At 61.8% G+C, this 56,292-nt stretch carries 53 protein-coding genes, 1 tRNA gene and 1 pseudogene (1 of these 55 cut by a window edge); 32 read left to right on the top strand and 23 right to left on the bottom strand.

Features of this window, described 5'->3' with window-relative positions; genetic code table 11:
- Positions 1-230 precede the first annotated feature (230 nt).
- The 11 genes from ffh to C3Y91_RS04985 all read left to right on the top strand — a co-directional run bounded on the left by ffh (position 231) and on the right by C3Y91_RS04985 (position 8,967).
- A complete protein-coding gene (gene ffh, locus C3Y91_RS04935) occupies positions 231-1,817 on the top strand; it encodes a signal recognition particle protein (RefSeq protein WP_018481790.1) in 1,587 nt (528 codons plus the stop codon).
- Positions 1,818-1,833: 16 nt separating this feature from the next.
- Positions 1,834-2,154, top strand: a complete 321-nt coding sequence (locus C3Y91_RS04940) for a chorismate mutase (RefSeq protein ID WP_003543666.1) — start codon at positions 1,834-1,836, stop codon at positions 2,152-2,154.
- A gap of 49 nt (positions 2,155-2,203) precedes the next feature.
- Complete coding sequence (gene rpsP, locus C3Y91_RS04945) at positions 2,204-2,575, top strand: 30S ribosomal protein S16 (RefSeq protein WP_003543667.1); 372 nt, start codon at positions 2,204-2,206, stop codon at positions 2,573-2,575.
- Positions 2,576-2,688: 113 nt separating this feature from the next.
- Entirely contained in the window at positions 2,689-3,258 is a 570-nt protein-coding gene (rimM, locus tag C3Y91_RS04950; protein ID WP_029767597.1) for a ribosome maturation factor RimM, read from the top strand.
- Positions 3,258-3,941, top strand: a complete 684-nt coding sequence (trmD, locus tag C3Y91_RS04955) for a tRNA (guanosine(37)-N1)-methyltransferase TrmD (protein ID WP_130656602.1) — start codon at positions 3,258-3,260, stop codon at positions 3,939-3,941. The genes rimM and trmD overlap by 1 nt, the downstream gene beginning before the upstream one ends.
- Positions 3,942-4,276: 335 nt before the next feature.
- Complete coding sequence (rplS, locus tag C3Y91_RS04960; protein WP_018072042.1) at positions 4,277-4,831, top strand: 50S ribosomal protein L19; 555 nt, start codon at positions 4,277-4,279, stop codon at positions 4,829-4,831.
- 145 nt (positions 4,832-4,976) lie between these two features.
- Positions 4,977-5,774: a basic amino acid ABC transporter substrate-binding protein gene (locus C3Y91_RS04965; RefSeq protein WP_130656603.1), complete on the top strand. Its 798-nt coding sequence runs from the start codon at positions 4,977-4,979 to the stop codon at positions 5,772-5,774.
- A 16-nt stretch (positions 5,775-5,790) separates the two neighbouring features.
- A complete protein-coding gene (locus C3Y91_RS04970; RefSeq protein WP_130656604.1) occupies positions 5,791-6,603 on the top strand; it encodes an amino acid ABC transporter permease in 813 nt (270 codons plus the stop codon).
- Positions 6,585-6,818, top strand: coding sequence for a hypothetical protein (locus C3Y91_RS04975; RefSeq protein ID WP_164566314.1), 234 nt, complete (start codon positions 6,585-6,587; stop codon positions 6,816-6,818). The genes C3Y91_RS04970 and C3Y91_RS04975 overlap by 19 nt, the downstream gene beginning before the upstream one ends.
- Positions 6,819-6,885: 67 nt before the next feature.
- Complete coding sequence (leuC, locus tag C3Y91_RS04980; RefSeq protein WP_018072039.1) at positions 6,886-8,295, top strand: 3-isopropylmalate dehydratase large subunit; 1,410 nt, start codon at positions 6,886-6,888, stop codon at positions 8,293-8,295.
- A 324-nt stretch (positions 8,296-8,619) separates the two neighbouring features.
- The gene (locus tag C3Y91_RS04985) at positions 8,620-8,967 is read left to right on the top strand and encodes a hypothetical protein (RefSeq protein WP_018072038.1); all 348 of its coding nucleotides are present in this window, start codon (positions 8,620-8,622) and stop codon (positions 8,965-8,967) included.
- 81 nt (positions 8,968-9,048) lie between these two features.
- On the opposite strand, the gene C3Y91_RS04990 is transcribed toward C3Y91_RS04985, so the two are convergent.
- Together C3Y91_RS04990 and C3Y91_RS04995 are read right to left on the bottom strand one after the other, a co-directional pair.
- Positions 9,049-9,879: an aldo/keto reductase gene (locus C3Y91_RS04990; RefSeq protein WP_024320440.1), complete on the bottom strand. Its 831-nt coding sequence runs from the start codon at positions 9,877-9,879 to the stop codon at positions 9,049-9,051.
- A 131-nt stretch (positions 9,880-10,010) separates the two neighbouring features.
- Positions 10,011-10,532 (bottom strand): L,D-transpeptidase family protein, encoded by a 522-nt coding sequence (locus C3Y91_RS04995; RefSeq protein ID WP_024320441.1) that lies wholly within the window; start codon positions 10,530-10,532, stop codon positions 10,011-10,013.
- 167 nt (positions 10,533-10,699) lie between these two features.
- Between C3Y91_RS04995 and C3Y91_RS05000 the strand changes: the two genes are divergently transcribed.
- Complete coding sequence (locus C3Y91_RS05000) at positions 10,700-11,383, top strand: response regulator transcription factor (RefSeq protein WP_011653914.1); 684 nt, start codon at positions 10,700-10,702, stop codon at positions 11,381-11,383.
- 114 nt (positions 11,384-11,497) lie between these two features.
- Positions 11,498-11,953, top strand: coding sequence for a cyclic nucleotide-binding domain-containing protein (locus tag C3Y91_RS05005; protein ID WP_017995456.1), 456 nt, complete (start codon positions 11,498-11,500; stop codon positions 11,951-11,953).
- Positions 11,954-11,997: 44 nt separating this feature from the next.
- Here the strand turns inward: C3Y91_RS05005 and C3Y91_RS05010 are convergent, their stop codons facing one another.
- From C3Y91_RS05010 to tesB, 6 genes are all read right to left on the bottom strand, one after another.
- The gene (locus tag C3Y91_RS05010) at positions 11,998-12,801 is read right to left on the bottom strand and encodes an exodeoxyribonuclease III (protein WP_168575104.1); all 804 of its coding nucleotides are present in this window, start codon (positions 12,799-12,801) and stop codon (positions 11,998-12,000) included.
- Positions 12,802-13,054: 253 nt separating this feature from the next.
- On the bottom strand, positions 13,055-13,723 hold the full coding sequence (locus C3Y91_RS05015; protein WP_018481803.1) for an outer membrane lipoprotein carrier protein LolA: 669 nt from the start codon (positions 13,721-13,723) through the stop codon (positions 13,055-13,057).
- Between the two features lie 139 nt (positions 13,724-13,862).
- On the bottom strand, positions 13,863-16,556 hold the full coding sequence (locus C3Y91_RS05020; RefSeq protein ID WP_018481804.1) for an FtsK/SpoIIIE family DNA translocase: 2,694 nt from the start codon (positions 16,554-16,556) through the stop codon (positions 13,863-13,865).
- Between the two features lie 250 nt (positions 16,557-16,806).
- Positions 16,807-18,234, bottom strand: coding sequence for an ammonium transporter (locus tag C3Y91_RS05025; protein WP_018072031.1), 1,428 nt, complete (start codon positions 18,232-18,234; stop codon positions 16,807-16,809).
- A gap of 27 nt (positions 18,235-18,261) precedes the next feature.
- On the bottom strand, positions 18,262-18,612 hold the full coding sequence (locus C3Y91_RS05030; RefSeq protein ID WP_003543684.1) for a P-II family nitrogen regulator: 351 nt from the start codon (positions 18,610-18,612) through the stop codon (positions 18,262-18,264).
- A 211-nt stretch (positions 18,613-18,823) separates the two neighbouring features.
- On the bottom strand, positions 18,824-19,708 hold the full coding sequence (gene tesB / locus C3Y91_RS05035; protein ID WP_024320444.1) for an acyl-CoA thioesterase II: 885 nt from the start codon (positions 19,706-19,708) through the stop codon (positions 18,824-18,826).
- An 83-nt stretch (positions 19,709-19,791) separates the two neighbouring features.
- Between tesB and C3Y91_RS05040 the strand changes: the two genes are divergently transcribed.
- On the top strand, positions 19,792-21,006 hold the full coding sequence (locus C3Y91_RS05040; protein ID WP_130656605.1) for a ubiquinone biosynthesis hydroxylase: 1,215 nt from the start codon (positions 19,792-19,794) through the stop codon (positions 21,004-21,006).
- A 56-nt stretch (positions 21,007-21,062) separates the two neighbouring features.
- On the opposite strand, the gene C3Y91_RS05045 is transcribed toward C3Y91_RS05040, so the two are convergent.
- The 4 genes from C3Y91_RS05045 to C3Y91_RS05060 form a co-directional block, all read right to left on the bottom strand.
- Complete coding sequence (locus C3Y91_RS05045; RefSeq protein WP_012759389.1) at positions 21,063-21,251, bottom strand: Trm112 family protein; 189 nt, start codon at positions 21,249-21,251, stop codon at positions 21,063-21,065.
- Positions 21,252-21,260: 9 nt separating this feature from the next.
- The gene (locus C3Y91_RS05050) at positions 21,261-21,947 is read right to left on the bottom strand and encodes an LON peptidase substrate-binding domain-containing protein (protein ID WP_018072028.1); all 687 of its coding nucleotides are present in this window, start codon (positions 21,945-21,947) and stop codon (positions 21,261-21,263) included.
- A gap of 277 nt (positions 21,948-22,224) precedes the next feature.
- Entirely contained in the window at positions 22,225-23,190 is a 966-nt protein-coding gene (trxA, locus tag C3Y91_RS05055; protein ID WP_130656606.1) for a thioredoxin, read from the bottom strand.
- 160 nt (positions 23,191-23,350) lie between these two features.
- On the bottom strand, positions 23,351-23,860 hold the full coding sequence (locus tag C3Y91_RS05060) for a prolyl-tRNA synthetase associated domain-containing protein (protein WP_130686900.1): 510 nt from the start codon (positions 23,858-23,860) through the stop codon (positions 23,351-23,353).
- Between the two features lie 256 nt (positions 23,861-24,116).
- On the opposite strand from C3Y91_RS05060, the gene C3Y91_RS05065 reads away from it, so the two are divergent.
- Positions 24,117-24,191: transfer RNA gene (locus C3Y91_RS05065), tRNA-Gly, on the top strand.
- A gap of 59 nt (positions 24,192-24,250) precedes the next feature.
- Here C3Y91_RS05065 and C3Y91_RS38670 read toward each other — a convergent pair.
- Both C3Y91_RS38670 and C3Y91_RS05075 read right to left on the bottom strand, forming a co-directional pair.
- A pseudogene (locus tag C3Y91_RS38670) lies at positions 24,251-24,591 on the bottom strand (integrase core domain-containing protein); the annotation flags it as partial.
- Between the two features lie 13 nt (positions 24,592-24,604).
- Positions 24,605-25,354: an SDR family NAD(P)-dependent oxidoreductase gene (locus C3Y91_RS05075; RefSeq protein WP_130656607.1), complete on the bottom strand. Its 750-nt coding sequence runs from the start codon at positions 25,352-25,354 to the stop codon at positions 24,605-24,607.
- A 58-nt stretch (positions 25,355-25,412) separates the two neighbouring features.
- On the opposite strand from C3Y91_RS05075, the gene C3Y91_RS05080 reads away from it, so the two are divergent.
- From C3Y91_RS05080 to C3Y91_RS05095, 4 genes are all read left to right on the top strand, one after another.
- On the top strand, positions 25,413-26,345 hold the full coding sequence (locus C3Y91_RS05080) for a LysR family transcriptional regulator (protein WP_024320449.1): 933 nt from the start codon (positions 25,413-25,415) through the stop codon (positions 26,343-26,345).
- 454 nt (positions 26,346-26,799) lie between these two features.
- Positions 26,800-27,753 carry an MBL fold metallo-hydrolase gene (locus C3Y91_RS05085; protein WP_018497623.1) on the top strand — a complete coding sequence of 318 codons (954 nt, stop codon included), beginning with the start codon at positions 26,800-26,802 and terminating at the stop codon, positions 27,751-27,753.
- A 143-nt stretch (positions 27,754-27,896) separates the two neighbouring features.
- Complete coding sequence (locus C3Y91_RS05090) at positions 27,897-28,649, top strand: SDR family oxidoreductase (protein WP_024320450.1); 753 nt, start codon at positions 27,897-27,899, stop codon at positions 28,647-28,649.
- A 145-nt stretch (positions 28,650-28,794) separates the two neighbouring features.
- On the top strand, positions 28,795-29,220 hold the full coding sequence (locus tag C3Y91_RS05095; RefSeq protein ID WP_130656608.1) for a cupin domain-containing protein: 426 nt from the start codon (positions 28,795-28,797) through the stop codon (positions 29,218-29,220).
- A gap of 289 nt (positions 29,221-29,509) precedes the next feature.
- Here the strand turns inward: C3Y91_RS05095 and C3Y91_RS05100 are convergent, their stop codons facing one another.
- From C3Y91_RS05100 to C3Y91_RS05110, 3 genes are all read right to left on the bottom strand, one after another.
- Positions 29,510-30,715, bottom strand: coding sequence for an NAD(P)/FAD-dependent oxidoreductase (locus C3Y91_RS05100; protein ID WP_130762467.1), 1,206 nt, complete (start codon positions 30,713-30,715; stop codon positions 29,510-29,512).
- Positions 30,716-30,828: 113 nt separating this feature from the next.
- Positions 30,829-31,659 carry an alpha/beta fold hydrolase gene (locus tag C3Y91_RS05105; protein ID WP_020052076.1) on the bottom strand — a complete coding sequence of 277 codons (831 nt, stop codon included), beginning with the start codon at positions 31,657-31,659 and terminating at the stop codon, positions 30,829-30,831.
- Positions 31,660-32,110: 451 nt separating this feature from the next.
- Positions 32,111-33,061 (bottom strand): helix-turn-helix domain-containing protein, encoded by a 951-nt coding sequence (locus tag C3Y91_RS05110; RefSeq protein ID WP_130656612.1) that lies wholly within the window; start codon positions 33,059-33,061, stop codon positions 32,111-32,113.
- Between the two features lie 449 nt (positions 33,062-33,510).
- On the opposite strand from C3Y91_RS05110, the gene C3Y91_RS05115 reads away from it, so the two are divergent.
- From C3Y91_RS05115 to C3Y91_RS05160, 10 genes are all read left to right on the top strand, one after another.
- On the top strand, positions 33,511-33,795 hold the full coding sequence (locus tag C3Y91_RS05115; protein ID WP_165411044.1) for a hypothetical protein: 285 nt from the start codon (positions 33,511-33,513) through the stop codon (positions 33,793-33,795).
- Positions 33,796-33,929: 134 nt separating this feature from the next.
- Positions 33,930-35,372, top strand: a complete 1,443-nt coding sequence (locus C3Y91_RS05120; protein WP_130656613.1) for a M81 family metallopeptidase — start codon at positions 33,930-33,932, stop codon at positions 35,370-35,372.
- 210 nt (positions 35,373-35,582) lie between these two features.
- The gene (locus C3Y91_RS05125) at positions 35,583-36,314 is read left to right on the top strand and encodes a FadR/GntR family transcriptional regulator (protein ID WP_018497615.1); all 732 of its coding nucleotides are present in this window, start codon (positions 35,583-35,585) and stop codon (positions 36,312-36,314) included.
- An 80-nt stretch (positions 36,315-36,394) separates the two neighbouring features.
- Positions 36,395-37,903 carry an ABC transporter substrate-binding protein gene (locus C3Y91_RS05130; RefSeq protein ID WP_018072022.1) on the top strand — a complete coding sequence of 503 codons (1,509 nt, stop codon included), beginning with the start codon at positions 36,395-36,397 and terminating at the stop codon, positions 37,901-37,903.
- 275 nt (positions 37,904-38,178) lie between these two features.
- On the top strand, positions 38,179-39,126 hold the full coding sequence (locus C3Y91_RS05135) for an ABC transporter permease (protein WP_024320455.1): 948 nt from the start codon (positions 38,179-38,181) through the stop codon (positions 39,124-39,126).
- Positions 39,123-39,998 carry an ABC transporter permease gene (locus tag C3Y91_RS05140; protein WP_018072020.1) on the top strand — a complete coding sequence of 292 codons (876 nt, stop codon included), beginning with the start codon at positions 39,123-39,125 and terminating at the stop codon, positions 39,996-39,998. The genes C3Y91_RS05135 and C3Y91_RS05140 overlap by 4 nt, the downstream gene beginning before the upstream one ends.
- Before the next feature lie 21 nt (positions 39,999-40,019).
- Entirely contained in the window at positions 40,020-41,804 is a 1,785-nt protein-coding gene (locus C3Y91_RS05145) for a gamma-glutamyltransferase family protein (protein ID WP_130763843.1), read from the top strand.
- A gap of 2 nt (positions 41,805-41,806) precedes the next feature.
- Positions 41,807-42,562, top strand: coding sequence for a DUF1028 domain-containing protein (locus C3Y91_RS05150; protein ID WP_075224951.1), 756 nt, complete (start codon positions 41,807-41,809; stop codon positions 42,560-42,562).
- A gap of 24 nt (positions 42,563-42,586) precedes the next feature.
- Positions 42,587-44,425, top strand: coding sequence for an ABC transporter ATP-binding protein (locus C3Y91_RS05155; protein ID WP_130656615.1), 1,839 nt, complete (start codon positions 42,587-42,589; stop codon positions 44,423-44,425).
- A 254-nt stretch (positions 44,426-44,679) separates the two neighbouring features.
- Positions 44,680-46,014, top strand: coding sequence for a glucoamylase family protein (locus C3Y91_RS05160; protein ID WP_018072016.1), 1,335 nt, complete (start codon positions 44,680-44,682; stop codon positions 46,012-46,014).
- Positions 46,015-46,112: 98 nt separating this feature from the next.
- Here the strand turns inward: C3Y91_RS05160 and C3Y91_RS05165 are convergent, their stop codons facing one another.
- The 6 genes from C3Y91_RS05165 to hglS all read right to left on the bottom strand — a co-directional run bounded on the left by C3Y91_RS05165 (position 46,113) and on the right by hglS (position 54,470).
- The gene (locus C3Y91_RS05165) at positions 46,113-47,150 is read right to left on the bottom strand and encodes an ABC transporter ATP-binding protein (protein ID WP_018072015.1); all 1,038 of its coding nucleotides are present in this window, start codon (positions 47,148-47,150) and stop codon (positions 46,113-46,115) included.
- A complete protein-coding gene (locus C3Y91_RS05170; RefSeq protein ID WP_130763845.1) occupies positions 47,147-48,814 on the bottom strand; it encodes an ABC transporter permease in 1,668 nt (555 codons plus the stop codon). Before C3Y91_RS05170 ends, C3Y91_RS05165 begins: the two co-directional genes overlap by 4 nt.
- 63 nt (positions 48,815-48,877) lie before the next feature.
- Complete coding sequence (locus C3Y91_RS05175; protein ID WP_130763846.1) at positions 48,878-49,894, bottom strand: iron ABC transporter substrate-binding protein; 1,017 nt, start codon at positions 49,892-49,894, stop codon at positions 48,878-48,880.
- 209 nt (positions 49,895-50,103) lie between these two features.
- Complete coding sequence (gene amaB, locus C3Y91_RS05180) at positions 50,104-51,642, bottom strand: L-piperidine-6-carboxylate dehydrogenase (protein WP_168575099.1); 1,539 nt, start codon at positions 51,640-51,642, stop codon at positions 50,104-50,106.
- A gap of 45 nt (positions 51,643-51,687) precedes the next feature.
- Positions 51,688-52,971 (bottom strand): NAD(P)/FAD-dependent oxidoreductase, encoded by a 1,284-nt coding sequence (locus C3Y91_RS05185; RefSeq protein WP_168575100.1) that lies wholly within the window; start codon positions 52,969-52,971, stop codon positions 51,688-51,690.
- 68 nt (positions 52,972-53,039) lie between these two features.
- Positions 53,040-54,470 carry a 2-oxoadipate dioxygenase/decarboxylase HglS gene (gene hglS, locus C3Y91_RS05190; protein ID WP_024320462.1) on the bottom strand — a complete coding sequence of 477 codons (1,431 nt, stop codon included), beginning with the start codon at positions 54,468-54,470 and terminating at the stop codon, positions 53,040-53,042.
- Positions 54,471-54,554: 84 nt separating this feature from the next.
- Here hglS and C3Y91_RS05195 point away from each other — a divergent pair, with 84 nt between their 5' ends.
- From C3Y91_RS05195 to C3Y91_RS05205, 3 genes are all read left to right on the top strand, one after another.
- Positions 54,555-55,463: a LysR family transcriptional regulator gene (locus C3Y91_RS05195; protein ID WP_024320463.1), complete on the top strand. Its 909-nt coding sequence runs from the start codon at positions 54,555-54,557 to the stop codon at positions 55,461-55,463.
- A 68-nt stretch (positions 55,464-55,531) separates the two neighbouring features.
- Positions 55,532-55,768: an Lrp/AsnC ligand binding domain-containing protein gene (locus C3Y91_RS05200; protein ID WP_003567502.1), complete on the top strand. Its 237-nt coding sequence runs from the start codon at positions 55,532-55,534 to the stop codon at positions 55,766-55,768.
- A gap of 147 nt (positions 55,769-55,915) precedes the next feature.
- On the top strand, positions 55,916-56,292 hold the start of the coding sequence (locus C3Y91_RS05205; protein WP_130706608.1) for a glycosyltransferase family 4 protein. The gene runs 802 nt beyond the window's last position; only the first 377 of its 1,179 coding nucleotides appear in the window; it begins with the start codon at positions 55,916-55,918; the stop codon falls past the right edge of the window.

Below are 56,292 nucleotides of genomic sequence, written 5' to 3' on the forward strand. Positions count from 1 at the left end.
TTGTCCGCATTGCCTTGACTTTCGCGCGGCTTTCCTGTTTATCGCGCCCAATCCGCGACGAGCCACATGACTCCGAGCCGCCGACCGGGACCCGAGATCCCGGAGGTCAACACCCGACAGCGCGACGCGCCCTCGGGTGCTTTTTGGCTTTGCGTCTTGTTTTCGTCAAGGAAAAGCACGACGTTTCCGGGCAGGTAAGAACCCGCCCGAAACGTATCAAGGAAGAGCCGATGTTTGAAAACCTCCAGGACCGTCTTGGATCCATTCTGAATGGACTGACAGGCCGTGGCGCGCTTTCGGAAGCCGATGTTTCCGCAGCGCTGCGCGAGGTTCGCCGTGCGTTGCTGGAGGCCGACGTCGCGCTCGACGTTGTGCGTTCCTTCACCGACCGCGTGCGTGAAAAGGCCGTCGGCGCCGAGATCCTGAAGTCGATCAAGCCCGGCCAGATGGTCGTCAAGATCGTGCATGACGAACTGATCGAGATGCTGGGCGGCGAAGGCGTCGGCATCGACCTGCATGCACCGGCCCCGGTCGTCGTCATGATGGTCGGCCTGCAGGGTTCCGGCAAGACGACGACATCGGCGAAGATCGCCCATCGCCTGTCGACGCGCGAGAAGAAGAAGGTGCTGATGGCATCGCTCGACACGCGCCGTCCGGCAGCCCAGGAGCAGCTTCGCCAGCTCGGCGCCCAGGCCAATATCGACACGCTGCCGATCATATCAGGCCAGTCGCCGACGGATATCGCCGCCCGCGCCGTGCAGGCGGCCAAGCTCGGCGGCCATGATGTCGTCATCCTCGACACCGCCGGCCGTACCCATATCGACGAGCCCTTGATGGTCGAGATGGCCGACATCAAGAAGCGCTCGAACCCGCATGAAATCCTGCTGGTCGCCGACAGCCTCACCGGCCAGGACGCAGTCAACCTCGCCCGCAGTTTCGACGAACGCGTCGGCATCACCGGTCTGGTGCTGACCCGCATGGACGGCGATGGCCGCGGCGGTGCCGCCCTTTCGATGCGCGCCGTCACCGGCAAGCCGATCAAGCTGATCGGCGTCGGCGAGAAGATGAGCGAGCTGGAGGAATTCCATCCCCGCCGCATCGCCGACCGTATTCTCGGCATGGGCGACATCGTCTCGCTCGTCGAGCGCGCAGCGGAAAACATCGACGCCGAGAAGGCGGCCGCCATGGCCGCCAAGATGGCCAAGGGCAAGTTCGATCTCGACGACCTCGCCGACCAGCTGCGGCAGATGCAGAAGATGGGCGGCATGGGCGGCATCATGGGCATGATGCCCGGCATGGCCGGCATGAAGGACAAGATGGCCGCAGCCGGCCTCGACGACAAGCTTTTCGGCCGCCAGATCGCCATCATCCAGTCGATGACCAAGGCCGAGCGCACCAATCCCGACCTGCTCAAGCATTCGCGCAAGAAGCGCATCGCCGCCGGCTCCGGCACCGATGCCGCCGCCATCAACAAGCTTCTGAAGATGCACCGCCAGATGGCGGACATGATGAAGATGATGGGCGGCAAGGGCAAAGGCGGCATGATGAAGCAGATGATGGGCGGCCTTGCCGGCAAGATGGGGCTCGGCGGCGGCATGGGCGGCATGGGTGGCGGCATGCCCGATCTCTCGAATATCGATCCCCGGCAGCTCGAGGCCTTGCAGAAGCAGGCGGAAGCGGCGGGGCTTGGAAAACCGGGTGGGGGTATGCCCGGTCTCGGCGGTCTGCCGGGTGGTTTGTCGGGCCTCGGCGGCGCCAAGCTGCCGGGCCTTGGCGGTGGTTTCCCGGGGTTGCCCGGATTGCCGAAGAAGAAGTGAAAGGATCGCTTGCCCCATGATTGATCCAAACGTCAAAGCCCAGCTCGCGAGCTATCGTCAGTCGATCGACAATATCGATGCCGCTCTCGTGCACATGCTGGCCGAACGCTTCCGCTGCACCAAAGAGGTCGGCGTGCTGAAGGCCAAATACAATCTGCCGCCGGCCGACCCGGCGCGCGAGGAATACCAGATCGAACGCCTTCGCCAGCTGGCGAAAGCCGCCAATCTGGACCCGGATTTCGCCGAGAAGTTCCTGAACTTCGTCATCAAGGAAGTCATCCGGCATCATGAGCAGATCGCTGCGGATCACGCTGAACAAAGCGCTGCAGCCCGATAACCGTACCGCTCAAGAAAGCGGTCAAGAAAAGCCCAAGGAGTTAAAGAACATGGCACTGAAAATTCGTCTCGCCCGCGGTGGTTCCAAGAAGCGCCCGTATTACCACGTCGTTCTCGCCGATGCGCGCAGCCCGCGTGACGGCCGCTTCCTCGAAAACCTCGGTTCCTGGAACCCGATGCTTGCCAAGGACGATGAGAAGCGCGTTCAGCTGAACGCCGAGCGCATCAAGCACTGGATCGAACACGGCGCCCAGCCGACCGACCGCGTTCTGCGCTTCCTCGATGAAGCAGGCGTTGCCAAGCGTGAAGTCAAGAACAACCCCGTCAAGGCAAAGCCCGGCAAGCGCGCCCAGGAACGCGCCGCCGAAAAGGCTCAGAAGGTCGCCGACGCTGCGGCTGCTGCTGCCGACGCCGCGGAATAATCGCGACATTCCCTTCGAGCGGGCGGCATGGCGACATGCCGCCCGTTTTCGTTTCCAATCGCCCACACTTCGTTTATGAGAAACCTGTCTTTCGGCTTCACATGAAGGAACCCATGACAAAGCTTGAAAACCCCGTTCTGATGGCGACGATCGGTGGCGCGCAAGGCCTCCGCGGCGAGGTGCGCGCCAAGGCCTATACGGCCGATCCCGGCGCGCTTGGCGACTACGGCCATCTGCACAGCATGGACGGCCGCAGCTTCGAAGTCCTCGAAATCCGCGAGATGAAGAATGTCGTCGTCGTCCGTTTCCGCGGCGTCAACGATCGCAATGCCGCCGAGGCTCTGAACGGGCTTGAACTCTATATCGAGCGGGACAACCTGCCGGACGAGGAGCTGGAGGACGACGAGTTCTACTATGCCGATCTCGAAGGGCTCGAGGCGCGAGACGACAAGGGTGTCAGCTATGGCACGGTCACCGGCGTCTTCGATTTCGGCGCCGGCGATTTGCTGGAACTCAAAGGTCCGGGCAAACGTCCGGTGCTGATCCCCTTCTCCGAAGCCTCGGTGCTGGAGATCGACCTCGAGGCCGGCACGCTGCTGATCGATCCGCTGGCGGCGGGGCTGGTCGACGATCCGGAAGAGCTTTCGAAATTCACTCCCGACAAGCCGAAAAAGAAGAAGTGATGGCTTTCCGGGCGAGCGTGCTGACACTTTATCCGGAAATGTTTCCGGGGCATCTGGGCTTCTCGCTCGCCGGCAAGGCGATGGAGCGGGGGCAATGGTCGCTGGACACGGTGCAGATCCGCGACTTCGCCACCGACAGACACCGCACCGTCGACGACACCCCGGCCGGCGGCGGCGCCGGGATGGTGCTGAAGGCCGACGTCCTTGCACGTGCGATCGACAGCGCCTCAGAAAACGATACCCGCCCGCGGCTGCTGATGAGCCCGCGCGGCCAGCCGCTGACGCAGGAGCGTGTGCGCGAGCTCGCGGCCAGCGACGGCGTCATTATCGTCTGCGGCCGCTTCGAGGGCGTCGACCAGCGGGTGATCGAGGCGCGCGGACTGGAAGAGGTCTCGATCGGCGACTACGTCCTATCAGGCGGCGAGCCGGCGGCGCTGACCGTGCTCGATGCGATCGTCCGCATCCTGCCCGGCGTCATGGGCAACGACCTTTCCGGCCTGCACGAAAGCTTCGAAGGCGGACTGCTGGAACATCCGCATTACACCCGGCCGCAGGAATGGGAAGGCCGGGAAATCCCCGCGATCCTCACCTCGGGCAACCACGGCGCCATCGAGAAATGGCGGCATCAGGAAGCGGTGCAGCTGACGCAGGAGCGACGGCCGGATCTGCTCGAAAAAGGCTAGCGTATCGGGCGGAAAATCGGGATCGATTTTCGGAAAGCACGATGCGTAGATTCAAAGTGTTACAGCGTCCTTTGCGCGTCTGAAAAGGCGCGCGGCGCTGTAAAGTGAGAAAAACGGCTGATTTCGCAGCCCTTTTCACAAAAATGCCGCCCAAGGGATGACAAGCCCTGGCCTTTCGTGTATTGGCGCACGCGGAAATGGGGTTTATCCCCGTCTGCCAGCAAACAAAGAATGGCGAATCCGCTCCCGCCCTTGACGGGCAAAGTCCTGAGGCCAGTTCCTAAGGATCAGTGTTGAGCGCTCTGGCTGTTTCAGAAGAACCAAAGGTTAAGACGATGAACATCATTCAGCAGCTTGAGGCCGAACAGGCCGCCAAGATCGAAGCCAAGCGCACGCTTCCCGAATTTTCCCCGGGCGACACCGTCCGTGTCAACGTGAAGGTCACGGAAGGCACCCGTACCCGCGTTCAGGCCTATGAAGGCGTCTGCATCGCCCGCTGCGGCGGCGGCCTGCAGGAAAACTTCACGGTCCGCAAGATCTCCTACGGCGAAGGCGTCGAGCGCGTATTCCCGGTCTACTCGCCGATGATCGAAAGCGTCGACGTCGTTCGCCGCGGTAAGGTCCGTCGCGCCAAGCTCTATTACCTGCGCGACCGTCGCGGCAAGTCTGCCCGTATCGTTGAAGACACCGGCGTCCGCGCCCGCAAGCTCAACGACGCCGAGCGCGCCGCCATTGCCGAGGAAAAGGCACGCATCGAAGCTGAAAAGGTTGCAGCAGCCCAGGCGCTCGCCGCCGAGAAGGCAGCAGCAGAAGCTGCGGAAGCCAAGGCCGCTGCTGAAAAGGCTGCCGCAGAAGCAGCCGCCGCTGCAGCGGAACCGGCAGCAGAATAAGATCTGCGCTACGCAAAATTCTTTGCTTGGAAAGGCGGCCTTCGGGTCGCCTTTTCTATTTTTTGTTTCAGCACGTAGCCGGCGGCCTTGCCTCAGGCCTATCTTCCGTGACAGTTTTTGCCGTTCAATTTTAGGGAACCGTTCAATGTTGTTTCGCCGTACCGTTCTTGCGAGCTTCGCCGCCCTTGCTCTTCTGCCCCTGGCCGCATCGGCCGCCGAACTGCCTGATCTCGGCGGCAAGAGCGTCGTCGTCGTGACCGAGAATGCCTATCCGCCGCTGCAGTTCGTCGATCCGAAATCCGGCAAGGCGATCGGCTGGGAATATGATGCGATGAACGAGATCGCCAAGCGGCTGAATTTCAAGGTTGAATACCAGAACACCAGCTGGGACGCGATGATCCAGGCGGTTTCCGACGGCCAGTACAACATCGGCATGACCGGCATCACCATCAAGGAAGACCGCAAGCAGAAAGTGGATTTCTCCGACCCCTACATGCGCTCGCAGCAGTTCATGCTGGTGCGCGGCGACGAGAAGCGCTTCACCGACGCCAAGTCCTTCGGCGAATTCAAGGACGGCCTGGTCGGCGCGCAGCCCGGCACCACGCCTTTCTACACCGCCGTCTACGAAGTGCTCGACGGCAACGAACAGAACCCGCGCATCAAGCTCTTCGAAACCTTTGGCGCCACCGTTCAGGCCCTGAAGGCCGGCGACGTCGACGTGGTGCTGACCGACGGCACCGCCGGCAAGGGTTATGTCGATGCGTCGAACGGCGCGCTGAAACTGATCGGCGAGCCGCTCGGCACCGAGGATTTCGGCTTCATCTTCCCGAAAGGGTCCGATCTCGTCGCCCCGGTCAATGCCGCCATTGCTGCGCTCAAAGCCGATGGCACGCTGGATGCGCTGAACAAGAAGTGGTTCCTCGACTACAAGATGGGCGAATGACGCCGAGCAGCCACTAATGGCGTTGCGACCATCTCCCGACAGACACGTCAAGGACGACTATCCCTGGTGGCTGGTCGCGCTTGTCGCGATCGGCCTCGTGCTTGCTGCCGTCATCGTCACCAACGATATCTATGCCCAGGTCTTCCGCACCGTCGTCAACGGTGTCGGCATCACCGTCTTCGTCACGCTGGTCGCCTTCGTGCTCGCCACCGTGCTCGGCCTCGGCATCTGCTTGCTTGGCATGGCCGACAGCCAGGTGTTGCGTCAGATTGCGCGATTCTACATCGAGATCATCCGCGGCATACCGATCCTCGTGCTGCTGTTCTACGTCGCCTTCGTCGGCGCGCCGGCTCTGGTCGCAGCCTATAATTTCCTGATTTCGCCGCTGGTGACATCAGGCATGGCCGAACCCATCCTGGTGCGCGACCTCTCGCTGATGTGGCGAGCGATCATCGCGCTGACGGTCGGTTATTCCTCCTTCATCGCCGAAATCTTCCGGGCCGGTTTCCAGTCGGTCGATCTCGGCCAGATCGAGGCGGCCAAGGCTCTCGGTCTCTCGCGCTACCGGCGCTTCCGCTCCGTCGTCTTCCCGCAGGCGATCCGGGTGATCTTCCCGCCGCTCTCCAACGATTTCGTCTCGATGGTGAAGGACAGCTCGCTCGTCTCCGTGCTTGGGGTCGCCGACATCACTCAGATGGGCAAGGTCTATGCCGCCGGCTCCTTCCGCTTCTTCGAGACCTATTCGATCGTCACCTATATCTACCTGATCCTGACGATCGGCCTGTCGCTGGCGCTGCGGCGGACGGAGAAATGGATGAAGTCGCGGTAAGCGATCAATACCTGCCGGCCGCTGAGGCCGCAGAGCACCTGCTGATGATTCAAATTGAAGCCGCCGCGAAAAATCGCTATATGCAGGGCCATGGAATCCAAGTTCAGATGCATTGGTGCGCATATTTTCGTGCTGCAGGACCATTATCGCCTGCCGGCGCGGTTCTTTGCATGCGTGTCCGGCGCGCTCAACAGCCGACTTCGTTGATCGAATGACGGCCGGCGGAGCCTGATCTGCCATTTCTCGATTTTCCAAAAGCTTTAGAAAAACGGACTTAACGCCATGAGCGCACCGCGTACCCTCTACGACAAGATCTGGGACGATCATCTGGTCGACGAACAGCCAGACGGCACCTGTCTTCTCTACATCGACCGCCACCTGGTTCACGAAGTGACCTCGCCGCAGGCTTTCGAAGGCCTGCGCATGACCGGCCGCAAGGTTCGCGCGCCGGAAAAGACGCTCGCCGTCGTCGACCATAACGTTCCGACCTCGCCCGACCGCCATCTCGGCATCAAGAACGAGGAAAGCCGCATCCAGGTGGAAGCTCTGGCCACCAATGCCGCCGAATTCGGCGTCGAATATTATTCGGCAAGCGACAAGCGCCAGGGCATCGTCCACATCGTCGGCCCGGAACAGGGCTTCACCCTGCCCGGCATGACCATCGTCTGCGGCGACAGCCATACCTCGACGCATGGCGCGTTCGGCGCGCTGGCGCACGGCATCGGCACCTCCGAGGTCGAGCATGTGCTGGCGACCCAGACGCTGATCCAGAAGAAGGCCAAGAACATGCTGGTGCGGGTCGACGGCCAGCTTCCGCCGCACGTCACCGCCAAGGACATCATCCTTGCCATCATCGGCGAGATCGGCACGGCCGGCGGCACCGGCCACGTCATCGAATTTGCCGGTGAAGCGATCCGCGCGCTGTCGATGGAAGGCCGCATGACCGTCTGCAACATGACGATCGAGGGCGGCGCCCGCGCCGGCCTGATCGCCCCGGACGAAAAGACCTTCGAATACATCAAGGGCAAGCCGCGCGCGCCGAAGGGCGAGGCGCTGGAACAGGCGATCGCCTATTGGAAGACGCTGCAGACCGACGAGGGCGCTCATTACGACCGCGTCGTCGTCCTCGACGCCGCCAGCCTGCCGCCGATCGTTTCCTGGGGCTCCTCGCCCGAGGATGTCATCTCCGTCCAGGGCATCGTTCCGAACCCGGATGACATTCCGGACGAAACCAAGCGCACCTCCAAGTGGCGCGCGCTCGACTATATGGGCCTGAAGCCGGGCACGAAGATGACCGACATCACGCTCGACCGCGTCTTCATCGGCTCCTGCACCAACGGCCGCATCGAGGATCTGCGCGAAGTCGCCAAGGTCGTCGAAGGCAAGACGGTTGCCTCGACCGTCGACGCGATGATCGTGCCGGGCTCCGGCCTCGTCAAGGAACAGGCGGAAGCCGAAGGCCTCGACAAGATCTTCAAGGCCGCCGGTTTCGACTGGCGCGAACCGGGCTGCTCCATGTGCCTTGCGATGAACGACGACCGCCTGAAGCCGGGTGAGCGCTGCGCTTCGACCTCGAACCGCAACTTCGAAGGCCGTCAGGGCTTCAAGGGCCGCACGCACCTCGTCTCGCCGGCAATGGCAGCCGCAGCCGCAATCGCCGGGCACTTCGTCGATATCCGCGAGTGGAACTGATCTGATCCGGCCAACGGATGAGATTGAGAGCCGCCCGATACACATCGGGCGGCTTTGCATTTATGGCGTCTGTCGCGTCGACACCCACATGGTGCGACCTGCACAGCTCCGCGCCTTCTCCAACGCGCAAGAGCTCTGCAGCTCTCTGAATTGCTGTGCTAAAGCGCGTGGCGGGCGAGCCCGTTTGTGCATGGCCCGCCTTCCCAATTTCATCCTTTCGGGCAATCGACATCGATAAATTCCTGTGGCCTCATCGATGATCAGCGCGACACGCGACAGATACCGTTCAGGCTTCGGCGAACACCGCGCCATCGGGGAAGCGCCATGAGGCAGAAATTAGTAGCGAGTTTACTGCGAGCCAGCCTGATCATGTTTGCACCGCTGGCATCGATCGACGCCGTCGGCGCCGCGCCGATGCATCCAACCATACCGCCAGTCACGGTCGCCTCGGGCCAACTGCAACACGTCGCGCAGAAGAAGATACCGTCACTCAACGGATACCGCGGCTACAGCAGCGGCCGGCCCGGCTATATCAAAAGCGCGAACGGTTATTGGTATCCCTCACGCGCCTTCGACGATTATACCGGGTCAATTGGAAGACCGCAGAGCCTGGGCAATAGCTGCAGTTACGGCTTCGCCCCGACCAACGGATCGTCCAATTGCAATTATTGACTGAAGGCTGCATGCCTCCGTCAAGCGACGGCCGCCCGGGTGATCTCTTCTCCGGGGCGACCGCTGATGCGCTCGGCAATGCTAGAAGGCTGCCGTCATCGGATCCGGTCCCATGCGGGCACTGGCGCTGTCGAGCTTGGCGATCGCAGCCATGTCGTCGGCATCGAGCTTGAAGTCGAACACCTGAAAATTCTCCTCGATACGCGACGGCGTCACCGACTTCGGGATGACGACGAGGCCGGTGTCGATGTGCCAGCGAATGATGACCTGAGCCGGCGTCTTCTGATGCTTTTTGGCGATCTCGCCTATCACAGCGTTCGAGATGAACTTGCCCTGGCCGAGCGGGCTCCAGGATTCGGTGGCAATGTTCAGCTTCTGGTGAGCCGCCTGCGCCGCCTTCTGCTGGAAATCGGGATGCAGCTCGATCTGGTTGATGACGGGAACGACGCCGGTCTCGCCGATGATGCGCTCGAGATGTTCAGGATAGAAATTCGACACGCCGATCGAGCGGGCGCGGCCCTCTTCCCGGATGCGCACGAAAGCCTTCCAGGTCTCGGTATAAAGGCCACGATGCGGCGACGGCCAGTGAATGAGATAAAGGTCGACATATTCGGAACCGAGCTTCTTCAGGCTGCCGTCGAAGGCGCGCAGCGTATTGTCATAGCCCTGATCGGTATTCCTGAGCTTGGTGGTGACGAAGATATCCTTGCGGTCGAGGCCGGAAGAGCGGATGCCTTCGCCGACGCCTTCTTCGTTGTCGTAACCGGAAGCCGTATCGATGTGACGATAGCCGGCGGCGATCGCCGTGCGCACGGTGGGAGCGGCAATATCCTGCGGCGTCTGCCAGACGCCGAGGCCGACTTGGGGAATGGAATGTCCGTCATGGAAAGTGATGATAGGTTGAGCGGTCACAATATATCTCCGGGAGTTTGAAGAATTGGACGAGGCATGAATTGCGCCCGCGCTTGCGGACGTCCCTGAACGCATTTCAGCCGGAGCGTTCGGTCACCGCAAACATATAGGCGACCGCATCCGGAAGACAATCAGACGACGCGGACAATCGTCCCCTTTCGAAGGTGTGGCAGCAGGCGGCGCATGTCGCGCAGGCTCACCGCCACGCAGCCCGCCGTCGGCTCGTAGCCCGGCCTGATGAGATGGAGGAAGATCGCCGAGCCGCGATTGCGCGCACGCGAGGAGATGTTCCAGTCCATCACCAGGCAGATATCGTAGAGCCCGTCACTGCGCCGCATCTCCTCGTGACCTGCGCTGAATGGCGCCCGGACGAGGCGGTTGTAGCTGGCGTTGTCAGACTGATCGCACCAGAGCATGTCGGGGCGGATGCGGCGGATCGAAAGCGGAGTGACGAGCCGGCCGTTCCGTTCGCCGCGCCGGAAGCCTGATATCAGCCTCATCGAGGCGATCGGCGTGGCGCCGTCGCCCTCGCGTTTCATCACGGTGCGGCCGGAGCGGCCGATCGCAGCAGGCACAGTGATGGCCCCGAGCCGGACGATCGCCCGGCTCTTGCGCCCCGGCGCAGCACGCACCACCATCGTCGACGGCGTTATACCCCGCCTCTGCCTTGCTTTTTCCATTTTTCTCGCATGTCGTGCCTTGTCTGGGGCTTCGATTGAAATCATATCGAAACCGACCCGGCAACAGCCCGCTGCCCGATCCTTGCCAAACCAGGAATTTGGCGTAGGACTAGGGGACTTAACATGAGGACGCAAACGGCATGACCGCACGCACCATTCTTCTGGTGGATGACGACGATGACCTTCGACAGACGCTGACGGAGCAATTGTCGCTGTATGAGGAATTCACGGTTCTGCAGGAAGCCAACGCCGGCAAAGGTGTCGCGACCGCCCGCTCGACGCCGATCGACCTGCTGATCATGGATGTCGGCCTGCCCGATATGGACGGCCGCGAGGCAGTGAAGCTGCTGCGCAAGGGCGGCTTCAAGGCGCCGATCATCATGCTGACCGGCCACGATACCGATTCCGACACGATCCTCGGCCTCGAAGCCGGCGCCAACGACTATGTCACCAAGCCTTTCCGCTTCGCCGTTCTGCTCGCGCGCATCCGCGTGCAGCTGCGCCAGCATGAGCAGAGCGAGGATGCGACCTTCACCGTTGGCCCCTATCTCTTCAAGCCGAGCCAGAAGCTGCTGACCACCGATAACGGCCAGAAGATCCGGCTGACGGAAAAGGAAGCGGCGATCATCCGCTATCTCTACCGCGCCGAACAGAAGGTGGTCACCCGCGACGTGCTGCTCGAAGAGGTCTGGGGCTATAATTCCGGCGTGACGACGCATACGCTGGAAACCCACGTCTATCGTCTGCGCCAGAAAATCGAGCGCGATCCCTCCAATGCCGAAATTCTCGTCACGGAAAACGGCGGCTACAAGATCATACCCTAGAGCAGTTCCGTTTTTCTCCGAATCACGGAAATGCCTATCTCTTTGTTTTCATGCAATTCCGAACGCAGACTGCGACGCACTTCTGCTGGAATTGCTCTAAGGCGAAAAGCCCGCATGGCGCTGACCGACGACATCCACATGCTCGCGCAGCTTCCTCTGTTCAAGGACATGAACGAGGATCAGCTGCGGCTGATCGCCTTCGGCGCCGACCGGCGCATGATCGCTGCCGGCCAGATGCTGTTTCGCCAGGGCTCGCCCGCCGAGAGCGCCTATGTCATCCTCAGCGGCAGCCTGGAGCTGAGCGCGACGAGCAGCGACGGCATGCAGAGGACAGAGGGGATCGCCGGTCCCGGAACCCTGGTTTCCGAGCTGGCGCTGGTGACGCTGGTGGAGCGCAAGTTCACCGCGGTGGCGCGCGAGGACACCAGCATCATCCGTATCACCCGCGCCCTCTTCCACCGGCTGATCGAAGAATATCCGGACGCAGCCCGGCTGATCGAGAACCGGATCCGCGACAATCTCGCCGAACTCGCGGCAAAGGCCGCAAGCCAATTCTATCGCTTCAACTGATCCCTGTTAGAGCGCTTCTGCACGAAAAGCTGAACCGAATCGCCCTAGAAATCGAAATGCGCCGTCACCGGTACGTGGTCGGAGGGCCGGTCCCAGCCGCGCGCCTCCTTCAGGATTTCGATTCGCTTGAGATGCGGCCCGAGATCCGACGACGACCAGATATGGTCGAGACGGCGGCCGCGATCGGCGGCCTCCCAATCCTTGGCGCGGTAGCTCCACCAGGTGTAGAGTTTCTCGCTGGCAGGCACATGCTGGCGCATCAGATCGAGCCAGGCGCCGCGCTTCATCACCTCGAGCAGCCCCTCGGTTTCGACGGGCGTATGGCTGACGATCTTCAGAAGCTGCTTGTGCGACCAGACGTCATGCTCCAGCGGCGCGATGTTGAGGTCGCCGACGAGAATTGACGACGTATTGGCCTCGCCATTGGCTTTCAGCAGCTTCATCTCCTCGATGAAATCGAGCTTGTGGCCGAATTTCGGATTGATCGTGCGATCCGGCTCGTCACCGCCGGCCGGGACGTAGAAATTATGCAGCCGGACTCGACGATTGCCGTGCTCGAAGATCGCCGAGATGTGGCGCGCATCGCCGACGCCGCAATAATCCTGCCGGTGATCCTCGGTCAGCGGAATGCGCGAGGCGATCGCCACGCCATGATAGCCTTTCTGGCCATGGATGATAATGTGATTGTAGCCCATCGCCCTGAGCGGTGCCGCCGGAAACAGGTCGTTCGTCACCTTGGTTTCCTGCAGACAGAGGATATCGGGCCTGTGCTTGAGAACGAGCTGCTCGACGATCGGCATGCGCAGCCGCACCGAATTGATGTTCCAAGTGGTGATCGAAACACCCATGCCCCATACCCTCTCGCGTCCAATGCCCGCATGCCGGCCGAACCACAGCTCGACGCGACGCGCTTTCATGAAAGGGCTTTAAAACAAAGGCGGACGCGAGGGAACCGGCCATGAGCATGATGCCGAAAAGTGTGAGCGGTTTTCGGACGACATCATGCTCAAATCTTTGATTGAGATCCGGATGTTTTCAAGCCAATCCGGCCTGAAGACATCCGGATCTTGTAAAAGGAGCAGCCGATCAACCGAAAAGGCCTCAGTCGCGCGACTGAGGCGTGCCTGGAATGGTCTCATAGGGCACGCGGAAGACGCGATCGTCGAACTGCATGCCGGTTTTGACGTTGAAGATCATCACCGAGGTGTCCTTGCCCTGATTGTCGGTGATCGTCCACTGACGCAGGTCGTAGGTCTTCGGGTCGAACATCATGGTGATGGTCGAGTTTCCGAACACCGTATTGTTACCCAGCGCGATCGTCGTCAGATCAGACTCTTCCTTCACGCCCTTCACCATGCCGGCCGAAAGGTCGATATGCTGCGCCAGGAGCAGGCTGAGCGGGGTCTTGGAGAGCGGATAGAGATCCCAGGTCTTCAGCTTCGTATTGCCGATGGCGACGTTCCTGCCGTCGGCGATCACCCGCATCGGCGACGGAGCGTCATAGTTGAAGCGCAACTTACCCGGGCGCTGGATGAAAAACTTGCCGCCGGTCTGTTCGCCGCGCGGACCGAACTGCACGAATTCACCCTGCATCGTCGTGACGCCGGAGAAATGATCGGCGATCGCCTGCGCGGTGCCGGAGGCGGGAGCTGCCGCCTGCGCGTAAGCGCCAAGGGGAATGGCGCTCGCCATCGCAGCGACGGCGAAGGCGCCGAGAAGGTCGCGGCGCGTTACCGCCAGGCCGGAGAGGAAGGTATCGGAGTGACTCATCTAAATCTCCTTTATGCGATCTGCATGCTGCCGAAAGGCGGCGTCTTCAAGGCGTTGCGATCGGCCTGCGAGAGGTAACGGCTTCGACGCTATCAGGTTTCCGCAAAAGCGGCTGTATTGGAAATATATGCCTGTTCTGTCAGCGGTCGAGGATGTCGCCTTCTGTGGGAACGAGGATCTCGCGTTTGCCGGCATGGTTGGCCGGTCCGATGATGCCCTCCTTCTCCATGCGCTCGACGAGCGAGGCGGCGCGGTTGTAGCCGATGCCGAGCCGGCGCTGGACGTAGGAGGTCGACGCCTTGCCGTCGCGCAGCACGATGGCGACCGCCTGGTCGTAGGGATCTTCCGATTCGGAAAGATTGGACGTGCCGGCCGGACCGCCGCCACCGCCGCCGTAATCGCCGTCTTCGTCGTCATCGGCGGTGATTGCGTCGAGATACTGCGGCGAGCCCTGGGTCTTCAGGTAGGAGACGATCTCTTCCACTTCGACATCCGAAACGAACGGACCGTGCACGCGCTGGATACGCCCGCCGCCCGCCATGTAGAGCATGTCGCCCATGCCGAGCAGCTGTTCAGCGCCCTGTTCGCCAAGGATGGTGCGGCTGTCGATCTTCGAGGTCACCTGGAAGGAGATGCGGGTCGGGAAGTTCGCCTTGATCGTGCCGGTGATGACGTCGACGGACGGACGCTGTGTCGCCATGATCACGTGGATGCCGGCCGCACGCGCCATTTGCGCCAGACGCTGGACGGCGCCTTCGATATCCTTGCCGGCGACCATCATCAGGTCGGCCATCTCGTCGATGATCACGACGATATAGGGCATCGGCCGCAGATCGAATTCCTCGGTCTCGTACATCGCCTCGCCGGTATGGCGGTCGAAGCCGGTCTGCACCGTGCGCGAGATCGCCTCGCCCTTCGACAGCGCCTGCTCGACGCGGGTGTTGAAGCCATCGATGTTGCGCACGCCGATCTTCGACATCTTCTTGTAGCGCTCTTCCATCTCGCGAACGGTCCATTTGAGCGCGACGACGGCCTTCTTCGGATCGGTGACGACAGGCGAAAGCAGGTGCGGGATGCCGTCATAGACGGAGAGTTCGAGCATCTTCGGGTCGATCATGATCAGGCGGCACTGTTCCGGCGTCATGCGGTAGAGCAGCGACAGGATCATCGTATTGATCGCGACCGACTTGCCGGAACCGGTGGTGCCGGCGACGAGCAGATGCGGCATCTTGGCAAGATCGGCGATCACCGCTTCGCCGCCGATCGTCTTGCCGAGCGCCATGGCGAGCTTCGCCTTGCTGCCCTCGAAATCCCGGGAAGCGATGAGTTCACGCAGATAGACGGTCTCGCGCGTCTGGTTCGGCAATTCGATGCCGATCGCGTTGCGGCCGGGCACGACGGCGACGCGGGCGGCAATGGCGCTCATCGAGCGGGCGATATCGTCGGCAAGGCCGATGACGCGCGACGACTTGATGCCGGGCGCCGGCTCCAATTCGTAGAGCGTGACGACAGGGCCGGGGCGGACATGGATGATCTCGCCCTTGACGCCGAAATCTTCGAGCACGCCTTCGAGCATGCGGGCGTTCTGCTCCAGCGCATCGGCCGAAAGCGTGGAGTCGCGCACGACGTTCTTCGGTTCGGCGAGCAGATGCATCGAGGGAAGCTGGAAACCCTCGGGACGGATGAACGAGCCCTGCGCCTCCCGCTCGATGCGGGCGCTGGGCTTCGGGCGTGCGACCACGGGGATGACGCGCGGTTCCGGCTTGCCGGCCGCCTTTGCCGGCGCGCGGATCATCCAGTCGTCGTCATCGTCGTCCGGCAGGATATCGGCCGGGCGCGGCGGCATGTCGTTATCGAAGGGCAGGTCGTCGTCATTATCATCGTCGTCATCGATGGACAGCGACGGCGCGGAGACGATGCGCCGCGGCGAAGCCGCCCTTGGCCCCATTGATGGTTCCATCGAGGGCTCCATGCGCTCACCGCGGACGGTCGGCGCCTTGGCGCGAACGGGTTCATTCAACGTACCGAACTCGTCATCGTTGAAATCATAAGGTGATTCGTAATCGCCCTGGCGCCGCTTGCGCGGCCCCATGCCGAAGAGCCGGCGCAGCCGGCCCTGGCTCATGTACCAGGCATGCGTCACCGCGCCGCTGAAAGCGACCCAGCGCGACTCGTCCTCCTCCTCGTCCTCGTCTCCGACGACGCGGGCCTTGCTGCGTGTATCGACGTAATCCTCCTCGATCTCCTCATCGGCGTCGCTGCGACCGACGAGGCCGGCGGCAAACAGCATCATCCAGGCGGTCGGCGCGGCAAAGATGCAGCCGACGACCATGGCGAAGGTGCCTGTGGGATAAGCGCCGACGAAGAGTGCGGGAAAACGCAGGATCATGTCGCCGACGACGCCGCCGATGCCGTTCGGAATCGGCCAGGTGAGCGGCGGCGGAAAACAGCCGATGACGGCGGAAGAGAGGACCGAACCGGCAAACCAGGCGCCGATCCGAGCAGGAATACGGCTGAAGCGGCGGCCAGAAATCAGCGTCAGCGCCCAGGCGACGATCGGCAGCATCGAAACGACGCTGGCAAGGCCGAGGAATTGCATGACGATATCGGCAAAGGCGGCACCGCTGTAACCGAGAATATTCGTCGGCAGGTTGGCGGTGGCATAGGAATAGCTCGGATCCGCAACGTTCCATGTCGCCAGCGCCGCGACGCAGAACGCCAGCAGCAGAAAGATCGCAAAGCCGATGAGTGCCTGGATCTGCCGCAGCATGAATGCCGAGAAGGAGAACCGATCCGGACGGCCATCCATTGCCGGCGACGTGCTTCTTGCCATGTGTCTAACCCGTCCAATGCCTGAGGACACGCGAATCGCTGAAGCTTCGCCGTGCCAAAATGCGTCCGCTCTACCTAATCAGAGCCGGGTTAAAGCGATGTTAACCATGCATGGCTGGACGACAATTCCGGACAGGGAAATGAAAAAGGCCCGAACCTTGGAAGGTCCGGGCGAAATGCGGTCTATGGTTAGATAGGCCGCGACGGGCCATGAAGCGGCGCCCTTTTGCCGGGCGCCGCAAACCCTGTGATCAGGAAGCGTGGTAGGCGGCTTCGCCGTGGGTCGAAAGGTCGAGACCTTCGCGTTCGGCTTCAACGGTGACACGCAGGCCGATGACGACGTCGACGATCTTGTAAAGGATCGCCGAACCGATGCCCGACCACAGCAGCGTCGTGAGCACGCCCTTGGCCTGGTTCATGACCTGGGTTGCCGTGCCGGCATAGGAGGCCGCGAAATCGGCTGTGGAATAATCGACGATGCCTGCACCGCCGAGCGCCGGGTTGACGAGGATACCGGTGCCGAGAGCGCCGATGATGCCGCCGACGCAATGGACGCCGAAGACATCAAGGCTGTCGTCGTAGTTGAACTTGTTCTTCACGACGTCGACGAAGAAGTAGCAGACCGGCGAAACGATGAGGCCGAGAACGATCGAGCCCATCGGGCCGGCAAAGCCGGCTGCCGGGGTGATGGCAACGAGACCGGCGACGGCACCGGAAGCACCACCCAGCATGGAAGCCTTGCCGCGGGTGAGGGTTTCAACGATGCACCAGGACACAGCGGCGGCAGCCGTTGCGACGAAGGTGTTGATAAAGGCAAGCGAGGCATAGGCATTGGCTTCGAGGTTGGAGCCGGCGTTGAAGCCGAACCAGCCGACCCAGAGCAGCGAGGCGCCGACCATGGTCAGCGTCATCGAGTGCGGAGCCATGATTTCCTTCTTATAGCCCGTGCGCTTGCCGAGCATGATGGCGCCAACGAGGCCCGCAATACCGGCATTGATATGAACGACCGTGCCGCCGGCAAAGTCGATTGCGCCGTAGGAGAAGATCAGGCCGGCTGGCGCTGTGTAGGAGCTCGGACCGCCCCAGAACCAGACCATGTGGGCCATCGGGAAGTAGATGAAGGTGACCCAGAGCACGACGAAGAGCATGACGGCCGAGAACTTGATGCGCTCCGCGAACGCGCCGACGATCAGGCCGGGCGTGATGCAGGCGAAGGTCATCTGGAACACGATGAAGGTGTATTCCGGAATGGCGACGCCCTTCGAGAAGGTTTCGGCGAGCGACGACGTGTTGACGCCGGCGAGGAACGCCTTGGAGAAGCCGCCGACGAAGCTGTTCAGCGAGCCGCCATCGGTGAAGGCGAGCGAATAGCCGTAGGTCACCCAGATCAGCGCCACGACCGCGGTGATCATGAAGACCTGCATCAGCACCGAGAGCATGTTCTTGGCACGGACGAGACCGCCGTAGAAAAGCGCAAGGCCGGGGATGGTCATCAGAAGGACGAGCGCCGAGGAGACGAGCATCCAGGTATTGTCACCCTTGTCCATGGTGAAAGCAGGAGCAGCAGCGGCGGTGGCAGCTGGTGCAGCCTCCTGCGCGAAAGCAACGGCCGGCGCCAGAAGGGCGGCCGAAGCTGCGCAAAGACGCGCAAAGGTGGAAGAAAACTTCGAAATTGACATTGGAAAAAGCTCCTTGATCTGCCGTTCTTACAGCGCTTCTGAATCGGTTTCGCCCGTACGGATGCGCACGGCATGGTCGATCGAATAGACGAAGATCTTGCCGTCACCGATCTGACCGGTCTTGGCCGATGCCGCGATGGCCTCGACCGCCCTGTCGACGAGTTCCGATGCAACCGCGATTTCGATCTTGAGCTTCGGCAGGAAGCTGACTGCATATTCGGTGCCGCGATAGATTTCGGTGTGCCCCTTCTGGCGCCCGTAGCCCTTCACTTCGGTTACGGTCAGCCCCTGAATACCGATCGCCGTAAGGGCTTCGCGGACCTCATCGAGCTTGAACGGCTTGATAATGGCCATCACAATTTTCATCTGGTTTCCCATCCTTCGTTATCCTCGGCGCGGAGCCGACTCTCCTTGCCGCTGACGTTCCTGAACAGCGACCGGCGAATACACATTCAAGGGACGTGCCAGATTCGAGGCAAGACGTAAGTTATTGAAAAGTAAAGGTTATAATAAAGAGTGCCAATAAACAGGCAAATGATCGGCCGATAAGCGCACAAATAACGCGCAAATTTATAAAGTTGCACATTATTTATTCATTTGCCTTTTTCCGAATCAGGCCTTCCTGCGCGACCGATGCAATCAGGCTACCAGATCGTGTAAATAGGCTACCTCGGGTTAATCCTCTGGCGCCCGAAGCCGATGGACTGTCCTGCGTATAAAGCAGCCAGTCATCGAGCTTGCAGGGTCTGTGGAACCACATGGAGTGATCGAGGCTCGCCACCTGCAGGCTCTGATCGAAGATGGACGTTCCGTGCGCATAGAGCGACGTATCGAGCAGCGTCATGTCCGAAAGATAGGCAAGCACCGCCGCCTGATAGAGCCGGTCGTCGGGAACCGGGCCGGTGGCGCGCACCCAGACGTCCTGTTTGGGATCGAGCTTCCTGTCGGAAAAATAATGCGTCAGCGAGACGGGGCGGATCTCGATCGGCCGCTCACGCTGCCAGTATTTTCGGATCGCTTCCGGCGCGTGGGCGAGATACTGTTCCTTGATCTGCTGCTCGCCGAGCAGCGCCTCCGGCATCTCGACCTCGGGCATCGCGATCTGGTGCTCGAAGCCCGGCTCCTCCACCTGGAAGGAGGCCGACAGCGCGAAGATCGCCTTGCCGTGCTGGATGGCGACGACGCGCCGCGTGTTGAAGCTCGATCCGTCGCGGATGCGCTCCGCCTGGTAGATGATCGGCACCGAGGGATCGCCGGGACGCATGAAATAGGCATGCAGCGAATGGACGAAACGCTCGCCCTCGATGGTGCGCTGCGCCGCCATCAGCGCCTGGCCGATCACCTGGCCGCCGAAGACCCGCTGCCAGCCGACCTTGGGGCTGCGGCCGCGGAAGATATCGACCTCGATCGGCTCCAGGTCGAGCGTCGAAAGCAGCGTCTCCATCGCCGAAGGCCCTGATGTCTCGCCCGTCATTTTCTATGTCTCCCAGCGGTAGGAAGTGAAGTTGCGATGATCTATATAGAGCACATCTGAGGCATAAGGTACGGAGCGGCGCGATGCTGGACATGCTGGTTGTGGGCGGGGGTTATGTCGGCCTTTCCGCCGCTGTCGCGGTCAAACAGGCCGCGCCGCATCTGAATGTCGCCGTCGTCGAGGCGGCTCCCGAACACGTCTGGAAAAACGATACGCGCGCTTCCGCCATCATCGCGGCGGCGGCAAAGATGCTCGAGGTCTTCGGCATCTGGAACGAGATCGAGCCGGAAGCCCAGCCGATCACCAAAATGATCGTCACCGACTCCAAGACCTCCGATCCGGTGCGTCCGGTTTTTCTGACCTTCGACGGCGAAGTGACCGAAGGCCGGCCCTTCGCCCACATGATCCCGAATGTTACCATGGTCGCAGCACTGCGCGGCGCTTGCGAACGGCTCGGCATCGACATCCGCCACGGGCTCGGCGCCACGGAGCTGAAGACCCACGACACCCATGTCACCGTCACGCTTTCGGACGGCAGCGCGCTGGAAACCCGCCTGCTGGTTGCCTGCGACGGCGTGCGCTCGAAACTGCGCGATCTCGCCGGCATCAGGACCGTCACCTGGGACTACGGCCAGTCCGGCATCGTTGCAACAGTCGAACACGAGCGGCCGCATGACGGATGTGCCGAGGAACATTTTCTGCCGGCCGGCCCCTTCGCCATCCTGCCGCTCAAGAACAACCGCTCCTCGCTCGTCTGGACGGAGCGGACGCCGGATGCCAACCGGCTGGTCGCTGCCGACGACCTGATCTTCGAGGAAGAGCTCGAACGCCGCTTCGGCCATAAGCTTGGGAGCCTGAAAGTGATCGGCGACAAGCGCGCCTTCCCGCTCGGCCTGACGCTCGCCCGCTCCTTCATCGCGCCGCGTTTCGCGCTGGCCGGCGACGCCGCCCATGGCATCCACCCGATTTCCGGTCAGGGCCTCAATCTCGGCTTCAAGGATGTGGCGGCACTTGCCGAAACCATCGTGGACGCCGATCGCCTCGGCCTCGATATCGGCTCGATCAACATTCTCGAACGCTACCAGACCTGGCGGCGCTTCGACACTTTCCGCATGGGGGTGACGACGGACGTCTTGAACCGGCTCTTCTCCAACGACGCGACGCCGATCCGCATCGCCCGCGACGTCGGCCTCGGCATCGTCGACCGGCTGCCGCGCCTCAAATCCTTCTTCATCGGCCAGGCGGCCGGAACGACGGCAAAGGACAATCCACGCCTGCTTGCCGGCCAGACAATTTAACCTTTGTTTTTACGCAATTCCCGGCAAAACCGCCTCACGCTTTTCCTGGAATTGCATTATTCGTCGAGGCGGCGGGCCTCGGACACCAGCATGATCGGAATGCCGTCGCGGATCGGATAGGCAAGCCGCGCCTTTTCCGAGACAAGCTCATTCTGCTCGCGATCATAGGAAAGCCGGCCCTTGGAGAGCGGGCAGACCAGGAGATCGAGCAGCTTTGGATCGACGCGGCTGAGTTTTTCATCCATGGCTGAAGTCTACTGCAGAACCGTGTCGGAGTCACCGAAGACGCGCGCCAGCACGATTTCGGTAATGGCGATCAGCGTCTCGGCCCGCGTCTTCAGGTCCGGCGCCTCCAGCAGCGCCTGTTTTTCCGCCGGCCCGAAGGGCGACATCATCGCCAGCGAATTGACCAGCGTCAGATTGCTCGCCCGCTCGACGCTCTCCCAGTCAGCCTCCAGCTTGTTGGCATCGAGATAGGCCTTGAAAGCGGTCAGAAGCGCTGCGCGGTCGACCGCCTCCTCCTCGTTCGCGGCCGAGAGGTCGGCGATGAACGGGGCGATACGGAAGATCCGGAAGGGATCGCTGGTCGATTTCTCTTCCAGCAGCCGGAAGCGGCAGACGCCGGTCAGCGATACGATATAGCGCCCGTCGCCGGTCTCCGCGAAGGAGGTGATGCGGCCGAGGCAGCCGACAGCGGCAAGATTGGGCTCGCTGCCCTTGTCCTCATGTTCGCCGAGTGCCGGCTGCACCATGCCGATCAGCCGGTTTCCGGTCAGTGCTGCATCCAGCATCGCCAGATAGCGCGGCTCGAAAATGTTGAGGGGAAGCTGCCCGGCCGGCAGGAGGAGGGCGCCGGTCAGGGGGAAGACAGCGATGGCATCAGGCAGATCGCCCGGCTTCAGGTATCTGGCATTCCCGACTTGCATGAAACCGTCCCGCATTCTTGTAACGGGCATGCCCGTCCTCACGAGAATGTGGTGCCCTCGCCCGAAAACGCAAGGGCAGATGCTCGAAACTTAACGCATACCCCGAAAATCGGAATCGATTTTCGGAAAGGATCATAGGTGGATTCAAAGTGATAGAGCGCGCTTAGCGCATCCTGTTGGACGCGCGGCGCTCAAGAGCAACTCCAGGAAAATGCGATGCCGTTTCCCCAGGAATTGCGTAAAAACAAAAGGCTGGCGCTGTGCTGCGCTTCTATGAAAAAGCAGAACCGCTCTAGGAGAACAGCATCGCCGAAAGCTTGCGGCGCGCTGCAACCGTCGCCGGATCCTTGAAGCCCCAGACCTCGAAGAACTGCAGCAGCTGGCGGCGAGCGCCGTCATCGTCGAAGGCACGGTCCTTGCGCATGATCAGCAGCAGATGGTCGGCCGCCTCGTCGCGCCGGCCTTCGACGTTGCGGATCTTGGCAAGCTTGATCCGTGCCTCGTGATCGTCGGGATTGGCGGCCAGTTCGCGCTCGAGCGCAACGGGATCGCCGAGCTTGCGGGCCTCCTCGATATGCTCGAGCTTCATTAGCACGGCCTGGATGCCGGCGTCTTTCGCCAGCTCTTCCGGCAATTCCGTCAGTATTTCGCGCGCCCGCTGATGCTGGTCTGCGGCGATCATGCATTCAGCCATGCCGGCAAGCGCCTTGGCATTCTCGGGATCGGCCTGCATCACGGCGCCGTAGAGCTGAGCGGCCTCGTTGATATTGCCGGCGGCAAGCAGTTCCGCCGCTTCAGCAACCACCGCTTCGATTTCGGCCGCCTCGTCGGCGCCGGCCGGACCGGCGATCCGGTCGATGAACTGCTGGATCTGGCTTTCCGGCACCGCGCCCATGAAACCGTCGGCAGGACGGCCGTTGACGAAGGCGATGACGGCGGGGATCGACTGGATGCCGAGCTGGCCGGCGATCGAGGGATGGTCGTCGATATTCATCTTGACCAGCCGGACACGGCCCTTGGCTTCGTTGATCACCTTCTCCAAGACCGGAGTCAGCTGCTTGCATGGACCGCACCAAGGCGCCCAGAAATCGACCAGCACCGGCTGCTTGCGCGATTCCTCGATGACGTCCTTGGCGAAATTCGCGGTCGTCGTCTCCGTGATGTAGCTGCCGGCAGGTTCCGGCGTAGCACTGAAGCTTGTCTTCGCCGTCATCTGATTTCCGAAGGAAGCGTTATAGGGGTTGTCGCTGCCGCTCATAGGTATCTCCCGCCGCGCCGATCCTGCCGGCGTCTTTGCTAAAGCATGTCGCGCAAAACTATGGTGCGGTTTTGCGATAAAGGCATGCGCAAAACCAAAGACTAAAGCGCGGCAAGCGAATCTAAAAGACCGCGACGCGCTTTAGCGCTAAAATCGTATGTCAGGACGTCACTTTCAAGACAAGCGGCTTATGTCCGGTCGCTTCCATGAAACGGATGAGATCGCTGCTCGCAATCGAGGTCGTCGCATCGTTGGATAGCGGATGGCAGTTGACGATCTCCTCGCGCATCAGCTCGGCATCGAGCACGAAGGTGACATTCTCTGCGGCATCGTTGATCGCGCCGAAGGCGGTGACGGCCCCAGGGATGACGCCGAGATATTCCATCAGCTTTTCCGCCCTGCCGAAGGAGACCCGGCCGGACCCGCCGATCAAATTATGCACCTGCTTGAGGTCGACCTCGGCATTTTCCTCCACGGTCAGCAGAAAATACCTGTCCTTCTTGTCCTTGATGAAGAGGTTCTTGGTGTGGCCGCCGGGGATCTCGTCGCGCAGGGCCACCGATTCCGCCACGGTGAAGACCGGCGCATGGTCGACCGTCTTATGGGCAATGCCGAGCCCATCGAGAAAGGCAAACAATTCTTCTCTTGTTTTCGGGGCATTTTCTGACATGGGGCAATCCATTGGGCAGGAAGGGAAAAAAGCGAGGCGTCCTGATTAAGTCGGCCCACATCGTTTGGCAATCTTTGCGACCGACGCTTTGCCCCGCATTTGCGGCCTTTCCGCCGGGCGTCTGCGCGCATCAGAATTTTTCTTCACCTCTCCGTCATTTCCCTGTTGCATTTGAAAACCCGTTAGGCCATATAGCGCCGGTCGCCGCGAGGCGGCGCCCACGGTCCAACAACTACCCCGGACCGATGCGGATTGAGCGGGTGTAGCTCAGGGGTAGAGCACAACCTTGCCAAGGTTGGGGTCGAGGGTTCGAATCCCTTCGCCCGCTCCAGTTTTCCAATTGCCCATACCGAAGACACAGGTAACAGATTGTCCCTGAGCCAGGGGTGACAAGCTCGTGCCGAACGGGTTGTCGATGGTTTTGGAAGTCCTCTGCTCCAGATCGATATATCCCAGATCATAGTGCATGAAGCTGACGAGCCGGATGCCTCATTCCCAGCGCCTCGTGCGGGCGTTCTTCGTTGAATTCGCTGATGAAGTCATCGAAGCGTGCCCGCTGTTGAAGGGTCGTTCTGCCGGGCGGACGGGTGGCCTCCTTCTTCAACGTCAGATGCAGGCGCTCGTGGCGGCCGTTCTGCTGCGGATGGCCGGGCTTGATGCGTTCGATACCTGCCGAGCCTCAGCCACTGGACCGACGGCTTCGACAGGTTGTAGAGCCCGTTAGGGCCGGCAATGGCAGGCCTTTTAAGCCAGGGTCATACCGCCATCGACATGAAGCTCGATCCCGTTGACAAAGCTTCCTGCATCGGAGGCGAGGAAGAGTGCGGCGCGCGCCAACTCTTCTGATCGGCCGAGACGGCCGGCGGGGATCAGGGAAGACATGTAATCTTCGAATGCTGGCCGCTCGGCCTCCGATACGCCCAGCTTGGCGAGGATTTCCGTCTCGACCGGTCCCGGGCTCAGGATGTTGACGCGGATCCGCCGCGACTTGAATTCGATCGCCCAGTTTTTCGCAAAGGCGGCGATTGCTGCCTTTGAACCGGCATAGACGGTATGGTCCGGGAGGACCTTCGTGGCCGCCAGCGAGCTCGTAACGATGATGTTTCCGCCATCGCGGATCAGAGGGGCGATCGTCTGCACGCCGAAGAACACGCCGCGCGTATTGATTGCGAAATGCCGGTCATAGTCTGCCGGAGTCACCTCGGCGGAGGTGGTGAGATTGATGATCCCAGCATTGGCCATGTAGATGTCGAGCCCGCCGAAGCGGCTCTTGACGGTGTCCGCCAGCCTGCGATGATCTTCCAGGTCGGCGGCATCACCCACGAAGCCGATGGCCGACGGACCGATTTCTTGCACGGCGCGGTCGACAGCATCCTGCCGGCGCCCGGAAATGATGACCTGCGCTCCTTCTTCCGCGAACAGCCGAGCAGTCGCCTTGCCGATGCCGCTATTGCCGCCGGTGATAACGGCGACCTTGTCTTTAAGGTGTTGCATTGTTTATCTCCTTTCAACGAGAAATCAGATAAACGCTGCCACCCTTCGTCATTAGATCATGGGCGGGCACATGATCTGTGCCGCGGAGGTGCAAATGCCGAATCTGCTCAACGAGATGCCCGGATTGATGGCTTTTGTGCGGACGGTAGAGGCCGGATCGTTCAGCGCCGCGGCCCGCGATCTGGCGACGACGCCGTCAGCGGTGTCGAAGAGCGTGGCGCGGCTGGAAAAGAAGATTGGCGCCCGGCTGTTCCTGCGCTCCACGCGCGCCCTGATGCTTACCCAGGACGGGCAACTTTTCTTCGACCGCGTTGCGCCGCTGTTGCGGGACCTGGATGCAAGTGAAGAGGCGATCAGGTCCGACGTTGCGCCCTCGGGTCGCTTGCGCATCAGCATGCCTAGCGAAATGGCGCCTCTACTGCTGCCGCGCCTCTTCGGAAGCTTTGCAGCCGACTATCCGAACCTGCATCTCGAAGTCGGACTTACGGATCGGTTCGTCGATTTGATCAGGGAGGACTACGACGTTGTGCTGCGCGTTGGAAATCCCGCGCCGGGAGACCTCATGGTTCGTCACCTGGCCGACCTGCCGATGGCGATCGTCGGGTCTCCGGCCTTTCTGAAGACCTGGGGCAATCCTGCAACTGCAGAAGCGCTGGCGGCTCTGCCCTTTGCCCGCTATGCACTGGGTGGTATCACGCAGCCTCTGCGCCTGCCGGACGGGACGAGCTTCATTCCCTCCGGGCGCGTCGATTGCGACTCAGGGGCCGCACTCATTCAGGCTGCGCTGAGTGGGCTGGGAGCGGCCTATCTTCTACGATGTCTGGTCGCGAAAGACCTGGCAGACGGCACGCTTGTTACACTCGCGGCGGGGTTTGCGTTCCCTAGCGCTCCCTTTAATGCGCTGCACGCCTTTGGCCGCACCGTGCCGTTGCGCGTAAAACTGGTCTGCGATTTCATCGCCCGCGAGGCAAAAGCCCTCGAAGCCATCTGAGCACCTGATGTTGGGATCGGTCAGAATCCAGGTCCGCCGGTCTCGCGCATCGTCGAGGTAAGGTCTCCCATGCCCCGATCGGCTCACCGACGGAGCGGAGATATCGGATGCCGACCCTAAGCTCGAAGCAGTCGAGAACCACGTAAACGACGATCCCGAAGGCCAGGATGTCTATGCGGATCATTGCGGGACGTTTCTCTCGCGGTTGCATCCAACAAATCGGCGAAACCCCGGGCGATTGCCGCATGCGCATGCGTCAACAGCAATTGCTCTGCAGCGGCAGCAATCGTTCTGGCGCAGCCGCAGATCGGTTTCGCTAGATCATTAGAGGACACGCCAGCAGTGAGTGTGTCGCCGATCGCTAAAGACTTCACCCGCATTGACCGCGCCTCCAGCCCAGGAAGCGTAAGCCACCCAGGATTAGCACCAGGATAGAACACAGGAGTTTTCAAAGATGAACCAGATGATCAATAACACTCAGGAGGCAAGCATGAAACTGGACAACACCTCACATCCCAGTAGACCGGCACCCGAAGAGCTGGTTCCGTCGCGCTACGCGGTGCGGATCGGCGAGATTGACGTACTGGTGATCAGCGATGGGGTGCTACCGCTCCCAACCGTGATGTTGGGACACAACGCCGAGCCGGCCGCCCGGGCTGCCTGGCTGGGCGACATGTTCCTGCCGCAGGACGCTTTCGACTGGGCACTGAACGTGGTCGTGGTGCGCAGCGGCGGACAGACCATCCTTATCGACGCTGGGCTGGGCCTCGACCCGGACTTGAACTTGCCACGGGCCGGGCAGTTGATGAAGCGGCTGGCTGCCGCCGGCATCGACCTGGCATCCGTGACCGACGTGGTGCTGACCCACATGCACATGGACCACGTTGGCGGGCTGCTCGTCGACGGCGTGAAGGAACAGCTGAATCCGGACCTGCGGATCCATGTGGCCGCTGCCGAGGTCAAATTCTGGGAGTCGCCCGACTTCTCCCACGTCTCGATGCCGGCGGGCTTCCCTGACGCGCTGCGGGCAGCCGCCAAACGGTTCAGCAAGGACTATCAGAGCCAGCTGCGGCTGTTCGAGGATGAGCATGAGGTGGCGCCGGGCGTGGTCGTCTCTCGTACCGGCGGCCACACCCCCGGGCACAGCGTGGTCCGCGTTGCCTCAGGCAACGACCGTCTGATGTTTGCCGGCGACGCCGTGTTCGCGGTCGGGTTCGACCATCCCGACTGGCACAATGGTTTCGAACATGACCCCGAGGAGGCTGCCCGCGTTCGGGTTCGGCTTTTGCAGGAGCTGGCAGCGACCGGCGAACTGCTGGTGGCAACGCATATGCCGTTTCCTTCCGTTGGCCATGTCGCGGTCGACGGCGATGCCTTTCGTTGGGTCCCGGTCTTCTGGGACTACTGACCGCTTGTTGAATTAAGGCCGAACCAGAGCGTGCATCCTTGAAGGCCGTGCTCGGCCTTCAAGCCCGAGCTTCAATCAGGCCTTCACCTATCCACCTATTCAACCACGCGCACCGCATGGGCGCGCAGCAAATGGAGTGTCTTATGAAAATCGTGATTATCGGCGGAACCGGCCTGATCGGTTCAAAGACAGCAGAGCGCCTGCGCAAGAAAGGGCATGAGGTCATTGCCGCTGCCCCGAAAACCGGCGTTAATACCCTTACCGGGGAGGGCTTGGCGGAAGCACTGAAGAATACCGACGTGGTGATCGACCTCGCGAACTCGCCATCCTTCGAGGATAAGGCCGTGCTTGAATTCTTTCAGACGGCGGGCAAGAACCTGATGTCAGCGGAAATCGAGGCCGGCGTGAAACACCACATCGCGCTTTCCATCGTCGGCACGGATCGGTTGCCGGATAGTGGCTATCTTCGAGCCAAGGTCGCCCAGGAAAAGATCATCCGGGAAGCCGGCACTCCCTACACCATCGTGCGTTCCACCCAGTTCATGGAATTTCTCGGCGGCATCGCCCAGGAGGGCACGGTTGGCGACACGGCCCGCTTGTCGACAGGTTCCCTGCAGCCGATTGCGTCCGACGACGTCGCCGATTTCGTGACTGACGCGGCGCTAGCCGCGCCGGTTAACGGCATTATCGAAATCTGCGGCCCCGAGCGTGCGCGTCTCTGCGATTTCGCCGCGCGCTACCTCAAGGCGATCGGAGATCCCCGCACCGTTGTCGCAGATCCGGATGCCCGCTATTTCGGCACCAAACTGGAGGACGGTTCACTCGTCTCCGACAATCATCCTCGCATCGGCCGTATCGGTTTCGACGATTGGTTTGCGACAACGCCCAGAAAATAACGAGTTGCGCATTGGCCGCCTGATAAGCGGCCCATGCGCCCGTAGCACTACATTTTGATGGCTACGCAAAACATCGAAAAGATGTTTGAAAACAATATGTTATAGAAATATACAATCTACTCCAAATCACGAAAGGACGATAAACATGATCAAGTCATTGGCTTTTGCCGTCGCATTGACGGCTCTCCTGTCAGGTTCGGCTCTTGCGCATGATGCGCCCGGTGGCGGGGAGGGCGCAAAGATTACGCTGGTCTATGACCACAAACTGCCGAACGTACCCGGCAAGAGCATGAAGGGCGTTCTCGTCGAATATGCTCCGGGCGGTTTCTCGGAGGGCCATACACATCCAGCGTCCGCCTTCATATACGCGACCGTTCTCGAAGGCGCGATCCGCAGTCAGGTCAACGATGGCCCCGTTACTGTCTATAGCGCCGGTGAAAGCTTTTCGGAATTTCCGGGCGATCGCCACGGTGTCAGCGAAAACGCCAGCAAGACTAAGCCGGCAAAGCTCCTCGCTGTATTCGTGGTCGATACCGCTGAGCAGGAACTGACCTTCCCAATCAAGAAATAGCCGATCTGGCCGGGCACACGATGTCGTGCCCGGCAGTTCATTGACGCAAACCATGATCGGTTGACCCAGCTATGTCAGGTGATGACAACTTCCTGCCGCTCGTCCGTGTGGCACATACAGGGCGGAAACCGTCCGACAGGTCGCCTGATCGTCCAGATCCTTTTCCTTACCGGCATGAGTCTCGTGCCTTTTAGAGAAATCATCGATGAGAGATGAGTTGCGTCCGGAACAAGCCGGAATATGGCAAGCTGCGCTCTTTTTCAGAGCGCAGCCTTATGTCGGGATCCGATCACAGTTTGGTCACATGCTCCGGATCAGCTGAGGCCAGCGCAGCGGCCCGCTCGGGCTTCGGCGGATAGATCCAGACGGTGTTGATCTCCTGCTTGGTCGCCTTCGCTTTCTCGCCGACCATCTCCACCTTGCGGTCCCATCCTCGCGTAAAGAGGGCTCCGGCATCGCCGAGGTCGAGGCAGGTGACATAGGCTTCCTGATGATATTGCCGTGCTGGCACGCCCAACAGTTCAGCGGCGGCATTGTTGCCCGCGAAGGCGCCCATGCGTGTGGCGTGCTGGCACGACATCAGTGCATAGTTGCCGCAGTCGTCGCAAGCGGCGCGCGCCGCATCCCCGGTGGCGAAGACGCCGGGTACGGACGGCACGCGCAGGCAGCCATCGACCAGCAGCCGGTCGAACTTGTCACGCTCGCCGGGAATTTTGGTGGTCAGCGGATTGGCCCGTATGCCTGCCGCCCAGATCACGGTCATGGTTTCGATATGCTCACCGGTACTCAGCGTAACTCCGGATCTATCCAGCGATGAAACGCCGGCATTGAGCCGCGTTTCCACACCGAGCTCGCGAAGTGCGTCCTCGATGATCGGCCGCGGACCTTCGCCCATGTCGGGGGCTACCGCGCTGCTGCGGTCGACGATAATGACACGCGGATTGGCGGTTTTGTCGAACAGGGTCCGCAGCCGCGAAGGCATCTCGGTCGCCGCCTCGATACCGGTGAAACCGGCGCCGGCAACAACGATTGTGTCGCGCGCGGCCGAGGCCGGCATCTTCGCAAGCTCGTGCAGGTGGCGATCAAGGGCAATGGCGTCATCGACGTTATCGACGCTGAAGGCGTATTCCGCGAGGCCGGGAATATTCGGACGGAACAGCCGGCTGCCGGTGGCGAGCACAAGGCGATGATACTGAAGGGACTTTCGTTCGCCCTTGGCATTGACGACGTCTACGGTGCCGGCCTTCGTGTCGACCGCTTCAACACTGCCCTGCACGTAGGCGACATCGACGGCATCAAATACATCCTGCAAAGGTGCCGTCAGGCTTTCGGGCTTCGGCTCGTAAAGCCGGGGGCGGATGACGAGCGTCGGTTCCGGGGACACCAGCGCGATTTCGAGCTCTTCGGGCGAAACGCCTTCGATATCACGCAGGCGGGCTGCGGAAAGTGCGGCGTACATGCCGGCGAACCCGGCGCCTACAATCACAAGTCTCATGTTATTCACTCCGTGGTCTGTAGTTTCAAAGGGTCGCGCGTCACCGTTGCCGCTCCCGATGGGCGGCGAGATGGTCGGCAACGATGGCGCGCGGATTGGTGAAGCGATGTCGCTCAGGCGGTGATAAAGGCCAGCATGTCGGCATTGACGACATCTGCATGGGTCGTGCACAGACCATGCGGCAGTTTCTCGTAGATTTTCAGCGTGCCGGCCTGCAGGAGCTTCGCCGACAATGGAGCGGCAGCACCGATGGGAACGATCTGGTCGTCATCGCCATGCAACACCAGCGTCGGCACGGTGATGCTTTTCAGGTCCTCGGTGAAATCCGTCTCCGAGAATGCCTTAATGCCTTCGTAATGCGCTTTCGCGCCGCCCATCATGCCCTGGCGCCACCAATTTGAGATCACCGCCTGCGACGGCTCGGCACCCGGGCGGTTGTAGCCGTAGAAGGGGCCGCTCGGAAAATCGCGATAGAACTGCGAACGGTTGGCAGCGAGCTGGCTGCGCAATCCGTCGAATGCCTCGATCGGCAAACCGCCGGGATTGGCGCCGGTCTTCAACATCAATGGCGGCACGGCCGCAATCAGGATCAGTTTGGTAACGCGACCTTTGCCGTACCGCGCGACATACCGCGCGGCTTCACCGCCGCCGGTAGAGTGGCCGACATGGATCGCGTTGCGAAGATCGAGGTAGTCGATCATTGCGGCAACATCGGAGGCGTAGTGATCCATGTCATGACCGTCGCTCACCTGGCTCGATCGGCCGTGGCCGCGGCGATCATGAGCGATCACGCGAAAGCCTTTGCCGAGGAAGAAGAGCATTTGATTATCCCAATCGTCGGAGCTGAGGGGCCAGCCATGGTGAAAGACGATCGGCTGAGCGGACTTCGGTCCCCAGTCCTTGTAAAAAAGCTGAACACCGTCGCTGGTTGTAATGGAGGTCATTGTGCTGATCCTTTGGAGAATATTTGTTTCGGCGCCCGTCATCGCCGGACGGACAGTTGCTAAAATCGGATATGCAAGCCGCTACGGGTCGCTTCGTTGCGACCGACCCGTAATCGGTGTCCCAGACCATCCTTTGTCTCCGCAGGATCCATTGGTATGGGCACAATGGTGGTTTAGCGAAACACGTCTACGGCTGCGCCAGAGGGATTGGCGCCATTGCAGAGCAATTGCGGTTTTGCGGGTGCTGCCGCAGTTCATCGCCCGGCGTTTTACCGGTCAGCTTCGGCAATGTGGCGGCCAAGGCTGTTTGCGAGGCGCAGTCATGTGAGGTTGCGACCAACGCCATGCCAGGGGGATTGCGCGGCATGGTCGTCGCGGGCTCGAACCGATGGCGTGGAAGCGAAGAACCGAACCGTCGGGAATCTGAGGCGAGGGCGAAAGGAGATTGCGGTCAGCCGTGGCGGCGCCGCCAATCAGTCGGTGTTTCACCGGTCAATTTTCGGAATGCAGCTGCAAATGCTGTTTGCGAGGCATAGCCGAGGGAGGCTGCGACCAACGCGATCGAATTTTGAGGATCGCGCAGCATGTTTATGGCTTGCTCGAGCCGATATTGACGCAGCCAGTTGTGAGGTGAAAGCCCCGTGCTTTCTTTGAAAGCGCGACAGAAATGAAAACGCGACAGCCCGGAATCGGCAGCGAGGGCCGCGAGGGAGACGTCCGCGTCGGCGTCCGACCGCAATCGTTCGATCGCCCGGCGCAGCACGCTCGGCGCGAGGCCGCCGAGCGCCGGCTGATAGCTCGGCGCCTTGCCTGTGTGCGCGGCCAGCAGGCGCGTGGCCAGAAGGTCGGTCAACTGCTGCCTGAACAGTGTATCCAGTGCCGTATTGCCTTCCAGGACATCGGCTGCGCTCAGGAGCAATCGGGATGTAATAAGGTCCGGATGCGCCGTTCGCTCCAAGAGATCGGTCGGCGTGAAAGTATCGGTTTCGTCGGCGATGCGCGTCAGCGTCGAGCGGGGAAGATAGAGCTGAACGACATCAACCGGTTTTGGAATATCCCATCGGGAGCTTGATCCAGCCGGGATGATGATCACAACCCCGCGACGAAACGTTCCGCTCTCGATCGATCTTCCGGACCGCCGTTCCATGCGCTGTATCGCGCCGTTGTAAGCCATGATGACGTGGTCCGTCATGGGCTCGACGACATCATGCAAGGGGCCGTGATTCCAGTGGGCGATTGCACCACCGGAGGGGTCTGAAGCAAGATGAATTGGCGCAGTCCTCAGAACGCGCGACATCTCGTTTGCAGGATTGTGGTCAGCAGCCGGCATTTCGTCCCGGCGCGCCTCGATTGTCTCATCCGGCGAGCTCTCGAGAGGATCGCTGGAGCTAGGCAAGCTCATGGTTGCGCGCTCGTTGACAGGCGCTGCTTATGTGCGATCCCGACAACAATCGCGGGCTCATTGAGCATCCGCCTATGGTGGCCGACGTCGTCAGTCCTACTACCCATGACATGCCCCAATGTCGCGAGCGATTTCGCCGTGCTTCTGATTATTCGCATTGTGCGATGCAGGGTAAATATCAAAAACTTTCGAGGGAGAAAACCTATTCTCTAGGATAGGTTGCCTTTGCCATTGGACATCGTTCTCAACCGATAAAATTAAATGTTTGCATAGCGCCACGATTGACGCCCTTGCGCCAACGCACGGCAAGGGACCGTTTGGGTTCCGAAACTCATGTGGAGTGGGTGGGCGCATCGACTTCCTGTTCGGCGAACCTGTCGAGCGCATCGCTGGCTTCATCGGCCAGCCAGACCCCACCATAATCTATATAGCACTTCGGAATCCCGAAATTGGTTGAGGTTTTGAAATCGTTGGATGTTTCCCCGCGGCGGCACCGCCCAAAACGCGACGAATTTCGGAATCCCGAAGCGGGGGAATTTCGGGATCCCGAAGTGGGCTTTTTTCTTTACGGCGACGCGGCCGCGTTTGTCGGCAGCCCGGCATCCGACGGAAAAAACCGAGTCGGCCGGAGGCTCACCAATTACGGCACTTTCCACCTCAACGCCGGCTTAGAAGATCAAGTTTGTAATTTATTTTGGTTGATTGGTTCGTTTGTAAACTTATTGTCGAGGTAAAAGGACGCGTCTTCGGAGCGGACCCCAATGTTCAATTTATCGCAGCACGAACTCCTTCGGGCGATACCGGTCCGTACCCAACGCATCACCGCCCATGTCTTCCTGATTGCTCCCAACATCAACTGAGGTTTCCCATGCGCATCGCCGTCGGTGGCATTCATACCGAATGCAGCACATACAATCCCGTCCTGAACGAGGAGAAGGATTTTCGAGTATTACGCGGCGAAGCGCTGCTGGCCGCGCCCTATTTCGCCTTCCTCGGGGATTATGACGCGGAATTCCTGCCGACGATCCATGCGCGCGCCATTGCCGGCGGCCCGGTTTCACGCGCCACCTACGAAGCCTTCAAGGGCGAATTCCTCGAGCGGCTGAAGCCGATGCTGCCGCTCGACGGCCTCTACCTCGCCATGCACGGCGCCATGTATGTCGAGGGCATGGAGGATGCCGAGGGCGACTGGATCAGCGCGGCCCGCGCGCTGGTCGGCGAGGATTGCACGGTCTCGGCAAGTTACGACCTGCACGGCAACGTCACCCAGCGCATCATCGATGCGCTCGACATCTATTCCACCTATCGCACCGCGCCGCATATCGATGTCGAGGAGACGATGCGCCGCTCCGTCTCCATGCTGGTGAAGAGCCTGAAAACCGGCGAACGGCCGACCCTTCTCTGGGCGCCGATCCCGGTCGTGCTGCCTGGCGAGCGCACCAGCACCGTCGATGAGCCGGCAAAGGGCCTCTATGACCTGCTGCCCGGGATCGATGCGATCGATGGCGTTTGGGATGCATCGCTGATGGTCGGCTATGTCTGGGCCGACGAACCGCGCGCCACGGCCGCCGCCATCATGACCGGCACCGACGGCGCCGTGCTGGAACGCGAGGCTAAACGTCTCGCCAAGGCCTATTGGGATGCGCGCGAAGACTTCGTCTTCGGCTGCGAGACCGGCTCGCTCGAAGAATGCGTCGAAAGGGCGATCGCGAGCCCGACCGCCCCTGTTGTGCTCGCCGAATCCGGCGACAACCCCACAGGCGGCGGCGTCGGGGACCGGGCCGATGTACTGGCCGAGCTTATCGCCAGGGATGCCACCGGCGTCGTCTTCGCCGGCATCGCCGATAAGGCAGCGACCGAAGCCTGTTATGCCGCCGGCATCGGCGCGGAACTGGAGCTCAGCGTCGGCGCCTCGCTCGATACCAAGGGTAGCAAGCCCGTTCACGGCCGCTTCACTGTCAAATTCCTGCATGAGACATCAGATCCCACTGACCGCCAGGCGGTGGTTTCGGTCAGTGGTATCGATCTGGTGCTCTCCGCCAAACGTCGGCCCTATCACAACATCGTCGATTTCACCCGGCTTGGCCTCGACCCGCACCAAGCGAAGATCATCGTCGTCAAATCGGGCTATCTCTCGCCGGAACTGGCACCGCTCGCCAATCCGAACTTGATGGCGCTATCAACCGGTGTCGTCGACCAGTTCGTCGAACGCCTGCCGCGGCTGCGCAAGCAGCATCCGACCTACCCCTTCGACAGGGATTTTGCCTTCGAGCCGCAGGTCTTTCTTTCCGCACGCTCGACGCCGGCCTGAGTTTCACCTGAACCAATTGCATTTTTGGGATGAGATTGTCGATCGCTGCGCCGCCCTGTCGCCGCGATCGACTGTTTTCCCGTATCGCGGCAATAGTGGGAATTGAGCAAAAAACGGGCAGATTTCCATTTGCACAAAAAAGCGCTTGACGGTCGGCGCGATTTGGTTTGGACTGAACCAATAGAAAATTGGTACGGACCATTTAAGCGAATGCCGATGGATGAGACGCAGGGCAATTCGAATTATGCGCTGGAGAGGCTGAGGGCTCTGCTGCGGTCCGACAGTCTCGACGCCGACGGCAAGCTGCCGACCGAGCGCACCCTTTCGGAAATGCTTGGCGTCGGCCGCCGTGCCGTCCGCCGCGCCCTCGAAGTGCTGGAGGCCGAGGGCCGCATCTGGCGCCGCCAGGGCTCCGGCACCTATGCCGGCCCGCGCCCCGACGGCTGGAGCGATCATGTCGGCTCGATCGTTGCCGGTACCGATCTCATGGAAGTCATGGAAGTGCGCCTGCGCATCGAACCGCAGCTCGCCCAGCTTGCCGCCATGCGCGCCAAGGCCGCCGATATCGAGCGCATGTATGATCTGGTGAAGAAGATCTACGAAAGCACCGATGCCGACGGGCGCGAACTCTGGGATGGGGCGCTGCACCGCCAGATCGCCCAATGCGCCGGCAACGGCTTCTTCCTCACCATCTTCGACGTCATCAACCGGGTACGACAGGACGAGGCCTGGCAGACGATCCGCGAGCGCGCTCGCAGCGCCAGCCGGACGCGGCCCGTCACCTTTAACCAGCACACGGCGATCGTCGATGCGATCGCCGCCCGCGATCCGGCCAGAGCCGGCGAGGCGATGCGCCAGCATCTGCTGACGCTGCAGGAAAGCCTCATCCGCATCACCTCGCTCGATCATAGCGAAACGGAGGTCGACAAGACCCTCGCCTGAGCTGGGAGAGAAAATACGGGCGGACCATAACCGCCGGAATGGAAGCAGAAACCAAACAAAAATAGACAGAGGAGAATGGAATGAAGATCGCCAAATTGCTGACCATCGCCGTTGCCGGCGCACTGTTTGCACTTCCTGCCTTCGCCGTCGACCTGAAGATCGGCCTGCAGGACGATGCCGACGTGCTCGATCCCGCGCAGTCGCGCACCTTCGTCGGCCGCATCGTCTATACCGCGATGTGCGACAAGCTGGTCGACGTCTCACCGGACCTGAAGATCGTGCCGCAGCTTGCCACCGAATGGAGCTGGTCGGCCGACGGCAAAGAGCTCACCATGAAGCTGCGCCAAGGCGTCAAGTTCCATGACGAGACCCCGTTCAACGCCGAAGCCGTCGTCGCCACCATCGAGCGCAACATCACCCTGCCGGAATCACGCCGCAAGAGCGAACTGACCTCGGTCGCAAAGGTCGAGGCGACGAGCGAATACGAGGTCAAGTTCACCCTCAAGGCGCCCGACGTCACCCTTCTTGCCCAGCTGTCCGACCGCGCCGGCATGATCGTCTCGCCGAAGGCCGCCAAGGAGCTCGGCGCCAAGTTCGGCGATCACCCGGTCTGCGCCGGCCCGTTCAAGTTCGTCGAGCGCGTCCAGCAGGACCGCATCGTGCTTGAAAAATTCCAGGACTACTGGAACAAGGACAAGATCTTCATCGACAAGCTCACCTATCTGCCGATCCCGGATACCACGGTGCGCCTCGCCAACCTGCGGTCCGGCGATCTCGACATGATCGAGCGTTTGGCCGCGACCGATGCTGAAGCGGTGAAGGCGGATTCGAGCCTCGTCTATGCCGATGCCGTCGGCACCGGCTACATGGCGCTCTACACCAATATCGGCAACGGTGCGCGCGCCGACAATCCTTTCGGCAAGGACAAGCGCCTGCGCCAGGCCTTCTCGCTGGCGATCGATCGCGATGCCGTCAACCAGATCGTCTATGAAGGCACGGCCATCTCCGGCAACCAGCCCTTTCCGCCGAGCAGCCCGTGGTTCGACAAGGATATTCCCGTCCCCGCCCGCGATCTCGACAAGGCCAAGGCGCTGATCAAGGAAGCCGGCTTCGACCGTGTGCCGATCGAGCTGCAGATCCCGAACAATCCTGTCGCCATGCAGATGATGCAGATCATCCAGTCGATGGTCGGTGAAGCCGGCTTCGACGTCAGCCTGAAGTCGACGGAATTCGCTACGCTGCTGAGCGAGCAGACCGCCGGAAATTATCAGCTCAGCCGTTCTGACTGGTCCGGCCGCGTCGATCCCGATGGCAACATCCATCAGTTCATCACCTGCAAGGGCGGCATCAACGACACGAAATACTGCAACGCCGAGGTGGACAAGCTGCTGAACGAAGCCCGTGCGTCGACCGACGAGGCCGTGCGCAAGCAGAAGTATGATGCCGCCGCCGTCATCCTGAACGACGATCTGCCGATCATCTATCTCGGCCATCAGTCCTGGATCTGGGCGCTGCACAAGAACATCACCGGCTTCGTTCCGTCGCCGGATGGGATGATCCGCCTCGTCGGCGTCAAGAAAGCCGGCTGATCCCTGGAGCATGATGCCGAAAAGTGTGAGCGGTTTTCGGACGACATCATGCTCTACTTTTTGATTTGGATCCGGATGATTTTAGGCCGCTCCGGCCTAAAATCATCTGGATCCAGCAAATCATGCGGCGGAAACCCTCCGCCGCATGATTCTAAAGCGCGTCGCAATCTTTCAGATTCGCGTCACGTGCTTTAGCTTTTTGTTTTGCGCATGTCGTTATCGCAAAACCGCTGCACACTTTTGCGCGACATGCTTTAGTCGTGTCAGGATCGCCCATGTATACCTACATCGCCAAACGGCTCTTGGTCGCCATACCGACGCTTTTGATCATTTCGATCTTCGTCTTCTCGCTGCAGAAGCTGCTGCCCGGCGACCCGATCCTTGCCATGGCCGGCGAGGAACGCGACCCGCAGGTTCTCGAATTCCTGCGAGAGAAATACCGGCTGAACGATCCCGTGCCCTATCAATATGTCCGCTGGCTGGGTGCCGCACTGCAGGGCGACCTCGGCATCTCGCTGCGCACCAACCAGCCGGTTCTGCAACTCGTCGGCGAAAAGCTGCCGGTCACCATCCAGCTTGCCATCATGTCGATGATATTCGCCTTTGCGATCGGCGTGCCGATGGGCATCCTGGCGGCCGTCAAGAAGAACACGATGATCGACTATCTCGCCAACATCATCGCGCTGACCGGTCTGTCGATCCCGAATTTCTGGCTCGGCATCATGCTGATCCTGCTGGTTTCGGTCAATCTCGGCTGGCTGCCGGCATCGGGCTACGAACCCTTCTTCAGCAATCCGCTTCGTTCGCTGGAAACCATGCTGATGCCCTCCTTCGTGCTCGGCAATGCGCTGGCCGCGACGCTGATGCGACATACCCGCTCGGCCATGCTTAGCGTACTCAGCGCCGATTACATCCGCACCGCCCGCGCCAAGGGACTGCCGGAAAGCACTGTCGTGCTCGAACACAGCTTTCGCAATGCGGTGCTGCCGATCGTGACGCTGACGGCGCTGCTCTTCGGCGAATTGCTCGCCGGCGCCGTGCTCACAGAACAGATCTTCACCATTCCGGGTTTCGGAAAGCTCATCGTCGACGCCGTCTTCAACCGCGATTACGCCGTCGTCCAGGGCGTGGTGATCTGCACCGCGATCGGCTTCATCCTGATGAACCTCCTGGCCGACATTCTCTACGTCCTGCTCAATCCGCGCATGAGGGCCGCCCTATGACCGCGATCGGAGAGACCGGCATTCCCTCTGCGGTCGACCGCACGCCGAGCCGCGCCTGGCGCAAGCTGAAGGCCAACAAGGGCGCCCTCGTGGGCCTTGCGATCATCGCCTTCTTTTCGATCCTTGCGGTTACCGCTCCCCTTCTTCCGATTCCCGATCCGAACGCCACAAGCTGGTCGGCAATCCGCAAGGCACCTTCCGCCGCCCATTGGCTTGGCACCGACGACATCGGCCGCGACATTCTTTCCCGGATGATCTGGGGCGCGCAGGCATCGCTGATGGCCGGCGTTTTCTCGGTGGCCATTGCCGTTATCATCGGCGTGCCCTTCGGTCTCATCTCCGGTTATTTCGGCGGCTGGATCGACATGGTGATCTCCCGCATCACCGAAGCCTTTCTCGCCATGCCTTTCCTCATCACCGCGATCGCGCTCGCAGCCTTTCTCGGCCCGAGCCTGACCAATGCGATGATTGCGATCGGCCTTTCGGCCATGCCCGTCTTCGTGCGGCTGACGCGCGGCCAGGTGCTTTCGGTCAAGACTGAGGAATATGTCGAGGGCGCCCGCTCGATCGGCCTCCGGTCCTCAAGCATCATCACCCGCTACATTCTGCCGAACGTCTTTGCACCGATCCTCGTGCAGGCGACGTTGACCATCGCCACCGCAATCATCGCCGAAGCGAGCCTCTCCTTTCTCGGCCTCGGGCAGCAACCGCCGGCGCCGAGCTGGGGCTCGATGCTGAACGTCGCCAAAAATTTCCTCTCCCAGGCGCCATGGATGGCAATGTGGCCGGGTGCCGCGATCTTCCTCGTCGTCATCGGTTTCAATCTTTTAGGCGACGGCCTGCGCGATGCGCTCGATCCGCGCGAAGCATGATTTCTTGAAAGGACATTTGACATGACCGCTTTCACGACCCGTCCAGAAATCCTCGGCACCTTCGGCGTCGTCACTTCCACGCACTGGATCGCCTCGGCGGTCGGCATGAGCATTCTCGAAAAGGGCGGCAACGCCTTCGATGCGGCAGTGGCGACGGGTTTCGTGCTGCAGATCGTCGAGCCGCATCTTTGCGGCCCGGGCGGCGACCTGCCGGCGGTGATTTATTCGAAGAAAAAGGACAAGGTCGAGGTCATCTGCGCGCAGGGCCCCGCCCCCGCCGGTGCGACGATCGAACACTATACGGCGGAGGGCCTGAGCCTGATCCCCGGCGATGGGCTGCTTGCGACCGTCATCCCCGGCTCCTTCGATGGCTGGATGCTGATGCTGCGCGACTATGGCTCGATGAGCGTGCGCGATGTGCTGGAACCGGCGATCTATTACGCCGAGCACGGCCATCCGATGCTGCCGCGCGTCTCCGCCACCATCAAGGGGCTCGCCGCCTTCTTCGAGAAGGAATGGCCGACCTCCTACCAAACGTGGCTGCCGGGCGGCAGCGCCCCCGAAGCGCATGCGAATTTTAGGAATCCGGTGCTTGCCGAAACCTGGAAGCGCGTCATCGCCGAGGCGGAAGTGAAAGGCGGCCGGGAAGCGCAGGTCGAGGCGGCCCGCGACGCCTTCTATCGCGGCTTCGTCGCCGAGAAGATCGACGACTATCTGAAGACCGCAGAGGTGATGGATGCAAGCGGCAACCGCCACAAGGGCGTTTTGACCGCCAACGACATGGCGAACTGGTCGGCGACGATCGAGGAACCGCTGACCTATGATTATCATGGCTGGACGATCGCCAAGATCGGCCCCTGGGGCCAGGGTCCGGTCTTCCTGCAGACCCTGTCGATCCTCAAAGGCTTCGATCTCGCCGCGATGGATCCCGCCGGCGCCGATTTCGTCCACACCGTCGTCGAGGCGATGAAGCTCGCCTTCGCCGACCGCGAAGTCTATTACGGCGATCCGAATTTTTCGGAGATTCCCATCGCGCATCTGCTGTCGGAGACCTATGCCGCCGAGCGCCGCAAGCTGGTCGGCGCGGACGCCTCCTTCGATCTTCGTCCCGGCATCGTGCCTGGCTTCGAAGCGCAGCATGATCTGACGATGAAGATGCTCGGCGCGGATTCCAAGACCGGCGCCGTCTACGAGCCGACCATGGCGCATCTTTCCGAAAAGCGCGGCGACACCGTGCATATCGACGTCATCGACCGCGACGGCAACATGGTCTCCGTCACCCCGTCCGGCGGCTGGCTGCAATCCTCCCCGACCGTGCCCGGCCTCGGCTTCTGCCTCAATTCCCGCGCCCAGATGTTCTGGCTGAAATCAGGCCTGCCGACGTCGCTTGCTCCCGGCAAGCGGCCGCGCACGACGCTGACGCCTTCGCTCGGCCTCTATGAGGGCCGCCCTACGCTCGCCTTCGGCACACCGGGCGGCGATCAGCAGGAACAGTGGCAACTTTCCTTTTTCCTGCGTTATATCAATCACAAGCTGAACCTGCAGGCGGCGATCGACCAGCCGCTGTTCCACACCTCGCATTTTCCGGGCTCCTTCTATCCGCGCACCCGCGAACCCGGCAGCCTGATGGCGGAAGCGAATTTCGGCCCTGATGTCCTCGATGCCCTGCGTCGCAAGGGTCACAAGCTGACAGTCGCCGATCCCTGGACGATCGGCCGGCTGACTGCCGCAAGACGCGATGCCGACGGGCTGTTGCGCGCCGCGGCCACCCCGCGCCTGATGCAGGCCTATGCGATCGGGAGATAGCCATGACCTGGTCCATCGTCGCCCGTGATCCCTTGACCGGCCATCTCGGCATCGCCGTCGCGACCCGCTTCTTTGCCGTCGGCGCCCTGGTGCCGCATATTCGCGGCGGCATCGGCGCCGTTGCTACCCAGGCCTTCGTCAGCCCGCTTTACGGCCTCGACGGCCTGTCGCTGCTGGCTGCAGGCAAGGCGCCGGAGGAGATTATCGCCGAGCTGACCGCGCGTGACGCCGGCCGAAATCAGCGGCAGTTGCACCTCATCGATGCGAAGGGGCGCAACGCCGCCTTCACCGGCGCCGCATGCATCGACTGGGCGGGGCATCTGATCGACGAAAACGTCTCAGTCGCCGGCAACATGCTCGCAGGTCCTGACGTCGTCGCCGAAACGCTCGCCACCTACAACAATGCGATGGACAAGCCGCTGGCCGAACGCCTGCTCCTGGCGATGCAGGCAGGCGAGGATGCCGGCGGCGACAAGCGCGGCAGGCAGTCCGCCGCCCTCGTCATCCACCGCGACCAGGATTATCCCTGGCTCAGCATCCGCGCCGACGATCATCCCGATCCGCTCGCCGAACTTGTCCGCCTGCATACGGTGGCGGGTGAACGTTATCTGCATGTCGCGGAGACGATGGCGACGCGGCAAAATCCGAACGGCATGACTGACAGGCGCGAGATCGATGAAAAGATCGCGGCGCTGGAAGCGGCCCGCATCGCGGAAGGCGGGCCTTCCGCCTCGTTCGCCACGCCTTTGAAGATGTGAATTAGATAAAACCAAGGGAACGATATGAGTGATGTTTCTTCAGCCTCCGCCTCTCCTGTTCTCTCGGTCAGGAACCTGACGACCGCCTTCCTCGTCGATGGCGACTGGAAGCCGGTGGTGCGCGACGTCTCCTTTGACGTCATGCCAGGCGAGACGGTGGCGATCGTCGGCGAAAGCGGCTCGGGCAAGAGCGTCACCTCCCTTTCGATCATGCGGCTTCTCGCCAAGGGATCGAGCCGCATCGATGGCGCCATCACCTTGAACGGCAAGGATGTTCTCGCCCTCCCGGAAAAGGAGATGCGCTGGGTGCGCGGCAACGACGCCGCCATGATCTTCCAGGAGCCGATGACATCCCTCAACCCGATCTTCACCATCGGCCGCCAGATCTCCGAAGCGCTCACCTGCCACGGCGATATCGGCAAGGCCGAGGCGCGGGCCGAAACCGTGCGCTTGCTGGAAAAGGTCCGCATCCCGAACGCCGCCTCGCGCTTCGACGAATATCCGCACCAGTTCTCAGGCGGCATGCGCCAGCGCGTGATGATCGCCATGGCGCTCGCCAGCCGGCCGAAATTGCTGATCGCCGACGAGCCGACGACGGCGCTCGACGTGACGATCCAGGGCCAGATCCTCGACCTGATCAAGATGCTGCAGGAAGAAGAGGGCATGTCCGTTCTCTTCATCACCCACGACATGGGCGTCGTCGCCGAAATCGCCGACCGCACCATCGTCATGTATCGCGGCGAGGCTGTGGAAACCGGCACGACCGACGACATCTTCCATCGCGGCAGGCATCCCTATACCCGCGCTTTGCTCTCGGCCGTGCCACGGCTCGGCTCGATGGCCGACCGGAAATGGCCGCTGCGTTTCCCGGTCGTCGATACCACGACCGGCGAACGGCGCGAGCCGGTCGAGGTGGCCGACACCGTCGACCGCCGCCGGACGCCGATCCTCGAAGTCAAGAATCTCGTTACCCGTTTCGATATCCGCGGCGGGCTGCTCGGCCGCAAGACGGGAGCGATCCATGCGGTCGAGGACGTCTCCTTCAATCTCTTCCAGGGCGAGACGCTGTCGCTCGTCGGCGAATCCGGCTGCGGCAAATCGACCACCGGTCGCTCGATCACCCGCCTCGTCCAGCCGAACGGCGGCAGTGTCAGCCTCGACGGTTATGACGTGCTGAGCCTTGACGCAGTCAGTCTCAGACGGATGCGCCGCAGCATCCAGATGATCTTCCAGGATCCCTTCGCCAGCCTCAACCCGCGCATGACCGTCGGCGCCGCCGTCGCCGAACCGATTACGGAGCACGGCCTCGGCAGCGGCGCTCAGGCCCGCGACAAGGCGGCCGATCTTCTCGAACGCGTCGGACTGAAACCCGACATGATGAAACGTTATCCGCACGAATTCTCCGGCGGTCAGCGCCAGCGCATCTGCATCGCTCGCGCGCTCGCACTCGATCCGAAGGTGATCGTCGCCGACGAAAGCGTTTCGGCCCTCGATGTCTCGATCAAGGCGCAGGTCTGCAATCTGCTGATGGACCTGCAGCAAAGCCTCAACCTCGCCTTCCTGTTCATTTCCCACGATATGGCGGTGGTCGAGCGCGTCAGCCACCGCGTCGCGGTGATGTATCTCGGCGAAATCGTCGAGATTGGTCCGCGCGCGGAACTGTTCAGCAATCCGCAGCACGCCTACACGAAGAAGCTGATGGCAGCCGTGCCTGTTCCCGACCCCTCGCGGCGCGGCATCAAGCGCAACCTCGGAACCGACGAGCTCAAGAGCCCCGTTCGTCCGGTTGGCTACGTGGCGCCGCCGAGCCGATACCGGGAAGTGACGGCAGGCCATCTGGTGCGGGTCGATGAAGCCGCCTGAGCGCGGAAACCCATTCTCTGGAGCAGAGGATACACAAGTATTGCGGGAAAATAACCCGTGCTGGTGGCGCGCGGGCCGTCATTTTTGCTGCACCGCTTATATGACTTATGCTAGATATTATTTTACCGATAATTATTAACGACCGATTCCACCCATTTGTGTTCTCTTATCCTTGCGAATCAAAAAGGTTTGATTTGCCCGGGGACGGCCACCATGTTGAAGCATGGGGCGATGCAACAGTTGGGTAGGAGCCTATGCTGCAACGGATTGAAGACATTGATGCAGCGCTCGTCGACAGGCTGCAGCATTCGGCGTTCAAGTACTTCCTGAAATATTCCAATCCCGAAAATGGCCTGGTGGCAGATACCTCGATCGGCGGTGTGCCGGCGAGCATCGCGGCCGTCGGCTTTGCGCTTTCCTCCTATCCCGTCGGTGTCGAGCGTTGCTGGATCAGCCGCGAGGAAGCGGCCGAGCGTACGGTCAATACGCTGCGTTTCTTCGCCGAGGCGCGTCAGGGCGAGGAACGCCACGCGACCGGCTACCGCGGCTTCTTCTATCACTTCCTGCATATGGATACCGGCCATCGCGCCTGGAACAGCGAGCTTTCGACCATCGATACGGCGCTGCTTGTCGCCGGCATCCTCACATCAGCGCAATATTTCAATCGCGAAGACGACGAGACGGAGACTGAAATCCGTGAACTCGCCACCTTCATCTACGAGCGCGTTGACTGGCGCTGGGCGCTGAACAAGGGCGACACCATTTCCATGGGTTGGAAGCCCTCATCCGGCTTCCTGCGTTGGCGCTATCACGGCTTCGACGAGGCGATCATTCTCTATACGCTGGCGCTCGCGTCGCCGACGCACCCCATTCCGCAATCGAGCTACGACGCCTTCACGTCAAGCTATTCCTGGATGCTGCACGGCGAGCAGTCCTATCTCTATGCCGGGCCGCTCTTCATCCACCTCTTCTCGCATGCCTGGATCGATTTCCGCACCATTCAGGACAAGCCGATGGCGGAGCGGAACTGGGACTATTTCCGCAATACGCAGGTGATGATCAACGTCCAGCGTGACTATGCCGAACGCAATCCCGGCCAGTTCGTCGGCTATAACAGGAATATCTGGGGTTTCTCTGCCTGTGACGGCCCGCCGCCGACACGACGCATGCGTGGCGGCCGCCAGCCGAAGGTTCTGGGTTATGCCGCCCGCGGCGCACCGCTCGGCCCGGATGACGGCACGATCGCACCCTGGGCAGCACTTGCCTGCCTGCCTTACGACCGGCAGGCGGCTCTCGACGGCACCAAGGCGCTTCTGACCACCTATCCGAACCTGCTCTTGGAAGGCGGCTTTCCCGGCGGCTTCAACCCGACGGTCAAGACCAAGCGGCCGGAAGGCTGGGTCGACGACCGCACCGTCGGCATCGACCAGGGCCTTGTCGTCATGACCATCGAGAATGACCGTTCGGATTTCATCTGGAAACTGATGCGGCAATCGCCGGTCATCCGCCTCGGGCTCGAGCGCGCCGGCTTTACCGGCGGCTGGCTCGAAGGCATCGAGCCGGAAGAAGTGGTGCGCAAGTTCGGCTAGCGCATAAGCCCGGAAATCGAAATGGATTTCCGGAAAGGATGACGCGAAAACTAAAACAACAGAGCCCGCGCGTCCAATAGGAGGTGCGGGCTCTTAGTTTAGCTCTCGAAGACATGCGCCTTGCCGGCGATATCGAGGCGAACGAGATCGCCTCGCGCCGGAAGCGCAACGCTCGAGGTCTTGATCAGGATCGGCGGCAGCGCAACGCCGTCCAGCGAAACCGCAACGGTGCAGACCGCGCCGCCGAATTCCACCTCGACGACACGCCCGCCATATTTGCGATCGCTTTCATCGGCAACGACGCGGATCTGCTCGGGCCGCAGCATGATCTCCGCCTTGCCCTGACGACTGCCCTCGACGGCAACGCGGCCGAGGGCGCAGTCTGCGAGGCCGTTTCGGATGATCGCGGGAAGCAGCACGGCATCGCCGAGGAACAGCGCCGTCTCGCGATCGCGTGGATGCAGATACAATGACTGCGGCGATCCGGCCTGGATCAGCCGTCCTTCCCTAAGCACCGCGACCTGATCGGCAAAGGTCAGCGCCTCTTCCTGGTCATGGGTGACGAGAATGGTGGTGATGCCGGCCGCCTGCAGCACGCGCGCAACCGCCTTGCGCATGTTTTCACGCAGGCCGGTATCGAGTGCCGAGAACGGTTCGTCAAGCAGCATCAGCCGCGGCTTGCGGCCGAGCGCACGGGCGAGCGCCACACGCTGCTGCTGGCCGCCGGAAAGCTGATGCGGGCGCCGCACCAGCATGCCGCGGTCGAGCTCGACCATATCGAGCAGCTCAAGTACGCGCTGCTCGCGATCCGGGGCCCTTCGCTCGAAGCCGAAGCCGATATTCTCGGCAACGCTTAAGTGCGGAAACAGCGCGCCGTCCTGCGAGACGATGCCGATGCCGCGCTTGTGGGCCGGTACTGTCGCCGGACCGTCTGCGAGCAAGTCGCCATCCAGCGTTACCCTGCCGACATCCGGTTGCTCGAAGCCGGCAATGATGCGCAGCAGCGTCGTCTTGCCCGAACCGGACGGGCCGACGACGGCGGTGCGGCTGCCTGCCGAAACCTCGAGCGAAATATCTTTCAACGCCTGGACAGGGCCATAGCGCTTGCTGATGTTTTCGATCGTGAGCAGCGTCATTGGCCGGCGGTCCGTTTCGATTGGGTATAGAGCATCAGGGTGAGCGGCAGCGACAGCACGACCATCATGAAGGCGTAAGGGGCGGCCGCGACATAATCGATCTCGCTGGTCAGCGACCAGAATTTCGTCGCCAGCGTATCGACGCCGTTGGGCGACAGCATCAGTGTCGCCGTAAGTTCATTGGTGATGCCGAGTGCGGCCAGCGCGACGCTGGCGGCCGCTCCCGGTGCGGCAAGCCGCATGGTGATCTGCCGCACCGCCTGGCCCGGGGTGCGGCCGAGGCCCATCGCCGCGCGCTCCAGCTCCACCGGGGCCTGGGCGATGCTGGCGCGCAGCCCGACCATGGCGCGCGGCAGGAAAAGCATCACATAAGCGACGAGCAGCGTTGCGAAGGTCTGATAGAGCGGCAACACGAGACGCACGGTGATCGTCACCAGCGCCAGCGCCACGACGACGCCCGGCAGCGAGCCGACATAATAATGGCAGGCTTCAAGCACACGCTGGAAGCGGCCGGGCGCACGCACGGAAAGCCAGGCCATCGGTGCTGCGGCAATCGTCGCCAGCACGCCGCCGACAATGGCAAGCACGATCGTCTGCAGGAAGGCGCTGCCGACCTCGATGCGCCAGATATCGGTACCGCCAAGATAGAGCCAGCGGCCAAGCGTCACCAGCGGCACGCCGAGCGTCAGTACCGCGAGAATGACAGGCAGCAAAACGGCGGGCACCACGAACCAGCCCAGCCGGCGGCGGTCCGTGGGACGTGGCGAGCCCGAGCCGACGCGGGCATAACGTTCGTTGCCGCGCACCAGCACCTCGAAGCCGAGTAGAAAAAGGCAGCAGGCGACAAGCACGCCGCCGAGCATGTTGGAGGCCGGGCTGTTGTAGGAGGACTGGAACTGGTCGACGATGGCAGTCGCGAACGTGTCGAACCGGATCATGACGAACAGGCCGTACTCCGAAAGCAGATGCAGGGCGATCAGCAGCGAACCGCCGCAGATGGCGAGCCTGAGCTGCGGCAGCACGGCGCGGAAGAAGACGCGCCAGGGATTAAGGCCCAGCGAGGCAGCGGCATCCTCAATGGCCGGATCGAGACGCCGCAGCGCTGCGGCGACCGGCAGGTAGAGGAACGGATAGTAGGCGATGACCGAGACGAAGACGCCGCTCTGCAGGCCGCGCATGCCGGGAACCAGACTGACCCAGGCATAGCTGTGTACGAAGGCAGGCACGGCGAGCGGAGCGATCGCCAGCCACGCCCACAGCCGCGCAAAAGGAATGTCCGTCCGCTCCGTCAGCCAGGCAAGCGTCACGGCAAGCGCGATCGACAGCGGGATGGTGATCGATTCCAGGAGAATCGTATTGACAAGAAGTTCGCCGACGCGCGGCCGGAAGACCAGGGTCTTCACCGTTTCCCAGCCGACATCGTAGGTGACCCAGCCGATGAAACCGAGCGGCACGAGACTGAAGATCGCGACAACGGTTGCGAGGAGGATCACCGAAGCGTGCGGCATACGTCCGCGCGGCAAAGCCATTCGCGTGGCCCTCGGCGCGACCGGCGCCTGGTTGCCGGATGCGAGCAATCTGTTGTCCTGCAGCAAGGCCGATGCCTCTACACGCTGAAAAAGGAAGGCAACCGCCTTTGAAAGGCGGTTGCCGGATATCGTCATGCCCTAAGGTTTTCTTGAGCCAAATGCAATAGTTTTGGCCGGAAGACGCCTGCGGCAGAAAGATTAGATCAAGCCGGCGGCCGTCATCAGTTCGACGACCTTCTTGCTGTCGAGGGTCGAAGCTTCGACCTTCGGAGCGTTGAGGTCGGCAAGCGGAGTGAGCTTGTCGTTGGAGGGCGCATCCTTGCCAATGGCATATTCGTAGGAATCGCCGTCCTTGAGGACTGCCTGGCCAGCCTTGCTGGTGAGGAACTTCAGGAAAGCCTGGGCTTCCTTCATGTGCTGCGTGGACTTCAGGACGCCGCCGCCCGAAACACTGACAAAAGCGCCCGGATCCTGGTTCTTGAAGTAATGCAGGCCGACATTCTTGCTGTTCTCGCCTGTTTTGGCCTGATCGCCGAACCAATAATAGTGATAGATAACAGCGCCTTCGACTTCGCCGGCGTTGACGGCCTTCATGGCGACACTGTTGCCCTTATAGGGCGTGGCGTTTTCCTTGAGACCCTTCAGCCAGTCGGCGGTCGACTGTTCGCCCTTGAGCTGCAGCAGGGCAGCAACGATGGCCTGGAAGTCGGCACCGGCGGGGGCCGCACCCCAGCGACCCTTCCAGGCCGGATCTGCGAGGTCGAGCAACGACTTCGGCAACTTGTCTTCGGTGAGCTTCGTCTTGTCATAGGCAAAGACCGTGGTGCGGGCGGCAATGCCGGTCCACATGCCGTCAGCCGGGCGATACTGCTCCGGAACCTGATCCAGCGTTTCCTTTTCGATGGGGGCGAAGAGGCCCGCGCCATCGACCAGCGTCATCGCCGGTGAATTCTCGGTCAGGAATACGTCAGCTGGAGAGGCGTCGCCTTCCTGGATGATCTGGTTGGCGAACTGCATGTCGCTGCCCTGGCGCATGGTGACCTTGATGCCGGTCTCCTTGGTGAAGGCGTCGATCCATTCGCGGCCGAGGCTTTCGTGCTGGGCATTGTAAACAACGAGACCTTCGTCCTGCGCATTGGCGCTGCCTGCGAGCGCGGTGGCAGAGAGAAGCGAAGCAGCAAGCGCGAGGGAAAAACGGTTAAGAGCAATGTTCATGATGGCCTCCGTGGCGATGTCACCCGAGCTCTCCAAGGGCGATGAGAGGCGTATATTTTTCCTGACTGCAGATTTCAAGTTTGTCTTGGCCGGAAAAGCCATCACAATATCTTGACTAAATATTTCATATTACAGGGGAATAAATCTCGATTTGGAAAAAAGGCGACGCTCCCAAGCGCCGCCCCTCTTTTGCAGCCTTTTGCAGCCGCCTATTCGACGTCGAACTTGACGCCCTGCGCAAGGGGCAGCGTTCTGCCGTAGTTGATCGTGTTGGTGGAGCGGCGCATATAGGCCTTCCAAGCATCCGAGCCGGATTCGCGGCCGCCGCCGGTTTCCTTCTCGCCACCGAAGGCGCCGCCGATTTCGGCACCGGATGGTCCGAGGTTGACGTTGGCGATGCCGCAATCCGAACCGCGGGCGGAGACGAAGGTTTCGGCCTCGCGCATGTCGTTGGTGAAGATCGACGACGACAGTCCCTGCGGCACGGCATTGTGCAGCGCCAGCACGTCGTCGAAATCGCTATACTTCATCACATAGAGGATCGGCGCGAAGGTCTCGTGCTCCACCGGTCCGGTCTGATCGGGCATTTCGACAAGCGCCGGGCGAACGTAGAAGGCGTCAGCCGAACCATTGTCGACGCGGTCACCGCCGGTCACCGTGCCGCCGGCCGACTTCGCCTCGCCAAGCGCTGCCTGCATCTTCTCGAAAGCCCGGCCGTCGATCAGCGGTCCCACAAGCGTCCCAGCCTCGAGCGGATTGCCGATGGTGACGGAGCCATAGGCCTTCTGCAGGCGCGGCACCAGCTGGCCGTAGACGCTGTCATGCACGAAGAGACGGCGCAGCGTCGTGCAGCGCTGGCCTGCCGTGCCCATGGCGGAGAAGGCGACGCCGCGCAGCGTCAGGTCGAGATCGGCCGACGGGCAGACGATCGCCGCATTGTTGCCGCCGAGTTCGAGAATGGCGCGGGCAAAACGCTGCGACAGGCGCGGACCGACGGCGCGGCCCATGGCCGTCGAGCCGGTGGCGGAAACCAGCGGGATCTTCGGATGATCGACCAGCACTTCGCCGACCTCGCGGCCGCCGATAATCAGCGTCGACAGATTGGCCGGCGCCGTGCCGCCCTCGGCGACGAAACGCTTCAGCGCCTTTTCGAACAGCGCCTGCACGGCAAGCGCCGTCAACGGCGTCTTTTCCGAGGGCTTCCAGACGGTGGAATTGCCGCAGACCATCGCAAGTGCGGCATTCCACGACCAGACGGCAACCGGGAAGTTGAAGGCGGAGATGATGCCGATCACGCCGAGCGGATGCCAGCTTTCCATCATCCGGTGCTCGGAGCGCTCGGTGGCGATCGTCAGGCCGTAGAGCTGACGGGAAAGACCGACCGCGAAATCGCAGATGTCGATCATCTCCTGCACTTCGCCCAGACCTTCCGAAGTGATCTTGCCAACCTCGATCGAAACGAGACGGCCGAGCGCCGCCTTGGAGGCGCGCAGTTCCTCGCCCAGCAGGCGGACCAGTTCGCCGCGCTTCGGCGCCGGCACGGCACGCCATTCGAGGAAGGCCTGGTGCGCCGCTTCGATTGCCGTCTTCGTCTCGGAAACGGAATGTTCCCTGAGTTTGCCGATTTCCTTGCCGGTGACCGGCGAGGTGACGGAAAGCGTGCCGCCGTGATAGCGGCCGGCATCGACGCCGAGTTCGGCAAGCAGTTTGGCGGTTTCGGTGGCGAGATCGAGGACGGCGATGGTCATTGTCGTGTTTCCAATCTTATTATTCTCAGAAGCGTGCATCGCTTTTTAGAAGCGGGCATCGGCGAAATGGGCGACCTGAGCGCCGGCTTCGTACCATATTTCTTTGAGTGCACGGAAGCTTGGCTCGGAGGGCGATGTCAGCGGTAGCGGCAGATCGGCTTCCGGAAGCCGGCCGAGGATATGCTCCGCCAGCGTACGGCCGAAGACCGTACCGGGGGCAATGCCGCGGCCATTGTAGCCCGAAAAGCCGACGACACCAGGTGCGAATTTGTGGAAGCGCGGCAGCGCATTGTCGGTCATGCCGATCTGGCCATACCATTCGCACTCGAATTCGACGTCGCCGATATCAGGGAAGAGCCGCTTCAATGCGCGTTTGGCCCAGCCCTTGTGCACGGCAAGCCCGGTATTGCGCAGCGCCCCGACACTGCCGAAAACGAGCCGGCCGGCCTGGTCCATGCGAAAGGAGGATAGGATTTCCTTGGTATCCCATGCGCCTTCCCGCCCTGGCAGGATCGACTGACGCAGATTGTGGCCCAGCGGCACGGTGGCGAAATTGAAATAGGGCAGATGCACTTGTTCGCTGCGCACCTGCTCCCACGGACCGGTGCTGTAGGCATCCGTCGCGACGATGATCCACTCGGCGCTGACTTCGCCGCTTGATGTCTTCACGGTCCAGCGGCTGCCATTGCGCTCCGTTGCGATGACCGGGCTGGACGTGTGAATGGCGACGCCACCCTTGACGGCGGCATGGGCAAGGCCGCGCGCATAGGCAAGCGGCTGCAGCGTTCCGGCGCGTTTGTCGAGCAGCGAACCGGTATAGGCATCGCTGCCGATGCGTTTTGCCGTTTCCGCCGCATCGAGCAGCGTCACGGCTGCGCCGCGGGCGGACCATTGCGCCGCGCGATCCTCGATCTCCTTCAGCCCATCCGCGCCAACCGCGCAATGCAGCGTGCCGTTCCGTTCGAGTTCGCAGGCAATCTGATGTTTGTCGATCAGCTCCATGACGAGCTTCGGCGCATTGCCGAGCAGATCGAGCAGACGTTCGCCATGCACCGGGCCGAGCACACCGGGCAGATCGTTCGGCATCACCCACATGCCGGCATTGATCAGTCCGACATTGCGCCCGGCACCGCCGAAGCCGATCTCCTTCGCCTCCAGCAGCACCACCTTCGACCCGGCTTCGGCAAGATGCAGGGCGGAAGAGAGGCCGGTGTAACCGCCGCCGACGATGACGACATCGGCCGATACCGCGCCTTCGAGAGGCGAGGTCGTCGGCGCTTCGGGCGCTGTCTTTTCCCAGAGGCCGTGGGAGCGCGGATCATTCAGCATGGCTCAGTCCGATCAGAGCGAAATCGCGGGTACTCTAATGCATAAAAGAAAGTGTTGAAGCAGCCATTTCACGCAACGGTCTTCAGCGGCAGGCCCGCAAGGCCGAGCGCGGCCAGTGCCGAATCCAGCGATGCGGCCTGGCGTTCGGCGTAAAGCGCCAGCTCGTCCTGAACGGTAGCACCGAGTGCTGCCTCGAAGGCGTCACGGTTCGAGCGGGTCGCATAGTTCTGCTGCTGGTCGGTGCCGAGGTTCGACTGGAAGATGCCGGCCGCGCTGACGGGCAGAAAGTCTTCGTAGACGATCGGGGTGAAAGCAAGGTAACCCCCGGCGATCAGCGCCTCCGGATCGCTGGGCAGCCTGCTGCCGGCCGCGGCGGCAATGCCCGCAGGCGTCGCGGAATAGCGGAAGAAGGCCAGATCCGCCCTGCGCAGCTCGTCCCAGCTGTCCGGCAGTGCCTTGAAACGCGCGGCGAGTTCGTGATCGTAGGCGCCGGCCTTGGCGCCGCCGGCGCCCACCTGCACCTCGCCGCGAACCGAGGCGAGCAGCTGGTCGTAGAGCACCCGGCCCTTCGCCGTCAGCGCCACACCGCGCTGTTCGATCTCGCCGAAGCGGGCGGTATGTGTGCCTTTAATGGCACCGTCGTCACCGGAAAAGGCGATCGTTTCCTCCAGCGCCTTGAAACTCGTCTGTCGCAGCAGGATATCGCAATGCCGGCGCGGCGGCCCTTCGATGACAGCCTTCGGCGTGATGCCGCGTTCCGGCATGCGGGCCTGGACGGCGTCGATATCGAGCGTGCGCGGCGTCAGATGGTTGATGTGCGGTCCCTTGAAGCTGACGACGTCAGCGATCAGCCGATGGGCGTCGTGCAGGCGCTTGTAGGTGTCGGCGCTGACTGTCGCTTCGCCATGCCAGCGGAAGGTTTCCAACGCCTCGGCGACGAATTCCGTCGCTTCCGCCTCGGTCAGGCCGCCCTTGTGCTCGTGGCGCTCGATCAGCGCGACGGCGCGCGGCGTGTAGATCCGCCGTTTCGCCAGAATGGCTTCGGCTTCGCCGCGCAGCCCTTCGTCCTCGATCAGTTCCAGTCGCAGCAGCGAGGTGAAGACGCGGAATGGATTGACGTTGAGCGCTGCCTCGTCGATCGGCCGGAAGCTGGTGGAATGAACCGGCACGCCGGCGACCGAAAGATCGTAGTAGCCGACCGGCTGCATGCCCATGACCGCAAACAGCCGGCGGATAGTGAAGAGTTCGTCTGCCGTACCGAGCCTTATAGCGCCGTGACGCTCGACATCGATGCGCTCCAGCTCGCCGGCGCGGGCCAGGCGCGCGCGCAGATCGGGATCCCTTTCGAGGCAGCCGGCATTCACATCCGCCACCAGTTCGATCAGCGTGCCGTATTGCGGCACCTCCGCCCGGTACATCTGCGACATCGCCTCGGTAAACAGTGATCGGATGCGGTCTGGGGAAACGAAGGCTTGCGGCATTGAGAAACTCCGGCTCATTCCGTTTTTGCAGGATGAACCTCTTTACACGCGCGACAAAGCTGGAAATATCGCTATTTCGGAAATAGCCCATTCTGAAACGGAATGACCATGCTGACGTCTAGACGTTTTCTGCCATCGATCTCGCATCTCGCCGCCTTCGAGGCGGTTGCCCGCACCGGCAGCGTGACGGCAGCGGCGCGCGAACTCGATCTGACGCAGAGCGCCGTCAGCCGCCAGGTGAGCGCGCTGGAGGAGCAGCTTGGCGTCGAGCTCTTCCTGCGCGAACGCCAGACCATGCGGCTGACGCTTGCCGGCGACGGATATGCCCGCGAGATTCGCGAGGCGCTGCGGCGCATATCGAGCGCCTCGCTGAACCTGCGCGCCAATCCGCATGGCGGCACGCTTAACCTCGCCATCCTGCCAACCTTCGGCACGCGCTGGCTGGCGCCGCGCCTGGGACGCTTCCTCGCCGCCAATCCCGGCGTGACCATCAATCTGGTGACTCGGCTTTCGCCCTTCGATTTCCGCCTCGATTCGATCGACGCCGCCATCCATTTCGGCCACCCGCACTGGCCAGGCGCCGAGCTCGCGCTTCTGATGTCGGAGCGCACGGTGCCGGCCTGCAGCCCTGATTTTCTGCAACGATACGCTATCAAAGCGCCGGAGGATCTGCTTGCCGTTCCGCTCCTGCATCTGACGACGCGCCCTGACGCCTGGGAGCAATGGTTCGCCAGCAACGGCGTTTCCTTCGAAAACGTGCACGGCATGCTCTTCGACCAGTTCGCCACCGCTGCGCAAGCGGCGATCGCCGGCCTCGGCATCGCCCTGCTGCCGACATTCCTGATGCAGGAGGAGATCAGGCGCGGCGATCTCGTCGCCGCTGTCGACCGCGAAATGGAAAGCCGCGAGCGCTACTATCTCGCCTTTCCGCCCGAGCGCGCCGACTACGCACCGCTTGCCGCCTTTCGCGACTGGATCATCGCGGAAGCAGCCGCCAATCCGACTGCGTGACGAACGGCTTGCATCGGCATGGCGCTTTCGACCATTATATCGGCCAAACAACTTTGCAGGAAATCTCCATGAAGCCGATCTTCGTCCAGCTCCAATGCGCACCCGGCAAGACCTATGAGGTCGCCGACGCCATCTACCAGACCGAACTGGTCTCGGAGCTCTATTCCACAAGCGGCGACTACGATCTGCTGCTGAAGGTCTATATCGAGGAAGGCCAGGATATCGGCAAATTCATCAACGACAACATCGCCAATATTCCCGGCATCGTCCGCTCGCTGACGACTCTGACCTTCAAGGCATTCTGAATCCCCGTCAGACACGGTTAACCTTTTTCGCGAAGAATCGCCTTGGCAGGACGTCGCCTAAACCGCGCCTTAACGCCGGGCATGTCTGGTCGTTGCTATCACGGGCCCGCGTCAGTGCAGGCCGGCACGTGCAGCGATAGGTGGAAAATGTCGATCGTCGAGGCAGATTGGGCGCGCGCGAAGCCGCAGTTGGAAACAGCCCCGCTGATCGTCCATGTCGTGCGCCAGTTCCTGCCCAACCGCGGCGGCCTCGAAGACGTGGTCGCCAATCTCGCCCGCCAGACCGTGCGCCGCGGTTATCGCGTGCGCGTCGTCACGCTGGATTCGCTCTTCACCGCGCCGCAGGACAAGCTGCCGCCTCGCGAAGATATCGATGGTATCGAGGTGGTGCGCATTCCCTGGTCCGGCACCAGCCGCTATCCGCTGGCGCCACAGGTCTTCCGCCATCTCGCCGATGCCGATCTCGTGCATGTCCATGCCATCGACTTCTTCTTCGATGCGCTCGCCTGGGGCCGGCTGCTGCA

The organism is Rhizobium ruizarguesonis, from assembly GCF_012349115.1.
Classification (GTDB): domain Bacteria; phylum Pseudomonadota; class Alphaproteobacteria; order Rhizobiales; family Rhizobiaceae; genus Rhizobium; species Rhizobium ruizarguesonis.

What these genes read in the sequence shown, in the direction of transcription:
- C3Y91_RS05105 (WP_020052076.1), bottom strand. Translation starts at nt 31,659, where the DNA reads ATGACCTCCATTACAACCAGCGACGGTGTTCAGCTTTTTTACAAGGAC.
- C3Y91_RS05100 (WP_130762467.1), bottom strand. Translation starts at nt 30,715, where the DNA reads ATGAGACTTGTGATTGTAGGCGCCGGGTTCGCCGGCATGTACGCCGCA.
- C3Y91_RS04970 (WP_130656604.1), top strand. Translation starts at nt 5,791, where the DNA reads ATGGCGTTGCGACCATCTCCCGACAGACACGTCAAGGACGACTATCCC.
- C3Y91_RS05085 (WP_018497623.1), top strand. Translation starts at nt 26,800, where the DNA reads ATGAACCAGATGATCAATAACACTCAGGAGGCAAGCATGAAACTGGAC.
- C3Y91_RS05030 (WP_003543684.1), bottom strand. Translation starts at nt 18,612, where the DNA reads ATGGGAAACCAGATGAAAATTGTGATGGCCATTATCAAGCCGTTCAAG.
- C3Y91_RS05020 (WP_018481804.1), bottom strand. Translation starts at nt 16,556, where the DNA reads ATGGCAAGAAGCACGTCGCCGGCAATGGATGGCCGTCCGGATCGGTTC.
- C3Y91_RS05120 (WP_130656613.1), top strand. Translation starts at nt 33,930, where the DNA reads ATGCGCATCGCCGTCGGTGGCATTCATACCGAATGCAGCACATACAAT.
- C3Y91_RS05150 (WP_075224951.1), top strand. Translation starts at nt 41,807, where the DNA reads ATGACCTGGTCCATCGTCGCCCGTGATCCCTTGACCGGCCATCTCGGC.
- C3Y91_RS04940 (WP_003543666.1), top strand. Translation starts at nt 1,834, where the DNA reads ATGATTGATCCAAACGTCAAAGCCCAGCTCGCGAGCTATCGTCAGTCG.
- C3Y91_RS04965 (WP_130656603.1), top strand. Translation starts at nt 4,977, where the DNA reads ATGTTGTTTCGCCGTACCGTTCTTGCGAGCTTCGCCGCCCTTGCTCTT.
- amaB (WP_168575099.1), bottom strand. Translation starts at nt 51,642, where the DNA reads ATGACCATCGCCGTCCTCGATCTCGCCACCGAAACCGCCAAACTGCTT.
- C3Y91_RS04985 (WP_018072038.1), top strand. Translation starts at nt 8,620, where the DNA reads ATGAGGCAGAAATTAGTAGCGAGTTTACTGCGAGCCAGCCTGATCATG.
- C3Y91_RS05145 (WP_130763843.1), top strand. Translation starts at nt 40,020, where the DNA reads ATGACCGCTTTCACGACCCGTCCAGAAATCCTCGGCACCTTCGGCGTC.
- C3Y91_RS05160 (WP_018072016.1), top strand. Translation starts at nt 44,680, where the DNA reads ATGCTGCAACGGATTGAAGACATTGATGCAGCGCTCGTCGACAGGCTG.
- C3Y91_RS05075 (WP_130656607.1), bottom strand. Translation starts at nt 25,354, where the DNA reads ATGCAACACCTTAAAGACAAGGTCGCCGTTATCACCGGCGGCAATAGC.
- C3Y91_RS05090 (WP_024320450.1), top strand. Translation starts at nt 27,897, where the DNA reads ATGAAAATCGTGATTATCGGCGGAACCGGCCTGATCGGTTCAAAGACA.
- C3Y91_RS05140 (WP_018072020.1), top strand. Translation starts at nt 39,123, where the DNA reads ATGACCGCGATCGGAGAGACCGGCATTCCCTCTGCGGTCGACCGCACG.
- rimM (WP_029767597.1), top strand. Translation starts at nt 2,689, where the DNA reads ATGACAAAGCTTGAAAACCCCGTTCTGATGGCGACGATCGGTGGCGCG.
- C3Y91_RS05080 (WP_024320449.1), top strand. Translation starts at nt 25,413, where the DNA reads ATGGGCGGGCACATGATCTGTGCCGCGGAGGTGCAAATGCCGAATCTG.
- hglS (WP_024320462.1), bottom strand. Translation starts at nt 54,470, where the DNA reads ATGAGCCGGAGTTTCTCAATGCCGCAAGCCTTCGTTTCCCCAGACCGC.
- C3Y91_RS05010 (WP_168575104.1), bottom strand. Translation starts at nt 12,801, where the DNA reads ATGGGTGTTTCGATCACCACTTGGAACATCAATTCGGTGCGGCTGCGC.
- C3Y91_RS05170 (WP_130763845.1), bottom strand. Translation starts at nt 48,814, where the DNA reads ATGACGATATCCGGCAACCGCCTTTCAAAGGCGGTTGCCTTCCTTTTT.
- C3Y91_RS05025 (WP_018072031.1), bottom strand. Translation starts at nt 18,234, where the DNA reads ATGTCAATTTCGAAGTTTTCTTCCACCTTTGCGCGTCTTTGCGCAGCT.
- rplS (WP_018072042.1), top strand. Translation starts at nt 4,277, where the DNA reads ATGAACATCATTCAGCAGCTTGAGGCCGAACAGGCCGCCAAGATCGAA.
- C3Y91_RS05130 (WP_018072022.1), top strand. Translation starts at nt 36,395, where the DNA reads ATGAAGATCGCCAAATTGCTGACCATCGCCGTTGCCGGCGCACTGTTT.
- C3Y91_RS05125 (WP_018497615.1), top strand. Translation starts at nt 35,583, where the DNA reads ATGCCGATGGATGAGACGCAGGGCAATTCGAATTATGCGCTGGAGAGG.
- C3Y91_RS05195 (WP_024320463.1), top strand. Translation starts at nt 54,555, where the DNA reads ATGACCATGCTGACGTCTAGACGTTTTCTGCCATCGATCTCGCATCTC.
- C3Y91_RS05000 (WP_011653914.1), top strand. Translation starts at nt 10,700, where the DNA reads ATGACCGCACGCACCATTCTTCTGGTGGATGACGACGATGACCTTCGA.
- C3Y91_RS05165 (WP_018072015.1), bottom strand. Translation starts at nt 47,150, where the DNA reads ATGACGCTGCTCACGATCGAAAACATCAGCAAGCGCTATGGCCCTGTC.
- C3Y91_RS05175 (WP_130763846.1), bottom strand. Translation starts at nt 49,894, where the DNA reads ATGAACATTGCTCTTAACCGTTTTTCCCTCGCGCTTGCTGCTTCGCTT.
- C3Y91_RS05045 (WP_012759389.1), bottom strand. Translation starts at nt 21,251, where the DNA reads ATGGATGAAAAACTCAGCCGCGTCGATCCAAAGCTGCTCGATCTCCTG.
- leuC (WP_018072039.1), top strand. Translation starts at nt 6,886, where the DNA reads ATGAGCGCACCGCGTACCCTCTACGACAAGATCTGGGACGATCATCTG.
- C3Y91_RS05155 (WP_130656615.1), top strand. Translation starts at nt 42,587, where the DNA reads ATGAGTGATGTTTCTTCAGCCTCCGCCTCTCCTGTTCTCTCGGTCAGG.
- tesB (WP_024320444.1), bottom strand. Translation starts at nt 19,708, where the DNA reads ATGACGGGCGAGACATCAGGGCCTTCGGCGATGGAGACGCTGCTTTCG.
- trmD (WP_130656602.1), top strand. Translation starts at nt 3,258, where the DNA reads ATGGCTTTCCGGGCGAGCGTGCTGACACTTTATCCGGAAATGTTTCCG.
- C3Y91_RS04975 (WP_164566314.1), top strand. Translation starts at nt 6,585, where the DNA reads ATGGATGAAGTCGCGGTAAGCGATCAATACCTGCCGGCCGCTGAGGCC.
- C3Y91_RS05200 (WP_003567502.1), top strand. Translation starts at nt 55,532, where the DNA reads ATGAAGCCGATCTTCGTCCAGCTCCAATGCGCACCCGGCAAGACCTAT.
- C3Y91_RS05040 (WP_130656605.1), top strand. Translation starts at nt 19,792, where the DNA reads ATGCTGGACATGCTGGTTGTGGGCGGGGGTTATGTCGGCCTTTCCGCC.
- C3Y91_RS05095 (WP_130656608.1), top strand. Translation starts at nt 28,795, where the DNA reads ATGATCAAGTCATTGGCTTTTGCCGTCGCATTGACGGCTCTCCTGTCA.
- rpsP (WP_003543667.1), top strand. Translation starts at nt 2,204, where the DNA reads ATGGCACTGAAAATTCGTCTCGCCCGCGGTGGTTCCAAGAAGCGCCCG.
- C3Y91_RS05060 (WP_130686900.1), bottom strand. Translation starts at nt 23,860, where the DNA reads ATGTCAGAAAATGCCCCGAAAACAAGAGAAGAATTGTTTGCCTTTCTC.
- C3Y91_RS05050 (WP_018072028.1), bottom strand. Translation starts at nt 21,947, where the DNA reads ATGCGGGACGGTTTCATGCAAGTCGGGAATGCCAGATACCTGAAGCCG.
- C3Y91_RS05135 (WP_024320455.1), top strand. Translation starts at nt 38,179, where the DNA reads ATGTATACCTACATCGCCAAACGGCTCTTGGTCGCCATACCGACGCTT.
- trxA (WP_130656606.1), bottom strand. Translation starts at nt 23,190, where the DNA reads ATGAGCGGCAGCGACAACCCCTATAACGCTTCCTTCGGAAATCAGATG.
- C3Y91_RS05015 (WP_018481803.1), bottom strand. Translation starts at nt 13,723, where the DNA reads ATGAGTCACTCCGATACCTTCCTCTCCGGCCTGGCGGTAACGCGCCGC.
- ffh (WP_018481790.1), top strand. Translation starts at nt 231, where the DNA reads ATGTTTGAAAACCTCCAGGACCGTCTTGGATCCATTCTGAATGGACTG.
- C3Y91_RS05110 (WP_130656612.1), bottom strand. Translation starts at nt 33,061, where the DNA reads ATGAGCTTGCCTAGCTCCAGCGATCCTCTCGAGAGCTCGCCGGATGAG.
- C3Y91_RS05185 (WP_168575100.1), bottom strand. Translation starts at nt 52,971, where the DNA reads ATGCTGAATGATCCGCGCTCCCACGGCCTCTGGGAAAAGACAGCGCCC.
- C3Y91_RS05005 (WP_017995456.1), top strand. Translation starts at nt 11,498, where the DNA reads ATGGCGCTGACCGACGACATCCACATGCTCGCGCAGCTTCCTCTGTTC.